Source organism: Rodentibacter pneumotropicus DSM 21403 (genome assembly GCF_000379905.1).
Taxonomy (GTDB): domain Bacteria; phylum Pseudomonadota; class Gammaproteobacteria; order Enterobacterales; family Pasteurellaceae; genus Rodentibacter; species Rodentibacter pneumotropicus.
The window spans coordinates 1-57,671 of record NZ_KB904043.1 but is presented as its reverse complement, the minus strand read 5'-3'; the positions used below and the strand labels follow the sequence as shown (position 1 = coordinate 57,671).

57 protein-coding genes and 1 other annotated feature (1 of these 58 running past the window's edge) are annotated in these 57,671 nt (G+C 40.7%); of the genes, 38 read left to right on the top strand and 19 right to left on the bottom strand.

From position 1 onward, the window contains the following. Positions 1-417 carry the 5' portion of a lysine/arginine/ornithine ABC transporter substrate-binding protein gene (locus tag A3GE_RS0103485; RefSeq protein WP_018355892.1) on the bottom strand. Its footprint begins 306 nt before the window's first position, so the window shows 417 of its 723 coding nt (coding positions 1-417); the start codon lies at positions 415-417; its stop codon lies beyond the left edge, outside the window. A gap of 228 nt (positions 418-645) precedes the next feature. Between A3GE_RS0103485 and rbsD the strand changes: the two genes are divergently transcribed. From rbsD to A3GE_RS0103445, 9 genes are all read left to right on the top strand, one after another. Continuing rightward, the gene (gene rbsD / locus A3GE_RS0103480) at positions 646-1,065 is read left to right on the top strand and encodes a D-ribose pyranase (protein ID WP_018355891.1); all 420 of its coding nucleotides are present in this window, start codon (positions 646-648) and stop codon (positions 1,063-1,065) included. 12 nt (positions 1,066-1,077) lie between these two features. Then, positions 1,078-2,565: a ribose ABC transporter ATP-binding protein RbsA gene (gene rbsA, locus A3GE_RS0103475; RefSeq protein WP_018355890.1), complete on the top strand. Its 1,488-nt coding sequence runs from the start codon at positions 1,078-1,080 to the stop codon at positions 2,563-2,565. Between the two features lie 14 nt (positions 2,566-2,579). Continuing rightward, positions 2,580-3,548: a ribose ABC transporter permease gene (gene rbsC, locus A3GE_RS0103470; protein ID WP_018355889.1), complete on the top strand. Its 969-nt coding sequence runs from the start codon at positions 2,580-2,582 to the stop codon at positions 3,546-3,548. Between the two features lie 22 nt (positions 3,549-3,570). Then, positions 3,571-4,518: a ribose ABC transporter substrate-binding protein RbsB gene (rbsB, locus tag A3GE_RS0103465; RefSeq protein WP_018355888.1), complete on the top strand. Its 948-nt coding sequence runs from the start codon at positions 3,571-3,573 to the stop codon at positions 4,516-4,518. Between the two features lie 84 nt (positions 4,519-4,602). After that, a complete protein-coding gene (rbsK, locus tag A3GE_RS0103460; protein ID WP_018355887.1) occupies positions 4,603-5,523 on the top strand; it encodes a ribokinase in 921 nt (306 codons plus the stop codon). Between the two features lie 27 nt (positions 5,524-5,550). Next, positions 5,551-6,567: a substrate-binding domain-containing protein gene (locus A3GE_RS0103455; RefSeq protein ID WP_018355886.1), complete on the top strand. Its 1,017-nt coding sequence runs from the start codon at positions 5,551-5,553 to the stop codon at positions 6,565-6,567. A 154-nt stretch (positions 6,568-6,721) separates the two neighbouring features. Then, positions 6,722-6,793: a tryptophanase leader peptide gene (gene tnaC / locus A3GE_RS12515; protein ID WP_077434851.1), complete on the top strand. Its 72-nt coding sequence runs from the start codon at positions 6,722-6,724 to the stop codon at positions 6,791-6,793. A 102-nt stretch (positions 6,794-6,895) separates the two neighbouring features. After that, entirely contained in the window at positions 6,896-8,314 is a 1,419-nt protein-coding gene (tnaA, locus tag A3GE_RS0103450) for a tryptophanase (RefSeq protein ID WP_018355885.1), read from the top strand. A gap of 83 nt (positions 8,315-8,397) precedes the next feature. Beyond that, positions 8,398-9,630: an aromatic amino acid transporter gene (locus tag A3GE_RS0103445; RefSeq protein WP_018355884.1), complete on the top strand. Its 1,233-nt coding sequence runs from the start codon at positions 8,398-8,400 to the stop codon at positions 9,628-9,630. Positions 9,631-9,673: 43 nt separating this feature from the next. On the opposite strand, the gene A3GE_RS0103440 is transcribed toward A3GE_RS0103445, so the two are convergent. From A3GE_RS0103440 to hisG, 16 genes are all read right to left on the bottom strand, one after another. Further along, positions 9,674-11,332, bottom strand: a complete 1,659-nt coding sequence (locus tag A3GE_RS0103440; protein WP_018355883.1) for an amino acid ABC transporter ATP-binding/permease protein — start codon at positions 11,330-11,332, stop codon at positions 9,674-9,676. Continuing rightward, a complete protein-coding gene (locus A3GE_RS0103435) occupies positions 11,325-13,070 on the bottom strand; it encodes an ABC transporter ATP-binding protein/permease (RefSeq protein ID WP_018355882.1) in 1,746 nt (581 codons plus the stop codon). Before A3GE_RS0103435 ends, A3GE_RS0103440 begins: the two co-directional genes overlap by 8 nt. Positions 13,071-13,259: 189 nt before the next feature. Then, positions 13,260-15,683 (bottom strand): DNA topoisomerase (ATP-hydrolyzing) subunit B, encoded by a 2,424-nt coding sequence (gyrB, locus tag A3GE_RS0103430; RefSeq protein ID WP_018355881.1) that lies wholly within the window; start codon positions 15,681-15,683, stop codon positions 13,260-13,262. Between the two features lie 117 nt (positions 15,684-15,800). Then, complete coding sequence (gene hisIE, locus A3GE_RS0103425) at positions 15,801-16,418, bottom strand: bifunctional phosphoribosyl-AMP cyclohydrolase/phosphoribosyl-ATP diphosphatase HisIE (protein WP_018355880.1); 618 nt, start codon at positions 16,416-16,418, stop codon at positions 15,801-15,803. Positions 16,419-16,420: 2 nt separating this feature from the next. After that, positions 16,421-16,711, bottom strand: a complete 291-nt coding sequence (locus A3GE_RS0103420; RefSeq protein WP_018355879.1) for a hypothetical protein — start codon at positions 16,709-16,711, stop codon at positions 16,421-16,423. Positions 16,712-16,722: 11 nt separating this feature from the next. Then, the gene (gene hisF / locus A3GE_RS0103415; RefSeq protein ID WP_018355878.1) at positions 16,723-17,496 is read right to left on the bottom strand and encodes an imidazole glycerol phosphate synthase subunit HisF; all 774 of its coding nucleotides are present in this window, start codon (positions 17,494-17,496) and stop codon (positions 16,723-16,725) included. Beyond that, the gene (gene hisA / locus A3GE_RS0103410) at positions 17,478-18,227 is read right to left on the bottom strand and encodes a 1-(5-phosphoribosyl)-5-[(5-phosphoribosylamino)methylideneamino]imidazole-4-carboxamide isomerase (protein WP_018355877.1); all 750 of its coding nucleotides are present in this window, start codon (positions 18,225-18,227) and stop codon (positions 17,478-17,480) included. Before hisA ends, hisF begins: the two co-directional genes overlap by 19 nt. 69 nt (positions 18,228-18,296) lie before the next feature. Beyond that, entirely contained in the window at positions 18,297-18,752 is a 456-nt protein-coding gene (tnpA, locus tag A3GE_RS0103405; RefSeq protein WP_018355876.1) for an IS200/IS605 family transposase, read from the bottom strand. 121 nt (positions 18,753-18,873) lie between these two features. Further along, a complete protein-coding gene (gene hisH / locus A3GE_RS0103400) occupies positions 18,874-19,464 on the bottom strand; it encodes an imidazole glycerol phosphate synthase subunit HisH (RefSeq protein WP_018355875.1) in 591 nt (196 codons plus the stop codon). Between the two features lie 37 nt (positions 19,465-19,501). Beyond that, on the bottom strand, positions 19,502-20,347 hold the full coding sequence (locus A3GE_RS0103395; protein WP_018355874.1) for a DUF817 domain-containing protein: 846 nt from the start codon (positions 20,345-20,347) through the stop codon (positions 19,502-19,504). A 24-nt stretch (positions 20,348-20,371) separates the two neighbouring features. Then, the gene (hisB, locus tag A3GE_RS0103390; protein WP_179108155.1) at positions 20,372-21,463 is read right to left on the bottom strand and encodes a bifunctional histidinol-phosphatase/imidazoleglycerol-phosphate dehydratase HisB; all 1,092 of its coding nucleotides are present in this window, start codon (positions 21,461-21,463) and stop codon (positions 20,372-20,374) included. Between the two features lie 184 nt (positions 21,464-21,647). Beyond that, positions 21,648-22,703, bottom strand: a complete 1,056-nt coding sequence (gene hisC, locus A3GE_RS0103385; protein WP_018355872.1) for a histidinol-phosphate transaminase — start codon at positions 22,701-22,703, stop codon at positions 21,648-21,650. Positions 22,704-22,718: 15 nt separating this feature from the next. After that, positions 22,719-23,114, bottom strand: coding sequence for a hypothetical protein (locus tag A3GE_RS0103380; protein WP_018355871.1), 396 nt, complete (start codon positions 23,112-23,114; stop codon positions 22,719-22,721). Positions 23,115-23,221: 107 nt separating this feature from the next. Continuing rightward, positions 23,222-23,800 (bottom strand): histidine phosphatase family protein, encoded by a 579-nt coding sequence (locus A3GE_RS0103375; RefSeq protein WP_026215369.1) that lies wholly within the window; start codon positions 23,798-23,800, stop codon positions 23,222-23,224. Continuing rightward, positions 23,787-25,082, bottom strand: a complete 1,296-nt coding sequence (gene hisD / locus A3GE_RS0103370) for a histidinol dehydrogenase (RefSeq protein ID WP_018355869.1) — start codon at positions 25,080-25,082, stop codon at positions 23,787-23,789. Before hisD ends, A3GE_RS0103375 begins: the two co-directional genes overlap by 14 nt. Positions 25,083-25,096: 14 nt before the next feature. After that, positions 25,097-25,993 carry an ATP phosphoribosyltransferase gene (hisG, locus tag A3GE_RS0103365; protein ID WP_018355868.1) on the bottom strand — a complete coding sequence of 299 codons (897 nt, stop codon included), beginning with the start codon at positions 25,991-25,993 and terminating at the stop codon, positions 25,097-25,099. 26 nt (positions 25,994-26,019) lie between these two features. Further along, positions 26,020-26,142, bottom strand: a sequence feature (His leader region). 437 nt (positions 26,143-26,579) lie between these two features. On the opposite strand from hisG, the gene A3GE_RS0103350 reads away from it, so the two are divergent. The 3 genes from A3GE_RS0103350 (at position 26,580) to A3GE_RS0103340 (ending at position 30,754) form a co-directional block, all read left to right on the top strand. Next, a complete protein-coding gene (locus A3GE_RS0103350; RefSeq protein ID WP_018355865.1) occupies positions 26,580-27,542 on the top strand; it encodes a TAXI family TRAP transporter solute-binding subunit in 963 nt (320 codons plus the stop codon). A 76-nt stretch (positions 27,543-27,618) separates the two neighbouring features. Next, positions 27,619-30,252 carry a TRAP transporter permease gene (locus A3GE_RS0103345; protein WP_018355864.1) on the top strand — a complete coding sequence of 878 codons (2,634 nt, stop codon included), beginning with the start codon at positions 27,619-27,621 and terminating at the stop codon, positions 30,250-30,252. Positions 30,253-30,328: 76 nt separating this feature from the next. Next, positions 30,329-30,754, top strand: coding sequence for a universal stress protein (locus tag A3GE_RS0103340; protein WP_018355863.1), 426 nt, complete (start codon positions 30,329-30,331; stop codon positions 30,752-30,754). 45 nt (positions 30,755-30,799) lie between these two features. Here the strand turns inward: A3GE_RS0103340 and ggt are convergent, their stop codons facing one another. After that, positions 30,800-32,557 (bottom strand): gamma-glutamyltransferase, encoded by a 1,758-nt coding sequence (gene ggt, locus A3GE_RS0103335; protein WP_018355862.1) that lies wholly within the window; start codon positions 32,555-32,557, stop codon positions 30,800-30,802. Positions 32,558-33,094: 537 nt separating this feature from the next. Next, positions 33,095-34,108 (bottom strand): class II fructose-bisphosphatase, encoded by a 1,014-nt coding sequence (gene glpX / locus A3GE_RS0103325; RefSeq protein WP_018355860.1) that lies wholly within the window; start codon positions 34,106-34,108, stop codon positions 33,095-33,097. A 149-nt stretch (positions 34,109-34,257) separates the two neighbouring features. On the opposite strand from glpX, the gene zapB reads away from it, so the two are divergent. The 26 genes from zapB to A3GE_RS0103195 all read left to right on the top strand — a co-directional run bounded on the left by zapB (position 34,258) and on the right by A3GE_RS0103195 (position 57,547). After that, positions 34,258-34,476, top strand: a complete 219-nt coding sequence (zapB, locus tag A3GE_RS0103320; RefSeq protein WP_018355859.1) for a cell division protein ZapB — start codon at positions 34,258-34,260, stop codon at positions 34,474-34,476. Between the two features lie 48 nt (positions 34,477-34,524). Beyond that, positions 34,525-34,965 carry an FMN-binding protein MioC gene (gene mioC / locus A3GE_RS0103315; RefSeq protein ID WP_018355858.1) on the top strand — a complete coding sequence of 147 codons (441 nt, stop codon included), beginning with the start codon at positions 34,525-34,527 and terminating at the stop codon, positions 34,963-34,965. A gap of 404 nt (positions 34,966-35,369) precedes the next feature. Next, positions 35,370-37,259: a tRNA uridine-5-carboxymethylaminomethyl(34) synthesis enzyme MnmG gene (gene mnmG, locus A3GE_RS0103310; protein ID WP_018355857.1), complete on the top strand. Its 1,890-nt coding sequence runs from the start codon at positions 35,370-35,372 to the stop codon at positions 37,257-37,259. A gap of 217 nt (positions 37,260-37,476) precedes the next feature. Further along, positions 37,477-38,088, top strand: coding sequence for a 16S rRNA (guanine(527)-N(7))-methyltransferase RsmG (gene rsmG, locus A3GE_RS0103305; protein WP_018355856.1), 612 nt, complete (start codon positions 37,477-37,479; stop codon positions 38,086-38,088). 123 nt (positions 38,089-38,211) lie between these two features. Beyond that, positions 38,212-38,586, top strand: coding sequence for an ATP synthase subunit I (locus A3GE_RS0103300; protein WP_018355855.1), 375 nt, complete (start codon positions 38,212-38,214; stop codon positions 38,584-38,586). Between the two features lie 27 nt (positions 38,587-38,613). After that, entirely contained in the window at positions 38,614-39,402 is a 789-nt protein-coding gene (gene atpB / locus A3GE_RS0103295; RefSeq protein WP_018355854.1) for a F0F1 ATP synthase subunit A, read from the top strand. A 56-nt stretch (positions 39,403-39,458) separates the two neighbouring features. Continuing rightward, positions 39,459-39,713 (top strand): F0F1 ATP synthase subunit C, encoded by a 255-nt coding sequence (atpE, locus tag A3GE_RS0103290; protein WP_005539567.1) that lies wholly within the window; start codon positions 39,459-39,461, stop codon positions 39,711-39,713. 48 nt (positions 39,714-39,761) lie between these two features. Further along, positions 39,762-40,232 (top strand): F0F1 ATP synthase subunit B, encoded by a 471-nt coding sequence (gene atpF, locus A3GE_RS0103285; protein WP_018355853.1) that lies wholly within the window; start codon positions 39,762-39,764, stop codon positions 40,230-40,232. A gap of 13 nt (positions 40,233-40,245) precedes the next feature. Then, complete coding sequence (gene atpH / locus A3GE_RS0103280; RefSeq protein WP_018355852.1) at positions 40,246-40,791, top strand: F0F1 ATP synthase subunit delta; 546 nt, start codon at positions 40,246-40,248, stop codon at positions 40,789-40,791. Between the two features lie 15 nt (positions 40,792-40,806). Continuing rightward, positions 40,807-42,348 (top strand): F0F1 ATP synthase subunit alpha, encoded by a 1,542-nt coding sequence (atpA, locus tag A3GE_RS0103275; protein ID WP_018355851.1) that lies wholly within the window; start codon positions 40,807-40,809, stop codon positions 42,346-42,348. A 17-nt stretch (positions 42,349-42,365) separates the two neighbouring features. Then, entirely contained in the window at positions 42,366-43,235 is an 870-nt protein-coding gene (gene atpG, locus A3GE_RS0103270; RefSeq protein WP_018355850.1) for a F0F1 ATP synthase subunit gamma, read from the top strand. A 16-nt stretch (positions 43,236-43,251) separates the two neighbouring features. Further along, positions 43,252-44,625, top strand: a complete 1,374-nt coding sequence (atpD, locus tag A3GE_RS0103265; RefSeq protein ID WP_018355849.1) for a F0F1 ATP synthase subunit beta — start codon at positions 43,252-43,254, stop codon at positions 44,623-44,625. A 30-nt stretch (positions 44,626-44,655) separates the two neighbouring features. Then, entirely contained in the window at positions 44,656-45,084 is a 429-nt protein-coding gene (locus tag A3GE_RS0103260; protein ID WP_018355848.1) for a F0F1 ATP synthase subunit epsilon, read from the top strand. A gap of 124 nt (positions 45,085-45,208) precedes the next feature. Then, positions 45,209-45,748, top strand: coding sequence for a bifunctional pyr operon transcriptional regulator/uracil phosphoribosyltransferase PyrR (pyrR, locus tag A3GE_RS0103255; protein WP_018355847.1), 540 nt, complete (start codon positions 45,209-45,211; stop codon positions 45,746-45,748). Between the two features lie 74 nt (positions 45,749-45,822). Then, entirely contained in the window at positions 45,823-46,755 is a 933-nt protein-coding gene (locus tag A3GE_RS0103250; protein ID WP_018355846.1) for a peptidylprolyl isomerase, read from the top strand. A gap of 66 nt (positions 46,756-46,821) precedes the next feature. Continuing rightward, complete coding sequence (gene mltG / locus A3GE_RS0103245; protein ID WP_026215368.1) at positions 46,822-47,868, top strand: endolytic transglycosylase MltG; 1,047 nt, start codon at positions 46,822-46,824, stop codon at positions 47,866-47,868. A 1-nt stretch (position 47,869) separates the two neighbouring features. Continuing rightward, complete coding sequence (gene tmk, locus A3GE_RS0103240; RefSeq protein WP_026215367.1) at positions 47,870-48,502, top strand: dTMP kinase; 633 nt, start codon at positions 47,870-47,872, stop codon at positions 48,500-48,502. After that, positions 48,499-49,482 carry a DNA polymerase III subunit delta' gene (locus A3GE_RS0103235; RefSeq protein WP_018355843.1) on the top strand — a complete coding sequence of 328 codons (984 nt, stop codon included), beginning with the start codon at positions 48,499-48,501 and terminating at the stop codon, positions 49,480-49,482. Before tmk ends, A3GE_RS0103235 begins: the two co-directional genes overlap by 4 nt. Positions 49,483-49,540: 58 nt before the next feature. After that, complete coding sequence (locus tag A3GE_RS0103230; RefSeq protein ID WP_018355842.1) at positions 49,541-50,323, top strand: YchF/TatD family DNA exonuclease; 783 nt, start codon at positions 49,541-49,543, stop codon at positions 50,321-50,323. A gap of 28 nt (positions 50,324-50,351) precedes the next feature. Further along, entirely contained in the window at positions 50,352-50,876 is a 525-nt protein-coding gene (locus A3GE_RS0103225; protein ID WP_018355841.1) for a DUF1523 family protein, read from the top strand. Positions 50,877-51,096: 220 nt separating this feature from the next. Further along, complete coding sequence (gene paeA, locus A3GE_RS0103220; protein ID WP_018355840.1) at positions 51,097-52,389, top strand: polyamine export protein PaeA; 1,293 nt, start codon at positions 51,097-51,099, stop codon at positions 52,387-52,389. Positions 52,390-52,471: 82 nt separating this feature from the next. Further along, the gene (locus A3GE_RS0103215; protein WP_018355839.1) at positions 52,472-52,993 is read left to right on the top strand and encodes a hypothetical protein; all 522 of its coding nucleotides are present in this window, start codon (positions 52,472-52,474) and stop codon (positions 52,991-52,993) included. A gap of 73 nt (positions 52,994-53,066) precedes the next feature. Next, positions 53,067-54,587, top strand: a complete 1,521-nt coding sequence (gene fruB / locus A3GE_RS0103210) for a fused PTS fructose transporter subunit IIA/HPr protein (RefSeq protein WP_018355838.1) — start codon at positions 53,067-53,069, stop codon at positions 54,585-54,587. A 2-nt stretch (positions 54,588-54,589) separates the two neighbouring features. After that, positions 54,590-55,531 (top strand): 1-phosphofructokinase, encoded by a 942-nt coding sequence (gene fruK, locus A3GE_RS0103205; RefSeq protein ID WP_018355837.1) that lies wholly within the window; start codon positions 54,590-54,592, stop codon positions 55,529-55,531. Positions 55,532-55,535: 4 nt separating this feature from the next. Next, positions 55,536-57,206, top strand: a complete 1,671-nt coding sequence (locus A3GE_RS0103200) for a fructose-specific PTS transporter subunit EIIC (protein ID WP_018355836.1) — start codon at positions 55,536-55,538, stop codon at positions 57,204-57,206. 83 nt (positions 57,207-57,289) lie between these two features. After that, positions 57,290-57,547, top strand: a complete 258-nt coding sequence (locus A3GE_RS0103195; protein ID WP_018355835.1) for an FAD assembly factor SdhE — start codon at positions 57,290-57,292, stop codon at positions 57,545-57,547. The last annotated feature ends 124 nt before the right edge of the window (positions 57,548-57,671 follow it).

The window sequence follows — 57,671 nt, the reverse complement described above, 5'->3', positions numbered from 1 at the left end:
AACGGTATATTGCTGGAAAGTCGAACCGTTTTGTACACCGATATTTTTCGCCGTCGCCAAATTTCCTTTGCCTTTCAATGCAATGTAGCTCGCAGAACTATCGTAATAGGGATCACTGAATAAAACCTGTTTTTCACGGGACGGCGTAATATCAATTGCCGACATCGCCGCATCAAAGCGTTTTGCTTTCAAACTGGGAATTAACGAATCAAACGGCATAGTTTTAAAATGACAAGTGGCTTGAATTTCTTTGCAAACCGCTTGTGCAATATCAATATCAAACCCAATCAACTCACCTTTCTCCGTTGTTACTTCAAACGGTGGATAACTCGGTTCTGTGCCGAACGTTAATTCCTCCGCATTGGTAGTAACACTCACCGCACCTAAAAAAATACCGAGTAAAAGTTGTTTCTTCATTATCCTCTCCCTGTGTTTGCCTCTTGATTCTTAAAATACATATACATTAAATAAAACCGAATAAATATTCAGCAATTATTTATAATGATTTATTTAAACTTGCTTGATTATGGCATAAAAATTCTGTGATCGCTGTCTCAAATTTGAAATCCGGTGATTGTTTTTTTACTTTTTCTCTCTATCATTCACTCATCGAAACGTTTCGATAAACCTAAAAAGGATTTTTCGATGAAAAAAACAATGTTACTCAACGCGCCACTTTCCCATTGTATTGCGACTTTAGGTCATACCGATAGCATTACCATTTGTGATGCCGGATTGCCGATACCCGTTCAAGTAGAACGCATCGATCTTGCTCTTACCGCCGGTGTGCCAAGTTTTTTACAAACCTTAGATGTTGTAATCAGTGAAATGTTTGTGGAACGCGCGGTGATCGCCGAAGAAATCAAAACTAAAAATCCTCATATTTTGACCGCACTTTTATCACGCTTTAGCCAACTTGAAGTCAGCCAAGGCAATAAGATTCAGCTGGAATTTGTACCACATGAAACATTTAAGCAATATTCCCAAAATAGCAAAGCTATTGTGCGCAGTGGCGAATGTTCCCCCTACGCAAATGTCATTTTATATTCCGGCGTACCATTTTAAAAAGGTGAAATAATGGAAACCTTACTCAAAATCAGCGGTGTCGATAAATCCTTCCCCGGCGTGAAAGCCTTAAGCAATGCCTGTTTATCGGTATATGCCGGTCGGGTGATGGCATTAATGGGGGAAAACGGTGCAGGAAAATCCACATTAATGAAAGTGCTAACCGGTATTTATTCTAAGGATGCAGGAACTATTGAATATCTCGGCAAAGAAACTATGTTCAAAGGACCAAAAGCCTCTCAGGAAGCAGGAATTAGCATAATCCATCAAGAGCTAAATTTAATCGGTAATTTAACTATTGCGGAAAATATCTTTTTAGGTCGTGAATTTAAAACCCCATGGGGGGCGATCAACTGGCAGAAAATGTACCAAGAAGCCGATAAACTTTTAGCCCGTTTGGGTGTAACGCATAGTAGCCAAAAATTGTGTTCCGAGCTTTCTATCGGTGAACAACAAATGGTGGAAATAGCTAAAGCACTCAGCTTTAAATCCAAAGTGATTATTATGGACGAACCGACAGACGCATTGACCGATACGGAAACAGAGGCTTTATTCAAGGTAATTAATGAGCTTAAAGCAGAAAAATGCGGCATTGTTTATATTTCTCATCGTTTAAAAGAAATTTTCCAAATCTGCGATGATGTGACGGTTTTGCGTGACGGTCAATTTATCGGTGAATGTATCATTGAGGATATTAATGAAGATGATTTAATCGAAATGATGGTCGGTCGCCGATTAGACGAACAATATCCCCACCTGACACAAGAAAAAGGCGAATGTGTGCTAGATGTTGCACACCTCAGTGGCAGCGGTATTGATGATGTTTCATTCAAACTTTATGGCGGTGAAATTGTCGGCGTATCCGGTTTAATGGGTGCGGGCAGAACAGAGTTAGGTAAGGTGCTTTATGGTGCGTTGCCAAAAGCCTCCGGTAAAGTGCGGTTAAAAAATCAAGAGATTGAGAATCACCGCCCACAAGACGGCTTAGATCACGGCATCGTCTATATTTCTGAAGATCGAAAAAACGATGGACTGATTTTGGGTATGTCGGTTAAAGAAAATATGTCTCTCACTTCTCTTGGCTATTTTTCTCAAAAAGGTCAAATTCGCCACCAAGTGGAAAAAATGGCGGTCGATGACTTTATTGAGATGTTTAACATTAAAACCCCAAGCCGAGATCAACAAGTCGGTTTGCTTTCCGGCGGTAACCAACAAAAAATCGCCATTGCCCGTGGCTTGATGACGCGTCCAAATGTGTTGATTTTAGATGAACCCACTCGAGGCGTAGATGTCGGCGCAAGAAAGGAAATTTATCAACTCATCAATGAATTTAAAAAAGACGGATTAAGTATTGTAATGATTTCTTCCGATATGCCGGAAGTGCTTGGTATGAGCGATCGTATTTTAGTGATGCGTGAAGGCAAAATCAGTGCGGAATTTTCTCGTAAAGAGGCAACACAGGAAAAATTATTGGCTGCCGCTATCGGCAAATATGAATAGGTAAGGTAAAAATAATGAAAACTGAGACTTCCCGTTTCCAAATGGGCAAATTTTTAATTGAGCAACGTTCGTTTATTGCGCTGATTATTCTTATAGCCATTGTATCCACAATGAACCCGAATTTTTTCAGCATAGATAATATTCTGAATATTTTGCGTCAAACATCCGTGAATGCCATTATTGCTGTGGGAATGACCTTTGTCATTTTAATCGCAGGAATTGATCTTTCCGTGGGCTCTGTTTTGGCATTAACAGGCGCAATCGCCGCCTCTATGGTGAGCCATGAATTGCCAATTTTACTTGTCGTTCCTATGGTTTTATTGCTTGGCACAATTTTAGGCGGGATAAGCGGTGTTATCATGGCAAAAGGAAAAGTCCAAGCCTTTATTGCAACTCTCGTTACCATGACCTTATTACGTGGTGTGACGATGGTTTATACGGATGGTCGCCCCATTACGACCGGTTTTTCTGATAGTGCCGATGTTTTTTCAGCTATCGGTACAGGCTATTTTCTGGGTATTCCGATCCCTATTTGGATTATGGCTACCGTATTTGCTGTGGCGTGGTATATCTTAAAACATACTCCAATCGGTCGTTATATTTATGCCCTTGGCGGCAACGAATCCGCTACTCAGCTTTCCGGTATTAATGTGAATAAAATCAAAGTATTTGTGTTCGCTGTGAGTGGTTTTTTATCCGCCCTTGCCGGCTTAATTGTGACCTCCCGTCTTTCCTCTGCTCAACCGACCGCCGGTGTATCCTATGAACTTGATGCCATTGCTGCCGTTGTCGTTGGCGGAACCAGTCTCATGGGAGGGAAAGGACGAGTGATGGGAACACTCATTGGAGCATTGATTATCGGATTCTTAAATAATGCCCTAAATTTATTAGATATTTCATCTTACTATCAAATGATAGCAAAAGCGTTGGTTATTCTGGTTGCTGTTTTAGCCGATAACTATCTTGGTACAAAAAAACTGTAACTCATTTTAAGGAGAAAAAACGATGAAAAAATTATTCACAAACTCGCTTACTCGTTTGTGCACCCCTCACGGGGCCGTTGGCAAATCCAACGTTCAAAAAACGTTGTTTTTTGTAACCGCACTTACTTCCGCAGTAGCTGTATCCGGCACTGCTTCTGCACAGGATACCATTGCCCTTGCAGTGTCCACATTGGATAACCCTTTCTTCGTCACATTAAAAGACGGTGCACAGAAAAAAGCCGATGAATTAGGCTACAAACTCGTTGTGCTTGATTCACAAAACGATCCGGCAAAAGAACTGGCTAATGTGGAAGATTTAACTGTCCGTGGCGCAAAAGTGCTGTTAATCAACCCGACAGATTCTGAAGCGGTGGGGAATGCGGTCGCAATTGCGAACCGTAATAACATTCCGGTTATCACTTTAGATCGCGGTGCCGCCAAAGGAAATGTCGTGAGCCATATCGCTTCCGATAATGTTGCCGGCGGTAAAATGGCGGGGGATTTCATCGCACAGAAATTAGGTGATGAAGCAAAAGTTATTCAACTTGAAGGTATCGCAGGGACATCTGCAGCCCGCGAACGTGGGGAAGGTTTCAAACAAGCCATTGAAGCCCATAAATTCAATGTTCTTGCCAGCCAACCGGCAGATTTTGACCGTACCAAAGGTTTAAACGTAACGGAAAATCTCCTCGCCAGTAAAGCAGATGTTCAAGCGATTTTCGCCCAAAATGACGAAATGGCATTAGGCGCATTGCGAGCGGTTAATGCAGCAAATAAAAAAGTGCTTATTGTCGGTTTTGACGGCACAGATGATGGTGTAAAAGCAGTGAAAAGCGGTAAACTCGCGGCGACTATCGCACAACAACCGGATTTGATTGGCTCATTGGGTGTTGTCACGGCCGATAAAATCTTAAAAGGCGAAAAAGTGGACGTTAAAATCCCAGTAGATTTAAAAGTGATTAGTGAATAATTACTTTCATCACACACAATAACTGCCACAAGCTTTTACGTTTGTGGCAGAAAATTTGTCATAAAAATCAATAAGGATTCCAACATGAACAAAAAACTCACCGTTCTCGGCAGTATAAACGCCGATCATGTCATATCCGTACCTTATTTCGCCAAACCGGGGGAAACCCTCACCGGAGAAAATTATCGCATCGCCTATGGCGGGAAAGGTGCAAATCAGGCAGTTGCCGCTGCACGATTAGGGGCAAATGTCGCCTTTATTGGCTGTATCGGCAGTGACGGTATTGGTGAAACCATGAAAAATACTTTTGCACAGGAAAGGATTGATACGTCGCCGATCACGACAATTCAACAAGAAATGACAGGTATCGCCTTTATTCAAGTTGCACAATCCGCTGAAAATAGTATTGTTATTGCATCGGGTGCAAATGCTTATTTAGATGAACAAATCGTACGCCAAAACGAAGCACAAATTGCCCAATCAGCCAGTTTACTCATGCAGCTCGAAACACCACTTCCGGCAGTGACACTTGCCGCACAAATAGCGAAGAAACATGGGGTGCAAGTCGTGCTGAATCCGGCACCGGCTCAACCTTTACCCGATAATTTATTAAATCAAATTGACATTATCACACCAAATGAAACGGAAGCTGAAATTCTTACCGGTGTGCGGGTGACAGACGAGCAAAGTGCGGTCAAATCTGCGGAGGTTTTTCATCAAAAAGGGATAGGCTGTGTGATTATTACACTCGGTGCAAAAGGCGTATTTATCAGTCGAAACGGAGAAAACCGCATTATCAAAGGTTTTTCCGTGCAAGCGGTGGATACTACGGCGGCAGGCGATACCTTCAACGGCGGCTTTGTAACGGCTTTGCTGGAAGGACAATCTTTTGAAGAGGCGATTCGTTTCGCACAGGCAGCGGCAGCCATAAGCGTTACACGCCAAGGTGCACAATCCTCTATTCCGACAAAACAGGAAACCTTAGCTTTTCTTTGTGAGACCTAAAGTGCGGTCAAAAATGGAATTATTTTTATGGCAACAATGAAAGATATTGCGAGATTAGCGAAGGTTTCCACTTCCACTGTTTCTCACGTGATCAATGGTTCACGTTTTGTGAGCGATGAAATTCGAGAGAAAGTTATGTTGATTGTGGCTGATCTCAACTATACCCCTTCCGCTGTTGCCCGCAGTCTCAAAGTAAAAGAAACTAAAACCATTGGCTTATTGGTCACTGCGACAAATAATCCTTTTTTTGCCGAAGTGATGGCTGGGGTAGAGCAATATTGCCACCAACACCAATATAATCTCATCATTGCCACCACCGGCGGTGATGCGAAACGGCTCCAGCAAAATTTACAAACACTTCTCCATAAACAAGTGGATGGTTTACTGCTAATGTGTGGTGACAGCCGTTTTAACGCCGATACCGAGCTATCGATTTCTGTACCTTTAGTTATTATGGATTGGTGGTTCAAGGAGCTTAATGCCGATAAAATTCTTGAAAACTCAACATTTGGCGGCTATTTGGCAACAAAAACATTAATTGAAGCCGGTCATCAAAATATTGGCATCATCACAGGTAATCTTAAAAAATCAGTGGCAAAAAACCGTTTGGAAGGGTATAAAAAAGCCTTGTCGGAAGCCGAAATCCCATTGAATAATGATTGGCTTATCGAAAGCCATTTTGATTTTGAAGGGGGAATTATCGGTATGCAAAAATTACTTGCCACACCACACCGTCCAACTGCCGTATTTTGTTGCAGCGATGCGATTGCACTGGGTGCTTATCAAGTACTTCAACAACAGGGTTTACGAATTCCGGAGGACATTTCCGTTATTGGTTACGATGACATCGAACTTTCCCGTTATCTTTATCCCCCTCTTTCTACCATTAACCAACCTAAAGCCGAATTAGGAAAACTTGCGGTGGAATTATTACTCCAACGGATCAAAAACCCAAATGAGCCTTATCAAACATTAACCCTAACCCCAACTCTGAAATTACGGAAGTCTATTAAAAATATAAATGATAAAACCCAAATTATTTAAAAATTTTTTGTTAAACGTATTATGTGACAGTCTTCACAAATTAAGAAAATAACAGGTGACAGATTTTATTTTTGTATTATTCTGATCTGACTTCGTTGTCAGAAGTAAGCCGTTAGTAGTATTAAGTTTCTATTTTCTTATAAAGGATTTTAATATGCTTAACTTACTTTCACCGAACCAAACTTGGGTGCTTATCGATCCAAGACTCTCCTTCTATTTTCCATAATCTACAATTCTTTTCTTTCTACTTATTTTATTGCTGCTCTATTTTCGTTTTAGAAAATAATTTTTACTTAAATTAATCAGATTAATTTTTGAGGATTTTGCTATGGAAAATTTTAAACATTTACCCGAACCTTTTCGTATTCGAGTTATTGAACCGGTGAAAAGAACGACCCGAGAATATCGAGAAGAGGCAATGTTAAAATCAGGAATGAACCCATTTTTATTAGATAGTAAAGATGTTTTTATTGATCTTTTAACCGACAGCGGCACAGGTGCGGTAACACAGGATATGCAGGCCGCAATGTTGCGCGGTGATGAAGCTTACAGTGGCAGCCGTAGTTATTATGCTTTGGCAAATGCAGTGAAAGAAATTTTTGGCTATGAATACACCATTCCAACCCATCAAGGTCGTGGCGCAGAACAAATTTATATTCCCGTATTAATTGCCAAACGTGAGCGAGAAAAGGGATTAGATCGTCACAAAATGGTGGTTTTTTCCAATTATTTCTTCGATACCACCCAAGGTCATAGCCAAATAAATGGGGCAACCGTGCGTAACGTTTATATCAAAGAAGCCTTTGATACTTCAGTAAAATATCCATTCAAAGGCAATTTTGATTTAGAAAAATTGGAACAAGGTATTCAAGAAGTCGGTGCGAATAATGTGCCTTATATCGTCTGTACCATCACTTGTAATTCCGCAGGGGGACAGCCTGTTTCTATCGCTAACTTAAAAGGTATGTATGAAATCGCACGGAAATACGATATTCCGGTAGTAATGGATTCCGCCCGCTTCGCTGAAAATGCCTATTTTATTCAACAACGTGAAGAGGCTTATAAAGATTGGACAATCGAACAAATCACTTACGAAAGTTATCGCTATGCTGATTGTTTGGCAATGTCTGCCAAAAAAGATGCCATGGTGCCAATGGGGGGAATTTTAGCCTTTAAAGATCAATCAATGGAAGAGGTTTATCATGAATGTCGCACCCTTTGTGTTGCACAAGAAGGTTTCCCGACTTATGGCGGTTTAGAAGGCGGCGCAATGGAACGTTTGGCAATAGGTTTACGCGATGGAATGCGTCAAGAATGGTTAGCTTATCGCATCGCACAAATTGAATATTTGGTTGCGGGGCTTGAACTCATTGGTGTAGCCTGCCAACAACCCGGTGGGCATGCCGCTTTCGTTGATGCCGGTAAATTATTACCGCATATTCCTGCAGAACAATTCCCCGCCCAAGCCCTTTCTTGTGAACTCTATAAAATTGCCGGCATAAGAGCGGTTGAAATTGGTTCGTTTTTATTAGGGCGGGATCCAAAAACAGGTGAACAATTACCTTGTCCGGCTGAATTATTACGCCTTACGGTTCCACGTGCCACTTATACACAAACTCACATGGATTTTATTATTGAAGCCTTCCAAAAAGTGAAAGAAAACGCAGCGAACATTAAAGGATTAATTTTTACTTATGAGCCTAAAGTTTTGCGTCACTTCACCGCACGATTAAAAGAGGTGGAATAATAAAATGCTCCTAGAAAATGCAGCTCGTTTCGAGCTGCATTTTTTATCAAAGACCAATACATTGTTATTAACAAGGATGTAATATGAAAAAACAACCTTCCATTTTCGGTGGTGCCTGTATTATTGCCAGTGTTTGCGTAGGGGCAGGAATGCTTGGATTACCCACCTCAGGTGCAGGCGCATGGACAATATGGTCTGCTATCGCAATTTGTTTAACGATGATAGTTATGACATTATCAGGTTGGTTATTACTTGAAGCGTACTCTACTTATGATTTAAGAGCTTCATTTAGTACCGTCACAAAAGATATGTTGGGTTCCACCATTAATGCTATTAATAATCTTGCCGTCTATTTCGTCGGGGGAATTTTACTTTATGCTTACACAACCGCATCCGGCGGTATTATAGAGAACTTGATTAAACCGTGGATTAACTTTGGTTCTTCCGGATTAGCCATTTGTTCGACTATATTTGTATTAATCTTTTCGTATTTTGTTTGGCACTCCACCCGTATTGTGGATCGTATTTCTGTATTACTTATTGTATTTATGGGAATCACATTTGCTATCAGTATCTATGGTTTAGCCGTCAATATTTCTTTAGATACTCTTTTTGATATTAACGGAAAAGAGGGCGATTATGCCAAATATGCTATCGGTATGTTTCCGGTTGCCTTAACCTCCTTTGGTTATCATCATTCCGTTTGTAGTATGCGTGCGTATTATGGTGAAGAACGGAAGGCAAAATATGCCATTTTAGGAGGAACAGGAATCGCCCTGACACTTTATCTTATTTGGGTTTTGGTCATTTTTGGCAATCTTCCGCGAGATCAATTTGCCCCTATTTTAGAGAGCGATGGAAATTTAGATGTATTACTAAATTCCCTCGGTAATGTCATTGAATCAAATACAGTTAAACAAATGATCAATGCGTTTTCCATAGCTGCCATTTTATCTTCCTTTATTGGAGTAGGGTTAGGCGTATTTGATTATCTTGCCGATTTCTTCAAATTTGACGACAGCAAAAGCGGACGCACAAAGTCTTGGACTGTCACTTTCTTCCCACCACTCATTATGTCAATCCTATTCCCACTGGGTTTCTTAAAAGCCATTGGCTATGCCGGTGCAGTGGCAACGATTTGGACTTGCATTATTCCGGCACTTTTGGTTTATAAATCAAGAAAACGCCACAATACGGCAGGATTTCACGTTGGCGGAGGAAAAGGATTAATTATTTTTACTGCTTTATTTGGTGTATTTGTTGCCATCGTCCACTTTTTAGCGATGTTTAATTATCTGCCTCAGTTTAAAGGTTAATTTTGTCATAAAAAAGTGCGGTCATTTTTAACCGCACTTTTCATTAAGACATCCGCCCATTCTCAATACTAATAACCTGATCGCAAATAGCCATAGTGGATTGACGATGACTGACGAGAATAATCAGTTTATCCGCCTTAACGTTACGTAATGATTGTAGAATCATCGCTTCGTTTAAACTGTCCAGATTGCTGGTCGGCTCATCCAATAAAATAATAGGTGCATTATGTAAAAAAGCACGGGCAATGCCGATGCGCTGTTTTTCACCATCGGACAGATTGCCGCCTAATTCCGTCATTTTGGTGTGATAACCTTCCGGTAAGCTCATAATGAAATCGTGAATTGATGCCTGTTTAGCGGCTTCAATGATTTGTTCTTGCGTAGCGGAACGGTGGGCAAGGCGGATATTTTCTTCAATCGTGTCATTAAAAATATAGGCTTGTTGGGTAATATACGCCATATTGTCACGCAAACTCGCTGTATTAATGTCCGCAAGTGCTGTGCCGTTAATGCAAACTTTCCCTTGTTGCGGATCATAAAAACGCATTAAGAGTTTTAATAACGTGCTTTTGCCACTGCCGCTTCTACCGTGAATCCCCAGAATTTGACCTTTACGTGACTGAAAATTAATGTCCGTGAGAATTTGTTCATCAGCATAAGCAAAACTCAGGTTTTCTACGCTAATTTCAGAAACATTTTCCAAATTGACCGCACTTTCTACATCTTTTAATACGGGTTGCTCCGCCAGCAAACTCAATACCCGCTCGCCCGATGCCAAGGTTTGTAATAAATTACTGGAAAGATTACACAAAGCAATAACCGGACCGTAACTCGACATCAACAAAATTACGCCCACCAAGAAACCGGCAAAGTCTATTTCATCTAAATAAAATAAAATCAGACCGGTGAATAAAATAACGATATTAAAGGCTGACACGGCAATTTCTGTGTAAATTCGAACTTTGCCTTCTTGATCTTTAATTTTGCGAAAAGCCTGATCGATAAATTGGCTTCGCTGTTGGATCTCGTTTAAACGTTTTTTTGCATAACCGAAAAGCTGAATTTCTTTCATACCACGAATGCTATCGAGGAAAAAATCATTCATTTCGCCCACCAATTCTCTATATTGTCTGCCGTCTTCACGGGCTAATCGAGTGGTAATGATAGGTAAAACTACGCCAATACAAAGATATGCGGAAAGGGCTATTAAGACAAACCATAGGGAAAAGTGAGCAAACACCGCCATCAAAATTGATGAAGTAAAAAATGCAATCATAATCGGCGCAATGGTGTGGGCGTAGAAGACTTCAAGCAATTCAATATCATTGGTTACCAGTGAGACAAGCTGTCCGGCTTGTTTATCCTGCAATTTAACAAATGCCAGACGGCGCAAAGCGGAAAAGACTTTATCACGCAATAATGCCAGCAATTTGAAGGCAATATAATGACCGGACATTTGCTCTAAATAACGCAAAATTCCACGAGCAGCGGCAAGGGCAATAAGTGCGGTCAAAATTTGGGTTAAATTTAAATGCCCGTCAAAACCGAGCAAATGCGCCAATCCCATCGCCCCCAGTACCATGATAAAAATCGCACTTAAAAAACCGAGCGTTCCCATTGTGATGGTAAACATCATAATATGCGCAAGAGGTTTCACCAGTTGTAGCAACTGCCACATCACTAAAAATCCATTTTTACGCATTTGCCACCTCTCTAATTTTCTCTAAAGATTTTTGCTGTTGGAACATTTCCGCATAAGCTCCATTTTCTGCCATTAACGAGGTATGCGTGCCTTGTTCAATCAATCTGCCTTTATCTAACACATAAATGCAATCCGCATTTACGGCATTAGCAAGGCGGTGGGAAATCATCACAATGGTTTTGTGTTGTTTAAATTGTTGGATAAATTTTAAAATCACTTCTTCACTTTCTACATCAATATTGCTGGTGGCTTCATCAAAAATGTAAAGCATCGCATTATGTAACAACGCCCGAGCCAAGGCTAAACGCTGAATTTGTCCTCCTGATAAATTTGCTCCTCTACTTAATAAAGGCATAGTCAAACCACCATTTTCACGCACAAAATCGGCTAAATTAACCTGTTCCAAACATTGATAAATTTGCTCGTCAGTGACATCGTCTTTTGCCATTAGCATATTTTCACGCAACGTGCCTTTAAACACGTAGCTGCTATGGCTAACCAGTGAAATATTTTCATAGAAAGAAGTGCGGTCAATTTCAAAAGCGTTTTGCCCATTAAACAAAATCGCCCCTTGTTGCGGCTTGTGGAAACCCATTAACAAATAAACCAATGTGGATTTTCCGCAACCGCTTTTCCCTACAAACATAGTAAGTTGATTTGGATGAATCGTTAAATTCAACCCCTGAATAGCTGTTTTTTCAGGGGAATAAGCAAAATATAAATCTTGCATTTCTACTTGCACATTATTTTTTGCAACAAAGCCAACCGCACTTTTTTGTGTTTTAACCGGTGTATCAAGTAAGGCAAAAATCTTATCGGAGGCGGCTTTTCCATTCATTGCCACGTGGAAAAAAGAACCCAATAAGCGTAAAGGAATAAAAAACTCAGAGGCGAGCAAAATAAACAAAATTACGCCAAAAATACTGATTTGCTCTGCCTGATATTGCAAAAGTGCGGTTAAAATTCCTACCGCAGCACCGCCATAGGCGAGTAAATCCATTAATGAAACGGAATTAAGCTGCATAGTCAGCACTTTCATTGTAATAGTGCGAAACTGTTCTGCTTCCGCATCCATTTGTTTGGCTTTGTAGCCGTCATCTTGATAAATTTTCAAAGTAATCAAACCTTGTAAGTTATCCAAAAAACTGCTGCCTAGCCCGACATAGATCGCCCAATATTTTGCCAAAAGTTTTTTGGCAATTTTATTAACAGCAATAATAGAGATTGGGATAAGTGGCACACATACCAGCAAGATCAATGCTGTCGGTGCATTAAAAAAGACTAAAAATAGAAATAACGTGAGCGGGGCAAGCAAACTATAAAATAGTTGTGGTAAATAACGTCCGAAATAGATTTCTAACTGTTCCACACCTTCTGATGCAACTTGAATAATACTTGAAGTAGATTGTTGGTTCACTTGATTCAACGGCATAGTCGATAATTTACGGTAAATTAAACTTCTCAATTCGTGCTTCACTCTTGTGCTGGCAAAATAAGATGCCTGTACGGATTTTTTGCCGGAGAAGGCTCGTAGGGCAAGTGCCACAACCAAAATTGCGCCAAAACCAACCGCACTTGGTATGCTAAGCTCATCTAAAAATGAGGCTTGTAACACATAGGCAAACACCGCTGCTGTAACAATACCACCGACTAATGCAAGCCAATTCCATAGTACCGTAATCGCAATCCATTTTTTGCTCTCTGCCACAGTATTAATCAGGCGTTTATCTATCATCATAATGATTACTCCTAAATTCATATTTTTTCATCATCATTTTCCTAGGTTATTAAGATGAGAATGATTATAAAAAACAAAATTAAATAAAAACAGATATTATTGAGAATAATTTTTATCTATTGACAGTTATCAAAAAAAAACCGTACTTTGTTTCCAAAGTACGGTGATTTTTTACCCTATTTTTTTAGATTAAATATCTAAATTTGCTCTGAGAGCATTAAGCTCAATAAACTCACGGCGAGGTTCCACTTCATCACCCATTAACGTGGTGAAAAGTTGATCTGCAGCAACAGCATCTTTAATAGACACTTTCAGCATACGGCGGGCATTTGGATCCATAGTGGTTTCCCAGAGCTGATCAGCATTCATTTCACCTAATCCTTTATAACGCTGCACTTCCAAACCTTTACGTGATTCTTTAACCAACCATTCTACGGCTTGTTCAAAGGTGCGTACTGGCTGTACTTTTTCACCACGGGCAACATAGGCTCCGTCCTCTAATAAACCGTTTAACTGATTATTGAGTGAAACAATTTTTGCATATTCATTACCGCTCACGAAATCAAAGTTAATAAAGTAATCATTATCTATGCCGTGTTTACGAACAGTAATAATTGCTTCATAAATCTGACGTTCAGCATTAAATTGGGTACGTATCGTATATTGATGGGCTTCGATTTCTTTTTCTTCAAGTCGTTGAACAAAAGATTTACCCCAATTTTCAACCGCACTTTCTTCACGCATCATCTCAACGGAAAGTGGCTGTTGGTAAATCAATCCCTGCAATAAAGGTGTTGGGTAATGGCGGCTTAAACGTACAATCAATTTTTGTATGCTGTTATATTCTGCCACCAATTTTTCAAATACAAGGGCATTCATTGCCGGTGCATTTTCACTGATATGTAACGCTGCACCATCAAGAGCAAGAGTTAATTCATATTGTTCCATTTCGTCCGCATCTTTAATATAACGCTCTTGTTTACCTTTTTTCACTTTATAAAGCGGCGGCTGAGCGATATATACATAACCACGCTCAATAAGCTCCGGCATTTGGCGATAGAAAAATGTGAGTAAAAGTGTACGAATATGCGATCCATCTACATCCGCATCGGTCATAATGATGATATGGTGATAACGCAATTTATCCGGATTATATTCATCACGCCCAATGCCACAACCCAATGCAGTAATCAACGTCCCCACTTCTTGAGAAGAAAGCATTTTGTCGAAACGTGCTTTTTCAACGTTTAGAATTTTTCCTTTTAATGGCAAAATGGCTTGTGTTTTGCGATCCCGTCCCACTTTTGCGGAACCGCCCGCGGAATCCCCCTCCACTAAGTAAAGTTCTGAAAGTGCAGGATCTTTTTCTTGGCAATCCGCAAGTTTGCCCGGCAGCCCGGCAATATCCAATGCGCCTTTACGGCGTGTCATTTCACGAGCCTTACGTGCTGCTTCACGGGCACGTGCCGCCATAATAATTTGATTAACAATGATTTTTGCATCGGCAGGATTTTCCAACAAATATTCTTGCATTTTCTCATTCATTGCCGATTCCACCGCACTTTTTACTTCGGAGGAAACAAGTTTATCCTTTGTTTGGGACGAAAATTTCGGATCAGGCACTTTCACAGAAATAATTGCCACTAAGCCTTCACGTGCATCATCACCAGAGGTTGCCACTTTTTCTTTTTTCAATAGACCTTCATTTTCCATATAGCTGTTTAAACTACGGGTCAGTGCACCACGGAAACCGGCTAAGTGTGTACCACCATCACGTTGCGGAATATTATTGGTAAAACAATAGACGTTTTCATTTACACCGTCATTCCACTGCAAGGCAACTTCCACACCAATACCGTCTTTTTCTGTGGTGAAATAAAAAGGTTTTGGATGAATTGGGTTTTTATTTTTGTTTAAATATTCCACAAAAGCCTGAATTCCACCTTCATAGTGGAAATGATCTTCCGTACCATCACGTTTATCTACCAAACGAATAGATACACCGGAATTTAAAAATGAAAGTTCACGTAAACGTTTTGCAAGAATTTTGTAATCAAAGGTTGTTATCGCAAAAATATCAGGACTCGGCCAAAAACGCACACTTGTTCCGGTTGCCTCTGTATCGCCGATAATCGTCAGTGGCGTTTGCGGTTCGCCTAAATGATAAAACTGTTCATGAACATGACCTTGACGGCGAATAGTGAGCTGTAATTTATCCGATAAAGCATTGACGACAGATACCCCCACACCGTGCAAACCACCGGATACTTTATAAGAGTTATCATCAAATTTACCGCCGGCGTGCAACACGGTCATAATGACTTCCGCCGCAGAAACGCCTTCTTCCGGGTGAATATCCACAGGAATACCGCGTCCGTCATCTTGTACGGAAACGGAATTATCATCATGAATCGTCACGATAATATCAGAGCAATAGCCCGCTAAGGCTTCATCAATAGCATTATCCACCACTTCAAACACCATATGATGTAAACCGGTGCCATCATCGGTATCACCGATATACATCCCCGGGCGTTTACGAACGGCATCAAGCCCTTTTAATACTTTAATGCTGGATGCACCATAGTTATCGGTCGTGGTAGTTTCTGACATAATTAATCTCTATTTTTGTAAATGAAAATTAGGCAAGATTATAGCAAAAAATGTACTAATTAGCGAATAATAACCAAAAAGCACCCATTCTTAAAAGCTAGCCTTACAATGCGAAAATTATCCGGTATGACGCTGTTTTAATTTACTAATCACATCTTCCCAAGCTAAATTGGCATCTTGCAATAACACCGTAAGATGATAAGCCAGATCCGCCGCCTCGCAAATGGTTTCCTCACGATCTTTCACTGTTGCCGCGAGGGCCGTTTCCACGCCTTCCTCGCCGACTTTCTGTGCGATCCGTTTTGTGCCTTTCGCATAAAGCTCGGCGGTGTAGGAACTTTGCGGATCGCTCCCTTTACGACTGGCGATCAAACTCTCCAATTTACTGAAAAAAATCCAAGCGGGTTCGCTAGATGAGCTAAATTGGTGAAAACAGCTTTCTTGCCCTGTATGGCAGGTTTCCCCTATCGGATCGGCAAGGATTAACAGGCTGTCATTATCACAATCAAGGCTCATATCCACCACGTTAAGAAAATTGCCTGAGGTTTCTCCCTTTGTCCATAGCCGCTGTTTTGTACGGGAATAGAAGGTAACTCTTTTTTCGGCAAGTGTTTTTTCTAAGGCTTCAGGGTTCATATAACCGAGCATTAGCACTTCGCACGTTTTTGCATTTTGCACGATAACGGGGAGTAGGTTATCGACTTTTTGCCAATCTATTTTATTTGAATTATTCATTATCACTCTATTTCCTGTTGAGATTTTACCCATTTATTTGTTAATTCTATGGCTTTATCACGATCCATTCGATTTTCATCAAAGAGCCAGTATAAAGCTCCCCTTTCATTATAGTACCCACCTTCAAAACTTAGTGGACCATCATATCCTTTTTCTTTCATTACACTAATTACCGTCTCTGAATGATGTTGTAAATATGTAGATAATCCTGACGATTCGTCATTAAAATACCCGTCACTTTCCAAAAGTGAATATGCGTATTCATAGCATTCATCCAATGTTTTAAAAATCATTTATTTCTTCTTTACTTTCTAACTTCCACACTTTCTTTAGTTAAATAATCTTTCAATTCCCCAATCTGAATAATCTGTTTATGAAACACACTCGCCGCCAATGCGCCGTCCACGTTCGCTTCAATAAACGCATCACGGAAATGTACCATTTCGCCTGCTCCGCCTGAAGCAATCAAAGGGACATTGCAAACCGACCGCACTTTTTTAAGCTGTTCCAGATCGTAGCCCTTTCGCACACCGTCTTGGTTCATCATATTTAACACGATTTCCCCAGCGCCCCGTTGCTGTACTTCTTTGACCCAGTCAAGCAACTGCCATTGGGTTTGGCGGGTACGTTTTTCATCCCCTGTGTATTGATTGACCCAGTATTTGCCCGTTTCTTGCTCAAACCAGCTATCAATCCCCACCACAACCGCTTGCACCCCAAAACGATCCGCAAGACGCGAAATGAGATCAGGATCGGCGAGAGCAGGCGAGTTGATCGAGATCTTATCCGCGCCAAAAGCAAACAGTTTTTCCGCATCTTCTACCGTCTTGATACCACCTGCTACGCAAAACGGAATATCAATCACTTGGGCGACACGCGCCACCCAGCTTTTATCCACTGTGCGACCATCTGATGAAGCCGTAATGTCATAAAACACCAGTTCGTCCGCCCCTTCCTGTGCATAACGCTGTGCAAGTGGCACGATGTCGCCGATAATTTCGTGGTTGCGAAACTGCACGCCCTTCACCACTTGCCCATCTTTCACATCTAAACAAGGAATTATCCGTTTTGCCAACATTCGATCGCCTCCGCCACGTTGAATTTTCCTTCAAGTAACGCCCGCCCGACAATCACGCCTGCCACGCCTGTCTCTTTCAGGGCTGCAATATCCGCCAGACTGCCAATGCCGCCTGACGACTGAAATTGCACCTCAGGGAAAGCGGTGCAAATTTCGCGATAAAGTGCAACGTTTGACCCCGCCAACGTGCCATCACGGGCAATATCGGTGCATAAAACGTGCGCTAATCCCACTTCACAAAAGTCGTCAATCAAGGCGTCAAGGGATACCCCGCTTGCCTCTTGCCAACCGCTAATGGCCACCATTTTTTGACCGCTTGCATCAATATTGACATCTAATGCCAGTACAAATTTTTCCGCGCCGTATCGATTGAACCAGCCTTTGACTAATTCGGGTTGTTTCACCGCCGTTGAACCAATCACCACGCGATTTGCCCCAACAGCCAGTAAATCCGCCACATCTTGCTCTGAGCGAATACCACCACCGATTTGGATCGGGCATTGGACTTGCGCGATAATTTCACCAATCAGCTTAGTTTGGCGTGTAGCCGGGGCTTTCGCCCCTGTTAAATCCACCAAATGAAGTTGTTTTGCCCCTTGACGCACGTAATCCTGAAATTGTGCCACGGGATTATCGCTATACAAGGTTTTTTGGGCATAATCGCCCTGATATAACCGCACCACTTGACCATCAATTAAGTCAAGGGCAGGGATAATTTGTGAGGTTTGCATATACTCTCCTACTATACCTAGGGTAATAAATTACCCTAGGTTAAACATTATTCTGCTCTTTTAGGGCAGCTATATGTTGTCTTCAAAAAATGTAGAATCAAATTTGATTTCTTCATTCTGAAATAAAGTAATCATCTCATTTCTAAAATCAGTGGTTTGGTGATGCCCTTTTTGATTTTTTATATAATTGATGACCTTTTCTTTCTCTAATTCACCATAACTTAACGCACAATACCCCACAGACCATTCTGTAAAATCGGGAAATAAATCTTTATTTTTATCTAAAAATAAATGCGTTGCTTTCTTTAATTTACGAACAAATTCAGCAACAGAAATCGTTTGATGTAATTGCACAAATAAATGAAGATGATCAGGCATTCCGTTAATTCTATATAAAATAGACCGATGATTTTTTATAAATCCCCAAATATAGCGATATAAAACCTGTTCATTTTCTTCATTAATCGCATAAATTCCATATTTTGTCCGAAAAATAATATGGTAAAACAAACGTGTATAACTCATTTTTCCCCTTTAATCACTACCCCAACGGGATAGAATTATGCTTAACCTAGGGTAACTAGTTACCCTAGGAGGAAAAAGCGTTCAACCACGACCTTCCAACTTTTCGAGTCAGATCACAAAACTAGATTTTTTCCACAAAATTCCGCAACAACATCGCCCCATTTTTACCCGAGCGTTCGGGGTGGAATTGCACACCGTAGAAGTTCTCTTTGGCAATGGCAGCGGAAAAATCCACACCATAATGGCAGGTGGCGATGGTGTTATCATTCGGGCTGACCGCATAGCTATGCACAAAATAGAAATGGCTATTTTGCTCAATGCCGTCAAACAGTGGGCAACCTTGCGCATAACGCACATTATTCCAGCCCATATGGGGCAAAGGCAAACTTGTATCAGGAATTAACGCCGTTTGGCTTGGCATTAGGTTCAGGGTGTCCACGTTACCTTCTTCGGAAAATGCCGTCATTAGTTGCATTCCCAAGCAAATGCCCAACACAGGTTGGGTGAGGTTTTGGATCACCTCAATTAGTCCACGCGCTTGTAAGTTTTTCATTGCCGCAACAGCCGTTCCCACCCCGGGCAGAATCAGCTTATCAGCAGATTTAATTTTATTGAGATCGCTTGTGATCTCAGCCGCATAGCCCAATCGGTCAAAAGCGAATTTGACGGAGGAAAGATTGGCGCAGGCGGTGTCGATGATGACTAATTTCATTATATTATTCCTTGCTATCTTAATACTTTTATAGGGATCAATCCCTAGAAACCCGAATAGTTTGTTTAATATGTTTCAAATTTGCCACAATGGTAAACGTCATTACAATCAATAATGACCAAGCCCCCCATTTACCTAAATGTACGGTTGTCCACGCGCCCATTTGGTTAGGATATTGCCAAATACCGATAAATGTGCCGATATTTTCTGCCAACCAAATAAAAAAACCGATTAACGCAAAGGCAAGCAATAGTGGCATACGGCGTTTGCGGTCGTAAGGGGTAAAATAAACATAAGTACGTGCATATAACCCCATTGAAAAAGCGGCTAAATACCATCGATAATCACCAATATAATGGTGCGTAAAAAAATTAAGGTAAATCAGTACAGCCACCAAAGCAGAAAGCCAATAAGGTGGATGGCTTTTGATTTTCACATCAAGTAGCCGCCACGCTTGGATAATGTAGCTCCCCACAGCAGCATACATAAACCCTGTGAATAATGGCACGCCACCAATTTTGGTGTAGGCAAAATCAGGATAAGCCCAAGACTGAATACTGCTGGATGTTTTAAAGTATTCCAAGGCAAATCCAACTAGGTGAAATAGTGTGATTGATTTTATTTCATCTAAAGTTTCCAATTTTGCCCAAAACATTACCGCTTGTACTACGATGGCAAAAATGAGTAAGGCATCGTAGCGGGGAACACCCCATAACCCTGTTTTCGGTATGGCAAACATCACAATAAAAAATAGCCCAGCAAAAAGACAAGCTCTTGCCTCTTTTAACCCGAAAAACCAAAATTCCACCACAAAACGTTTTATCCCTAGAAGTTTGGGATTAAGTAGGTGATGAACAAGCCAATAATCTAATTTATTTAGCATTTTATAATATTTCCAGAACGACCATTAAAGAACTCCCTTACTACTCGGCAACTCCTCCCCCTCAATCCTTATCGCCTGTCTTAAGGTTCTCCCAAACACTTTAAACAAACTTTCGATTTTGTGGTGGTCGTTGTCGCCTTTCGCTTTGATGTGTAGGGTGGCAAGCATTGTGAAAGCGATGGATTGAAAAAAATGCTCGGTCAATTCGGTGCTGAAATCGCCGACTTTATCCCGTTTAAATTCTGCTTTAAATTTAATAAACGGGCGACCCGATAAATCCAACGCACATTGGGCTTTGCATTCGTCCATTGGCAGCACAAAACCAAAGCGGGCAATGCCCCGTTTATCGCCGATAGCTTGTTTTAACGCTGTGCCGAGTGCAAGGGCAGTATCTTCCACCGTGTGATGTTCGTCAATCCATAGATCGCCTTTGCAGGAAATGTTCATACGGAAACCGCCGTGGGTGGCGATTTGGTCAAGCATATGGTCAAAAAAGCCCACGCCGGTGCTGATTTCGTTCACGCCCGTTTCGTCCAACCAGACCTGTACTTTGATGTCCGTTTCTTTGGTTTTGCGTTCAACGCTTGCATAGCGCGGCGGGCGTTCGCCGATATGGGTTACCGCTTCGCCTAACAATTTTTCCGTCATCCGATCCCAGTTCAGTTTTTCGGGGTGGTATTGCAACGCTCGAATCCCCAGATTTTCGGCTAATTGGACATCGGTGGCACGGTCGCCAATCACAAAAGAGCGGTCAGGATCGAATAAGTTTCTGTCGATATATTTTTGTAACAGTTTGGTTTTCGGCTTGCGGCACGCACACTGATCTTCGGGCTTGTGCGGACAAATTAGCACGTCATCAAATTCAATCCCTTGCGAGCGAAACAACGCCATCATCGCATTGTGCGGCTTGTCAAAATCCGCTTGTGGAAAAGATGCCGTCCCCAAGCCGTCTTGATTACTCACCATCACTAAGCGGTAGTGTTTTTGCAATTTCAACAGGGCGGGGATCACGTTTGGCTCAAATTTGAGTTTTTCCAAACTATCGATTTGAAAATCGGTTTTTGGCTCATCAATCAATGTGCCATCACGGTCAATAAAAAGGGTAGGTTGCATCATTTTTTCCTTATATGTTTTGCTGTGGTTATCAATCCTCTCGCCCTTGCGGGAGAGGACAGACAGAAATTTCGTCAGAGAGGGGGGAAGTGCGGTCATTTTTTGCAGCGATTTTGCCCTTCCCCTCTCCCACCGAAATTCGATGGATTTCTCCTCCCTCTCCCGCAAGCGGGCGAGGGGATCGGTATCATTTTATTGCTTCAATCGCCTCCAACACCCTATCATTCTCCTCTTTCGTTCCCACCGTAATCCTCACACAATCTTTTAAATTCAATGCCTTATTCTGATCTCTTAGAATAATCCCCTGTGCCCAGAGCGATTGAAACACCTTTTGTCCGTCTTTGAATTTCACCAAAAGGTAGTTGGCTTCGCTAGGGTAAACCTGCTCTACAAGCGGTAGGTTTTCAAGGTGTTTTTGCAAGTCGGCACGATTGGCGAGAAGTTCGGCAATGCGGCGTTGCATTTGGGTTAGCCCTTGTGGTTGTAAGGCTTGGGCGGCAATATCTGACACCGGCACAGGCAAGGGATAGGGGGCGATCACTTTTTGTAAGACGTGGATCACTTCCGCATTAGCAAGGGTAAAACCACAACGTAGCCCCGCTAGCGCAAAGGCTTTGGAAAGGGTGCGGATAATCGCCAAATGCGGATAATTTGCCAGCGCCGTTGCCATTGTTGCCTCAGGGCAAAATTCGATATAGGCTTCGTCCACCACGACAATCGCACGCCCTGTGGTCATTTGTAAAAGAGCGAGCAAATCTGAGCGCTTGATCAGGTTGCCCGTTGGGTTATTTGGGCTGCACACAAACACCACTTTCACGCCGTCAAGCTGACGCTCAATGTTCACCAAATTCAGTTGAAAATCTGCCGTCAACGGCACGGTTTTACAAGCAATGCCACAGGTTTCGGCACTCACCGCATACATGCCATAGGTGGGTGGGCAGTATAAAATGGCATCATCTGCTTCACAGAATGCACGGATAATCAGTTCAATGCTTTCATCACCGCCCCGACTCACCAACACATTGTCAGACGATACGCCTGCGTAGGCAGCATACCTTTCCACCACCGCCTGCGGTTGCGGTTCGGGATAGCGGTTAAAGGTGCGATCGATTAAATCAAAGTTTGGCGAAATCGGGTATTCATTCGCATTCAGCCAAATATCGCCCTTCCCCCCTAATCGCCGTGCAGATTGATACGGGGTGAGCGCTTGGATATTGCTTCGGGAAAGTTGTGAAATTGTCATATTGGCTTCCTGTTTTTATGTTTTAGGTAATAATCTCGGTATGATAAATAATGGAATGACAATCGCTAAACTGCCACCTGAAAACTTATTGATACTATTATAAAAAGGTATATTTACATTGATTAAGATACCTATATTGATAAACCATATTATTGAAAGAGCGGCAAATACTTTTGCTTCATCTTGCCGTGTATATTCTTTATAAACAATCCATAACATACTTAAAATGGTGGGTATTGTGGAAATAAAAAATATCTTATTCACCACCGCACCGATATTTTCAAACGGATTATCATATTCTTTTGCTAACCAATAAGAGAGCAATATCGCGAATATTATTAGTGTTTGAGTGTAAAAAAGACTTTTAACAAAAATCTGTAATTTAGGATAATGGTGTTTTAGTTTCGTCATTTTATTGTCTCTATTTTATGTTTACATCTTTAATGCTCAATTAAATAGGTGGAAGTAGAAGAAATAATATCGTGTCCAACACGGGTAATGTTTTAAACAATCATTATCTAATCCCCTTTACTCTCTAAAATCGTTACGCTAAAACACCCCTGTTTTTCAAAGAAAATACACGAAAAACCTTGTTTTAAGAGTGTGTTCTTTATTTCTCTAATCACAAAACCGTGTGCAACAATCGCACAACGTTGTTCTGCCAACAGTCGCCGCATAAAATCCTTTACCCTTGATTTTTCTTGAACCCGCGTTTTCTCCGCTCGGTTCAAGCCAACAAACCAAAGTAAACGAGAAATCACAAACCAATACTTTACGGATAACGCAATAAAAGGAATATTTGCGATATTTAAATTAAATTCTTTGAGTGCTTCACAAAATGTAATGTTAGCTGAGTTAAATAAAGCGTTTGCTGTTATTCTGGCTCGAGGTAAAGGCGAACTATAAATACATTCACACATTCTGATATCATTGAGAACCTCTTGTGAGTTGAATAATGTGATTTCAGATAAGCGAATGTTCTCCGTACGATCGTATTCTGCTAAATAATGTTGCGCCTGTTTAGCAGAGCATCTAATATCAGGTATCTCTGGCGTACAGTGTCGGATTAAAATAATGCGCTGTTTATCGTTCATCATTTGCCTTCAACTTCGTCAACCGTACTTCCACCGCTTGTCTGTGCGCCTCAAGCTGTTCGGCACTTGCCATTGCCATCACTGTTGGGGCAAGGGCTTGAAAACCTTGTGGGGTGAGTTCTTGTACCGTCATTCGCTTACTGAAATCCGCCAAACCTAAACTGGAATAAGTGCGGGTGTAGCCGTAGGTGGGCAGAACGTGGTTCGTGCCACTGGCGTAATCGCTCATACTTTCGGGTGAGAATGCGCCTAAGAAAATTGAGCCTGCGTTGTCTAGAAATGGCAATAATTCGCGAGCATTTTGCGTTTGTACCACCAAATGTTCGGGGGCATATTTGTTACTGATTTCAACCGCTTGTTTAATGCTCTCGGCAATCAAAATTCGGCTGTGGGCGAGGGCTTGGCTCGCTGTCTCTTTTCGTGGCAAGGATTCAAGCTGCTTTTCAAGGGAAAGTGCGGTCGCTTTTGCCAGTCTTTCACTGTTGGTGACCAACATCACTTGGCTGTCCGCCCCGTGTTCCGCTTGGGAAAGTAAGTCGCTGGCGACAAAATTGGGGTCGGCAAATTCATCGGCGATCACCAACACTTCAGACGGGCCGGCGGGCATATCAATCGCTGTACCACTTTGCATCACTTGGCGTTTCGCTTCTGTCACAAAGGCATTGCCCGGTCCAAAAATTTTATCTACTTTCGCCACGGTTTCTGTGCCGAACGCCATCGCCGCAATGGCTTGAGCGCCCCCGACTGCATAGACGGTGTCAATTCCACACAATTCGGCAGCATAGAGAATTTCATCGGCAATCGGCGGTGGTGAACATAAGACAATCTTTTTACAACCAGCGATTTTAGCTGGCACGGCAAGCATTAGTACGGTGGAAAAGAGCGGGGCTGAACCACCGGGGATATACAGCCCAACCCGTTCAATCGGACGGGTCAGCACTTGGCAACGTATCCCTGCTTGCGTTTCAATATCCACTGTTTGTGGCTGTTGGGCTTGGTGAAAAGTCGCAATATTTTGTTTAGCGGTTTGAATTGCCTGTTTTAACTCACTTGAAAGCCGTTCGCCTGCCTGCTGAATATCGGTCTGCGAGACGATTAGGCTCTCTAATTTAACCTTATCAAACTTTTCAGTTAGCTCAAATAACACTCGATCGCCCTGTAATTTGACAAGGTTTAGGATATTTTCAACCGCTTGTTTGATCTCCGCTGAAGCCGATATTGCGGGGCGGGTGAGAGCTTGTTGCTGTTCTGTTCTTGTTAAAGTGTTCCAAATGCGTGTCTGCATAATATATTCCTTCATTACTTCATCATTTTCTCGATAGGCAAGACCAGAATAGAGCTTGCTCCAATCGCTTTAAGTTGTTCCATTGTTTCCCAAAATAAATTTTCTTGGCTGACAACGTGCATTGCCACTTGGTTGGTGTCGTGGGCAAGGGGCAGAATAGTCGGGTTTTCTACACCGGGCAGTAGCGCAGTAATGTCTTTGAGTTTATGTTTGGGGGTGTGAAGCATAATATATTTTGATTCAGCCGCTTGTTGTACCCCTTGAATACGGGTGAGCAAGCGGTCAATTAACGCCTGTTTTTGACAATCTATCTCGCTGGTACGCTGCACCAAACAAGCGCTGGAACGATAAATCACTTCCACCTCGCGTAAACCGTTTGCCTCTAACGTCGCACCAGACGACACTAAATCGCAAATGGCATTCGCTAAACCGGCACTCGGGGCAACCTCGACCGAGCCGGTCAACAGACAATTTTTAAACGGGATATTGTGCTGTTGCATATAGCGTTTGAGCAGGTTTGGATAAGAGGTGGCAATGCGGGCGTTGGCTAAATCGCCGATATTCTGATAATCGGCATCTCGGGGCAAAGCAAGGGAGAGATGGCAGCCGCCAAAATCAAGGCGCTTCAGTAGCTTGTAGTCAGCATTTTCACCACTGGCAAGCCGTCCTAACGCTACTTCTTCCAGTACATTTTCGCCGATAATGCCGAGATCAACCACGCCATCGAAAATTAAGCCCGGAATATCATCGTCCCGCACTCTCAAAATCTCAATCGGCAGATTTTCCGAATAGGCGATAAGCCGCTGTGTATTCCAGTTGATTTTTACACCGCACTGCTTAAGTAGGATTTGGCAATCGGTGCTTAAGCGTCCGGATTTTTGCATAGCAATGCGAAGTCTGTTGGTTGTCATATTGTATTCCTATTTATTTTTGATAAAGAAAAACCCCTCGAAATGGCTTCCGAGGGGTTGAATTGGGTTTTGGGTTCATTCGTACTCGGAAGTTATCTTCCGACCACACCAAATGCCCGAAAGATTATTCAGGAAAATGATGGTGATGATGTACAGTACGAATAAAGGTCATAATTTACTCCAAAATTGAATGTTTTGGACTATACGCAAAAATGAACGGACGCGCAAGCCCTTTTTGATAAAATACGCAAACGATTGCATATAAAAAAGAATCACTAAATAACCGATTTGGGCGTAGATCATAGGTTTCATGTGGTGATTTCTATAAATAAGATGAAAACACCGGTAAGGTTATAAGGATATTTACCGGACTGTAACAGTATTACCAGTACGTTTTTTCTCTAATAGAGATGAACTTTTAGAGATAGATTGTATTTTTATGTTAAAAAAATGTGAAATAGCTCATATTTTTGAAAGAAAACGATTGCGCATATTGGCGCACAAGTATATGTTGTCAGGGTTATTGCATAAAAATAACACAACATCTTACTAAATTTTCTACAATCTACGATAAGAGGGCTTTACAATGAAAAAATATTCCACTCTTTCTCTTGCAGCAGTATTAACAATGGGCGCATTCTCTGCTCAAGCAGCAGAAAAATTTGTCACCATCGGTACCGGTGGACAAACCGGTGTTTATTATGTAGTGGGTCAATCAATTTGCCAATTAGTAAACCGCGATACGGCAAAAACCCAAATTAAGTGTAATGCCCCTTCTACCGGCGCATCTGTTGCTAATTTGAATGCGATTGCGGCAAATCAAATGGAAATGGGGATCGCCCAATCCGATTGGCAATATCACGCTTATAACGGCACAAGTTCATTTGCAGGTAAGAAAAATGATAAACTGCGCGCCGTTTTTTCCATTCACCCCGAACCTTTTACGCTAATGGCTCGCGACGATTCAGGGATTCAACAATTTGATGATTTAAAAGGCAAACGAGTTAATGTAGGCGATCCGGGTTCCGGTACCCGTGCGACAATGAATGTGATTTTAGCCGCAAAAGGTTGGACGGATAAAGAATTTAAAGTCGCATCAGAATTAAAACCGGCAGAAATGGCATCGGTAATGTGTGATAACAATTTAGATGCGATTACTTATAATGTAGGACACCCTAATGGCGCATTGAAAGAAGCAGCGGCTTCGTGTAATGCGCATTTAGTGCCGATTACCGGTACGGAAATTGACAAATTGGTTGCTGACAATCCGTATTATGCGAAAGCAACCATTCCGGGCGGTTTGTATAAAGGCACGGATAATCCGGTGGATACCTTCGGGGTATATGCAACCTTGGTTACTTCCTCTGATGTCGATGCGGATAGCGTTTATGCCATTGTTAAAGCCGTTTTCGACAATTTTGATCGCTTTAAACGTCTCCATCCGGCATTTGCTCATTTAAAACAGGAAGATATGATCAAAAATGCGCTATCCGCACCGTTGCATGAAGGCGCAGTACGTTATTACAAAGAAAAAGGTTGGTTAAAATAATCAAGCATATTAAATTTAGGCAGGAGTTATCCTGCCTTTCCTGTTTTAATCGGTAATATTTATTTTTGGAGGTTTTATGTCGGTAAAATCTGAAAAATCGGATTATGACGATCTGCAAGATATGGTTGCATCCAATGATGCGGGAGGGCGAAATCCAAAAGGCTTAACCAAAAATTTAATTATTGTTACGGCTATTTTGTGGTCAATTTTTCAGCTTTATTACACCTCGCCGTTTCCGTTTTGGCTGCAAGAAGTGATCCGCAGTTGGGGCTGGGAATGGAATGTGGTAGTTGATGATACCAAAGCGCGTTCCATTCACTTAGCTTTTGCCTTATTTCTGGCTTACTTGGCATTTCCGGCGTTTGCAGCCTCTCCAAAACACCGTGTTCCTTACCAAGATTGGTTGTTTGCCATTTTAGGGGCATTTTTAGGTGCATATTATATTTTCTTTTATGAGGGATTAGTTACCCGTTTCGGTGCACCCAATACATCAGATATTATTGCCGGCTGTTTAGGGATTATTTTGCTATTGGAGGCTTGTCGGCGTAGTTTGGGGTTGCCTTTGGTTATTATCGCATCCGTCTTTCTACTGTATAACTATTTTGGACAATTTTTACCGACAGATTGGATTATCAGCCACCGTTCAGGCTCACTTTCTCAAATAATCAATCAGCAATGGGTAACCACAGAGGGCGTATTCGGCGTGGCATTGGGCGTTTCCACGAAATATGTGTTTTTATTTGTCTTATTCGGTGCGTTATTGGATAAAGCGGGCGCGGGCAACTATTTTATCAAAACAGCCTTTGCCTATTTAGGGCATTTACGCGGCGGTCCGGCTAAAGCAGCCGTCGTGTCCTCAGGCTTGACCGGATTAATTTCCGGTTCATCCATTGCCAATGTAGTAACGACGGGAACATTTACCATTCCAATGATGAAACGGGTTGGGTTTTCCGCAGAAAAAGCGGGGGCAGTTGAAGTCGCCTCCTCCGTAAATGGGCAGATTATGCCGCCGGTTATGGGTGCTGCCGCCTTTTTGATGATTGAATATGTGAATATGCCATATAGCCAATTAATCACCCACGCGGCGTTACCGGCATTGATTTCATATATTGCATTGGTTTATATCGTTCATTTGGAAGCCTTAAAAATGAATTTAAAAGGCTTACCGAGAACTGATCCGCCAAATCCGATTTTGATCGTTTTATTAAAAATTTTGACCGCACTTTTGGTCGTCATAGGCTTAACCGGCGTGGTTCATTTCGGCTTAGGGTGGATTAAAACCATTGCGCCAAACTACGCTTTCCTTATTGTTTGCGTATTGCTTACAGCGGTTTATTTATTACTTATCCGCCGAGTAGCAAAATTTCCTGATTTGGAAGTCGATGATCCTAATGCGCCGATGGTCGCACTGCCGTCAGCCAAACCAACGGTGAATGCAGGACTGCATTTTCTGATTCCCGTCGTAGTATTAATTTGGTGTTTAATGGTGGAAATGTTATCACCGGGGCTTTCCGCATTCTGGGGAACAATGGCACTTGCGGTGATTTTACTCACACAAAAACCGTTACTACATTATTTCCGTAAGCAGCCTATTACCTCATCGCTTTTCGTTGAAGGTGTAAAAACCTTAATTGACGGATTAGAAACCGGGGCGAGAAATATGATTGGTATAGGCATTGCAACGGCAACCGCCGGAATTATCGTCGGTGTTGTTTCTTTAACCGGATTCGGCGTACAGCTATCCGGCATTATTGAAGTACTGTCGATGGGCAATATTTTATTAATGCTAATTCTCGTCTCCATATTCAGTTTGATTTTAGGAATGGGGTTACCGACAACGGCTAACTATATTGTTGTTTCCTCATTAATGGCATTGGTTATTGTCGAAGTCGGCAAACAAAACGGGTTGATAGTGCCACTCATTGCCGTCCATTTGTTCGTATTCTATTTCGGCATTATGGCAGATGTAACGCCCCCTGTCGGGCTAGCATCATTTGCTGCCGCCGCAGTTTCAGGCGGAAATCCGATAAAAACCGGAATGATTGCGTTCTTTTATAGCTTGCGTACGGCAATTCTTCCTTTCTTGTTCATTTTTAATACCGATTTATTGTTACTGGATGTCGGTTGGGTAAAGGGAACACTTGTCGCTGTGGTTTCTACGTTAGCGATACTGGCATTTACCGCGGCAACAATGAATCATTTCTTTGTTAAAAACAGATGGTGGGAAACAGCACTATTAATTTTGGGCGCATTTGTGATTTTCCGACCGGGATTTTTTATGGAGTATGTTTCACCGACTTCTCATCATATTGAGCCGTCATCTTTAGTAAAAGAGCTGGAAAAAACACCGGTAGGGCAAAATCTGCAGCTCAAGGTATCGGGAATGAATCCTTACGGTAAACAAATCGAATTTTACTCACAACTTTCCGTGCCACAGGGAGAAACAGGAGAACAACGTTTGCAAAATCTCGGTTTAACCCTGCTGCATACACAGGAAAAAATTGAGGTGGATGGAAAACAAATTGATAAAGTAGTAATTGATATGGTGGAAACGGATTCTCCGGCGGCAAAAGCAGGGTTAAATTGGGATCAAACCATTATTGATATTTCTTTACCGCTTGTTTCATTGGAAAAAGAATGGATGTTTATTCCGGGATTAATGATAATTTTCTTGGTAGGCTGGAATCAGCGGAGAAGAGAAAAATCTTAATAGAAAGTGCGGTCATTTTTGAATGTGTTTCAATTAATATTAAGAATGTCCGCCATACTGATGAAAAGGATAAATTATGTATAACAAATTACTGCTCGCCATTGATCTGAACAATCCAAAAGGTTCAGAAAAAGTAGTTGAAACTGCATTACGCTTGGTTGAACATAATCCCAATACACTATTTCGTGTGGTTACTATTGTCGAACCGGTGGATGATAGCTTTATTTCCGCTTTCCTGCCAAAAAATTTTGATAAATCCCTGATTGCAGAAGTGAACAAAGCACTGCACGATTTTACCGCCAAACATTTTCCCGAAAAGGCGAAGGTGCAACACATCGTCGCACACGGCACAATTTATGAGGAAATTAATCGAATTGCAGAAGAAAAATCGGTAGATTTAATCATTATGCTTGCCAGTAGCAAGCCTCATACTAAAGGGTTAAGTAATAATACCCGACGAGTGGCAAAATATGGGAACAAACCGATATTAATTTTGAAATAACAAAAATCCCTGCCTGAAATACTCAAGCAGGGATTTTTATATCCATTAGAATCCTAATGTTTTTCCATCAGGATTACGAGGGTCGGAATAACCATAAAAGCCACCGTCGCGCGCTTGAATAATTTGCACACGTCCCATTGGTGCTTTTAACTTGATTTTATGCCCTTTAGCTTTAAGTAATGCTAAAGTGTCAGGGCTAATACCTTCCTCAATTCGTAATTCATCCGGTAACCATTGATGATGAATTCTTGGTGCAACAATTGCTTCCGCAGGGTTCATATTATGGTCAATTGTATTAGAAATACTTTGTAGAACCGTCGTAATAATTCGAGCCCCACCCGGACTACCTGTCACTAGCCAAGGTTTATTATCTTTTAGAACTATAGTCGGCGTCATTGATGAAAGAGGACGTTTTTTCGCTTCAATTGCATTTGCATCACCACCGATTAGGCCGAATGCATTAGCTACTCCGGGTTTCGCCGAAAAATCATCCATTTCATTGTTTAGTAAAATACCTGTTCCTTCAGCAACAATACCACTACCAAAATTCAGATTCAGTGTATAAGTAACAGCAACTGCATTACCTGCACTATCCATAACCGAATAGTGCGTGGTTTGATCACTTTCATAGGGTTGAGGTTTACCGGGCTTAATTTCCGTTGCAGGACGGGCATAATTTTCCTTAATATTTTGAATCAAGGAGTTAGCATAATTTTTTGAAATTAAACCGGATACAGGAATCTTCACAAAATCCGGATCACCAAGATATTCGGAACGATCCGCGTAAGCCAATTTCATCGATTCGGCTAAATAATGAATAGTTTTTGCACTGTTTGCACCGAATTCATCAAGCGGATAATTTTCCAACATATTAAATAATTGCACTAAATGGATACCGCCCGAGCTTGGTGGAGGCATAGTTACAACCTTATAACCACGATAATTCCCCACTATCGGCCGGCGCTCAATCGCTTTATAGTTGCGCATATCTTCAAGGCTGATTAAGCCGTTATGTTGTTTCATTTCTTGTACGATTTTTTCCGCAATTTCTCCCTCATAAAAAGCCTTAGCGCCTTCTTTAGCAATGAGTTTTAAAGAATTAGCCAAATCTTTTTGGATTAACTGTTCACCGGCAGCTAAAGTGCGGTCGTTTTTAAAGAAGATTTTGCGGCTACTCTGCCATTTACCTAAAACTTCTTTCTCCGTATCAAGTAAGTTAGCAAGTGTTTGGCTAATAGGAAAACCTTCCTCAGCTAATTTGATTGCTGGCTCTAACACTTTATGCAAAGGCATTGTTCCCCATTTTTTTAAAGCCATCTCCATCCCAGCCACTGTACCCGGTACGCCGACAGCAAAATGTGTAAACAATGATTTACCGTCTTTAACTTGCCCGTTTGCATCTAAATACATATCACGAGAGGCTTTTAATGGTGCTGTTTCTCTAAAATCAAGGGCTAAATCCTCCCCTGTTTTCTCATTATGCAATACCATAAAACCTCCGCCGCCGATATTACCGGCATTTGGTAGCACAACGGCTAAAGCAAATCCAACGGCAACAGCAGCATCTACCGCATTACCACCCTGTTTCAGTATTTCAACACCGACTTGAGTCGCAATAGCCTGTTCGGAAGCTACCATTCCGTTTTTCGCATAAATAGGTTGGAAAATATCGGTACTGCTGTCATAGCGTGCGGAGGCGGTATTTGTGGTTAGCGCAGAGTTACTTGCCCAACTGACTTGAGAAAAGCTAATTACGGAAGTAAACAACCCGGCAAGTAATATTTTTTTGAACGGCATTTGCATATTTTTTCTCCTTATTGATGAATAATTCATCAATAAGACTATGCTTTTATTTACCAAAATACAATAAAAATTTTACTCAATATTAACAAGTATAAAAGAATAAACGTTGAGAAGAGAATTATTATAAAAACAAAAACTTGTGCTACCCTAGACAACTGATAAATTTTCCGTTTAGGGTAAAGTGTCCAAATGAGAAATAATGAAGCCTGATAGCATTGTTTATAGGGATTTCCATCAAAGGTATGATGTGCTTAATATGAGAAAATTTAACCATTTTTGCATTAATTACAACATACAGTTTGTCGAAAACAGGATTAATACTTTTTGGCTTCAAGCAAAACAGCATTTACAGAAATTTAAAGGTATTCTCAAAGCTCATTTTGAGTGTATGTGACGGAGTGTGAACAGAATACTAACAATAGGGACTTAAACTGCCAGTTAATAGAAATTTGTTTTAGTCGTTCAAGACAGTCCCTATTTTTAAAGTTATGAGTAATGCAAAAAACACATTAAATTTTAACCGCACTTTTATTATTACTAGCTTCTCAAAATATTATAAATTTCGAAATCTTTGCGATCCAAATAATGAGTGGATTGAATTTTACGAATAGTACGTGATTTCCCCCTAATTAATAGGGTTTCAGTTGTAGCAAGATTGCCTCGACGAGAAATTCCTTTAAGTAATTCACCGTGTGTAATACCTGTGGCGGCAAACACTAGATTATCATCACGAACAATATCTTCTAATTTTAATATTTCATTCACTTTAACGCCTAATTCTTCACAACGTTGAATTTCTTCTGAAGCAATTTTTCGATTTTCTTCCGTATCACCTTTCACTTCATTACGGGGAATTAAACGTGCTTGCATATCACCGCCTAATGCTCGAACAGCCGCAGCGGCAGCGACACCTTCAGGCGCCCCGCCAATGCCATAGACCATATCCACTTCAGCATCGGGCAAACAACATAAAACGGAAGCTGCAACATCACCATCCGGAATTGCCATAACACGAATGCCCAAATCATGCATTTGTTGGATTACGACATCGTGGCGAGGCTTAGCTAACACCATTACAGTTAGATCGGATAAGGATTTTCCTAAACGTGAAGCGGTACGACGAAGATTTTGTTCAATAGGTAAATTAAGATCAATCATTCCTTTGACTTCCGGACCTACGACAATTTTTTCCATATACATATCCGGTGCTTTTAAGAAAGTTCTTTTTCCGCCTGCAGCCAGTACAGAAATAGCATTGGATTGTCCCATTGCCGTCATACGTGTGCCATCAATAGGATCAACAGCAATAGAAACAAGCTCCCCATTACCTGAACCGACTTTTTCACCGATATAAAGCATAGGGGCTTTATCAATTTCACCTTCTCCAATAACAATTTCACCATCCATATGAATAAGATTTAGCATATAACGCATTGCTTTCACTGCTGCTTCATCCGCCGCATTTTTGTCACCGCGTCCAAGCCAAGTATAAGCCGCTAATGCAGCAGCTTCCGTAACACGAGAAAATTCAATAGCCAATGCACGATTCATTTTTTATCTCCGTTATTCCAAGCAAAAAATCGTGCTATTTTAACATTATGCAAACGTTTGCATAATAAATTTTTACTGAAGTCTTTAAAAAGAAAAGTGAAGTGGGTACAATAAAGCCGTTTCGGACGTTATTTTAAAAGGAAATCACTATGTCATTAGAAATCTTAAACCAGCTTGAAGATAAAATTAAGCAAGCGGTAGAAACGATTCAGTTACTTCAACTTGAAGTGGAAGAATTAAAAGAACAAAATAGCCAATCTCAACAAACCGTTGAAACATTGCAAAGTGAAAATGAACAATTAAAAAATGAACACCGCAACTGGCAAGAACATATTCGTTCATTGCTCGGTAAATTTGATAACGTTTAACTCCGTAAAAGGCTTAGATTTTCTAAGCCTTTACTTTAGATAATTTTTATGAAAGTTTGTATTATTTCAGGCAGCACTTTAGGCACCGCCGAGTATGTTGCCGAACATCTAGAAGATATTTTAAAAACACAAGGATTTCCAACCGCTCTTTTTCACGGCGCACAGTATGATGATGTGATTGATGAAGCGTTATGGTTGATCGTCACTTCTACCCATGGTGCAGGAGAAATTCCGGATAATTTACGACCGCTCTTTGATCAAATAGCACAATCCGATCTTGATCTTTCGCATTTACGTTTTGCCATTGTAGGTTTAGGCAATTCGGATTACGATACTTTTTGTTATGCGACAAATCATATTGAAAACATTTTAGAACAAAAAAATTCAGTTAAACTTTGCGAAACCTTAAAAATTGATGTTCTCAATGTTGATGATCCTGAAAACTATAGTGAAAATTGGCTTCCTCTATTTGTTCAATCCCTCTCATAAAAAGGACGATGATCTTTATGGTCATCGTTTTTATCTGTGTATAACTCATAAAAAATCTGTCAAAAACCTGTATTTTTTCACTGAATAAGATCTCAATTTTTGTCTTCTGTGGATAAATACTCAAATTATCCACAATGAATGATGACTATTTTTATCATTGATCAACATTTTTCAATAGGATCTAACTTATTCATTTATAAAAAGAAAAAAGCGTTATTCACACAATCAAAGGATCCTAATAGTAACAATAATAAGATCTCTATATATAAAAAGATCTTAAACTTATTACCTAAAGATTTTTTAGATCCTTTGTAAATTCTCAAGATCCAATTCTTTCTTTCAAGAAAAACCGAATTTTTGTAGAATAGCGTACATTTTTAGATCCGAATAAATTAGAGAAAACGATGTTTTATACTGAAACCTATGATGTGATCGTAATCGGTGGCGGTCATGCTGGAACTGAAGCCGCTCTTGCACCGGCACGTATGGGGTTAAAAACCCTTTTATTAACCCATAATGTCGATACTTTAGGACAAATGTCCTGTAATCCTGCCATTGGTGGGATCGGTAAAGGCCACTTAGTAAAAGAAGTTGATGCCATGGGCGGTTTAATGGCTCATGCAGCCGATAAAGCGGGGATCCAATTCCGTACGCTCAACAGTAGTAAAGGCCCTGCTGTACGTGCAACCCGCGCTCAGGCAGATCGCGTTTTATACCGACAAGCGGTAAGAATCGCATTAGAAAATCAGTCAAATTTGGATATTTTCCAACAAGAAGCTACGGATATTTTGATTGAACAGGATCGTGTGACCGGTGTTGTTACTAAAATGGGATTAAAATTCCGTGCAAGATCTGTGATCCTAACAGCTGGTACTTTTTTAGCGGGCAAGATCCATATTGGCTTGGAAAATTACACGGGGGGTCGTGCAGGGGATCCTGCTTCAACCATGTTAGCTGAGCGTTTACGCGATCTGAATTTACGCGTGGATCGCCTAAAAACAGGCACGCCTCCACGTATTGATGCTCGTACTATCGATTTTGATGTACTCACCAAACAGCATGGTGATGCTGTATTACCGGTGTTTTCTTTTATGGGAGCGATATCGGATCACCCGCAACAAATCCCTTGTTATATCACCCATACTAATGATCAAACTCATGAGGTGATCCGCAATAATTTGGATCGTAGCCCAATGTACACCGGTGTGATCGAAGGGATCGGACCTCGTTATTGTCCGTCGATTGAAGATAAAGTGATGCGTTTTGCGGATCGTAATTCTCATCAAATTTATTTAGAGCCGGAAGGATTAACCAGTAATGAGGTTTATCCAAATGGGATTTCGACCAGTCTTCCGTTTGACGTACAAATGAAGATCGTTAATTCAATGAAAGGCTTGGAAAATGCCCGAATTGTCAAACCGGGTTATGCTATTGAATATGATTATTTTGATCCCCGTGATCTAAAGCCAACCTTGGAAACCAAAGCCATTTCGGGATTATTCTTTGCCGGCCAAATTAATGGCACAACCGGATATGAAGAAGCCGCTGCACAAGGACTATTGGCAGGGATCAATGCGGGTCTTTACGTACAAGAGAAGGATTCATGGTATCCACGTCGTGATCAGGCATATATTGGTGTATTGGTTGATGATCTTTGCACCCTCGGCACGAAAGAACCCTACCGTGTATTTACCTCTCGTGCGGAATATCGTTTGTTATTACGTGAGGATAACGCCGATATTCGTTTAACACCGATTGCCCATGAATTTGGTTTAATTGATGAAAAACGTTGGGCTCGTTTTAATCAAAAAATGGAAAATATTGAGCTTGAACGCCAACGTTTACGCTGCATTTGGTTACACCCCCGCTCGGAATATTTGGAAGAAGCCAATAAAGTGCTAAGCAGCCCGCTTGTGCGTGAGGCGAATGGTGAGGATCTATTACGCCGCCCTGAAATGAATTATGAGATTTTAACTGCTTTAACCCCTTACCAACCGGCGATGGCTGATAAGGAAGCTGTGGAACAAGTGGAAATAGCCATAAAATACCAAGGCTATATTGAACATCAGGAAGAAGAAATCGAAAAACAAAAACGTCATGAAAATACGGCTATTCCGGCTCAATTTGATTATGCCAAAGTATCGGGATTATCAAACGAAGTTCGTGCCAAATTAGAACAGCACCGCCCTGTTTCTATCGGACAAGCAAGCCGTATTTCCGGTATCACACCGGCGGCAATTTCAATTATTTTGGTTAATTTGAAAAAACAAGGAATGCTGAAACGTGGGGAATAATTTTCTCAGTGTTTGGAATGAAAAAGTGCGGTCAAATTTACCGCACTTTTTTGTATCAGTTAGTTGCATAATGTTCAGTTGGTTGAGCCTGCAAGTTTATAGATTTTATGGTTATGTCCTTCTCGTCAAATTTTGCAGCATAAATTGAAAAAGGCATAGAATAGTGACTACACTTTCAAGTAGAATGGACCGAATTCTTACTAAACATATATTATCAATGAAAGCAAAATTAGACCGCTTGCTTGCTCAGGCAAATATTCAATTAAAAGATCAACAAAAACAGCAGTTGATTGATCTCGTCAATTTATTGAACAAATGGAACAAAGCTTATAATTTAACCTCAGTACGTGATCCGCAAGAAATGTTGGTAAAACATATTCTGGATAGTCTTGTAGTGAGTCCTTATTTACAGGGGGAATCTTTCATTGATGTTGGTACAGGCCCCGGTTTACCCGGTTTACCTCTAGCGATTGCAAATTCAAATAAGCACTTTGTATTGTTAGATAGTTTAGGTAAACGTATTAGTTTTATTCGTAATGCCATACGTGAATTAAAGCTAACAAACGTTACGCCTATATTAAGTCGTGTGGAAGAATATCAACCTAATGAAAAATTCGATGGGGTATTGAGCCGAGCATTTGCTTCACTTAAAGATATGACAAATTGGTGTCATCATCTTCCGAAAGAAAGTGGCTGTTTTTATGCATTAAAAGGTGTTTATCATATGGAAGAAGTGCAAGAATTGTATGATAATTATACAGTACAACAAATAATAGCGTTACATGTGCCGGAATTAGTGGGTGAACGACATTTAATCATTTTGCGGTAAATCGTTACATATTTGTAAAATTTTTTCAAAACTGTGATTTAGTTAACGTTTTTTTGGTAGTTTTTAAGTTGAATCTGATTTTTTCAATAGTATAATTACCAAGGTTTAAGGTTATTGAAAATAATGTCGAAAATTATACAACAAGCGAAAATTCAGTATCGAAAAGCTATTCAGATTGAAATAGTCATCATGTTACTATTTGCTTGTTTTTTTGCTTTCTGGCAAATGAAAAATTCACTTGATTTTTTATTCGGATTTCTTTCGGCATTGCTTCCTTTCAGTGTTTTTGTGTATATCGTTTTTTATCGAAAACAATATTTATCTACAAAATTGACCGCACTTTATAGAGGTGAAGCTATCAAGTTTGTGTTAACCATTGTGTTGATTATTGCATCATTCAAATGGTTTTTGGTGACAAACTTTGTGATTTTCTTTAGTGGTTTTTTTATGGCATTAATTTTGAATAATTTAATTCCATTTTTGTTTCGCCGAATTTGATTTTTACTATAGTTCTAAGGGTTCATTATGTCTGGACAAACAACATCGGAATATATTAGCCACCATCTATCTTTTCTAAAAACAGGGGATGGTTTTTGGCATGTTCATGTAGATACGTTGTTCTTTTCTATTTTAGCCGCAGTCATTTTTCTCTTTATTTTCTCGCGTGTAGCAAAAAAAGCCACAACAGGTGTGCCCGGAAAAATGCAATGTATGGTGGAAATTGTTGTGGAATGGATTAATGGTATTGTGAAAGAGAATTTCCATGGTCCGCGTGATGTAGTCGCCCCTCTTGCATTAACCATTTTCTGCTGGGTCTTTGTCATGAATGCGATTGACTTAATTCCAGTGGATTTCTTACCTCAATTAGCTGGTCTGTTTAATATTCATTATCTCCGTGCCGTGCCTACTGCCGATATTAGCGCAACGCTTGGTATGTCTCTCTGTGTTTTCTTCTTAATTCTTTTCTATACCGTTAAGTCCAAAGGTTTCAAGGGATTAGTAAAAGAATATACACTTCATCCGTTTAATCATTGGGCATTCATTCCCGTTAACTTTATTTTAGAAACGGTGACTTTACTGGCTAAGCCTATTTCTCTTGCGTTCCGTCTGTTTGGTAATATGTATGCTGGGGAATTGATCTTTATCCTTATTGCCGTGATGTATTCAGCTAATATGGCTATCGCTGCATTGGGTATTCCTTTACACCTTGCTTGGGCAATTTTCCATATTTTGGTTATTACTTTGCAAGCGTTTATTTTTATGATGTTGACGGTCGTTTATTTAAGTATTGCTTACAATAAAGCAGATCATTAATCGTTTTTTTATTAACCGGCTCTAGGGCTAAAACTTAACTTCTATTGGAGAACATTATGGAAACTGTAATCACAGCTACAATCATCGGAGCATCGATTCTTCTTGCATTTGCTGCATTAGGTACCGCAATTGGTTTTGCTATCTTAGGTGGTAAATTTTTAGAATCTTCAGCGCGTCAGCCTGAACTTGCATCAAGCCTACAAACTAAAATGTTTATTGTAGCAGGGCTTTTAGATGCGATTGCGATGATTGCGGTTGGTATTTCCTTACTATTCATCTTTGCGAATCCATTTATCGGTTTATTACAATAATCCCTTATTTGCTTATCAACGTAAAACAAGCATTTTAAGGAGGACGTTGTGAATTTAAATGCAACATTAATTGGTCAACTCATTTCATTCGCACTATTCGTATGGTTTTGTATGAAGTTTGTGTGGCCACCAATTATTAAAGCAATTGAAACACGTCAAAGCCAAATTGCCAATGCATTAGCATCTGCGGAAGCTGCGAAAAAAGAACAAGCAGATACTAAATTACTTGCGGAAGAAGAAATTTCAAAAGCGAAAATTCAGGCTCAAGAGATTTTAGATGCCGCGAACAAGCGACGTAATGAAGTGCTTGACGAAATGAAAACCGAAGCAGAAGAGCTTAAAGCGAAAATAATTGAACAAGGGTATGCTGAGGTAGAAGCTGAACGTAAACGTGTTCAAGAAGAACTACGTCTTAAAGTGGCTTCCTTAGCAATTGCCGGTGCTGAAAAAATTGTGGGTCGCACTATTGATGAGGCGGCAAACAATGACATTATTGATAAATTAGTTGCAGAACTATAAGAGGCTTTAGCTTATGTCAGAATTAACTACGATAGCTCGCCCTTATGCCAAAGCAGCATTTGATTTTGCCATAGAGCAATCCGTAAATGATAAAAGTGCGGTAGAAAAATGGACAGAAATGTTGGGATTTTTGACCGCACTTGTGGAAGACGAACAAATGAAAGAATTTCTCATTAGTTCGCTTTCTTCACAAAAAGTAGCGGATACGGTGATTTCAATTTGTGGTGAACAGCTAGATCAATATGGGCAAAATCTTATTCGGTTAATGGCTGAAAATAAGCGTTTGAGTGCTATCCCTGTGGTATTTTCCGAATTTACTCGTTATGTGGAAGAACATCAAGCCATTGCAGAGGTTCAAGTAACTTCTGCACAACCATTGAATGCAACTCAAATTGAAAAAATTGTGGCGGCAATGGAAAAAAGATTAGCTCGCAAAGTGAAAGTAAATTGCAACGTGGATGATTCGCTTATTGCTGGTGTAATTATTCGTACGGAAGATTTTGTGATTGATGGTAGCAGTCGTGGACAGCTCGACCGTCTCGCAAATGAGTTGCAATGATAAGAGGAATAAAAGATGCAACTAAATTCAACTGAAATTAGTGAATTGATTAAAAAACGAATTGCTCAGTTTGATGTAGTGAGTGAAGCTCATAACACTGGGACAATTGTTTCCGTAAGTGACGGTATTATTCGTATTCACGGTTTGAGCGATGTAATGCAAGGGGAGATGATCGCATTACCAGGAAATCGCTATGCAATGGCTCTTAACCTTGAGCGTGACTCGGTAGGTGCGGTTGTAATGGGTCCTTATGCAGATTTAGCGGAAGGAATGGAAGTTCAATGTACCGGTCGTATTTTAGAAGTGCCGGTAGGTCGTGGCTTGTTAGGTCGTGTTGTCAATACACTCGGTCAACCGATTGACGGTAAAGGTGAAATTGAAAATGACGGATTTTCACCGGTTGAAGTTATTGCACCGGGCGTTATTGAGCGTAAATCGGTAGATCAACCGGTACAAACCGGTTACAAAGCGGTAGACTCTATGGTACCGATTGGTCGAGGTCAGCGTGAGTTGATCATTGGAGACCGTCAAACGGGTAAAACAGCATTAGCGATCGATGCAATTATCAATCAGCGTGATTCTGGTATTAAATGTATCTATGTTGCAATTGGTCAAAAAGCATCAACTATCGCAAACGTAGTGCGTAAATTAGAAGAACATGGTGCATTGGCAAATACTATCGTGGTTGCTGCGTCAGCATCTGAATCTGCCGCATTACAATATCTTGCTCCTTATGCCGGCTGTGCTATGGGGGAATATTTCCGTGATCGTGGTGAAGATGCGTTAATTGTTTATGATGATTTATCAAAACAAGCAGTAGCTTACCGTCAAATTTCATTATTACTACGTCGTCCACCGGGTCGTGAAGCTTACCCTGGAGATGTTTTCTATTTACATTCACGCTTACTTGAGCGTGCTGCACGTGTTAATGAAGAATATGTAGAAAAATTTACCAATGGTGAAGTAAAAGGGAAAACAGGTTCTTTAACTGCTCTTCCTATTATTGAAACTCAAGCAGGTGATGTTTCTGCATTCGTACCAACCAACGTAATTTCCATCACCGATGGTCAGATTTTCTTAGAATCTAACTTGTTTAACTCAGGTATTCGCCCTGCAGTAAACCCAGGTATTTCGGTATCTCGTGTAGGTGGTGCGGCACAAACTAAAGTGGTGAAAAAATTAGCAGGTGGTATTCGTACCGCATTGGCGCAATATCGTGAATTGGCCGCATTTGCTCAATTTGCCTCTGATCTTGATGATGCAACCCGTAAACAGCTTTCTCACGGTGAAAAAGTCACCGAGTTATTGAAACAAAAACAATATGCACCGCTTAGTGTTGCAGAGCAATCTGTGTTGCTTTTTGCTGTTGAGTTTGGTTATTTGGAAGACGTAGAACTGCAAAAAATTGCAAGTTTTGAGACCGCACTTTTAGACTATTCTCACCGTAACCATGGCGACTTTATGGCTGAATTAACCAAAACCGGTAATTACAATGATGAGATAAAAGACACATTGAAAACGATTTTGGATAGTTTTAAGACCAATAGTGCTTGGTAATATAACGGAGAAAGAAGATGGCAGGTGCAAAAGAGATAAAAACCAAAATTGCCAGTGTACAAAGTACGCAGAAAATTACTAAGGCAATGGAAATGGTTGCTACCTCGAAAATGCGTAAAACGCAAGATCGTATGGCGGCTTCTCGTCCGTATTCTGAAACAATACGAAATGTTATCAGCCACGTCTCTAAAGCCAATATCGGTTATAAACACCCGTTTTTAGTTCAACGAGAAGTGAAAAAAGTTGGGATTTTAATTGTTTCGACAGACCGTGGAATGTGTGGTGGTTTAAATATTAATTTATTCAAAACCGTGATGACAGAAATCAAACAATGGAAGGATAAAGGGGTTACCGTAGAATTGGGCTTAATAGGCTCAAAAGGAATTAACTTTTTCCGTTCATTGGGGTTATCTGTACGTGGACAGCTTTCCGGTTTGGGTGATAATCCGGCAATGGAAGACTTAATTGGTGTGGCAAACGGGATGTTTGATGTTTATAAAAATGGTGAGATTGATGCGGTTTATATAGCCTACAATAAATTCATCAATACAATGACACAATCGCCCGTTTATCAACAATTGGTTCCATTACCGGCATCAGAAACCGATAATTTAGAACAAAAGCAAAGTACCTGGGATTACCTTTACGAGCCAGAGCCAAAAGTTTTATTGGATAGTTTACTCACTCGTTATTTGGAATCACAAGTATATCAATCTGTGGTGGATAACCTTGCTTCCGAGCAGGCTGCCCGTATGGTAGCAATGAAAGCGGCAACTGATAACGCAGGAAATTTAATCAATGACTTGCAATTAGTTTATAACAAAGCTCGTCAAGCAAGTATTACAAATGAATTAAATGAAATCGTTGCCGGCGCGGCTGCGATTTAAGAAAAGAGGAAAGGTAATGTCAGCAGGAAAAATTGTACAAATCATCGGTGCGGTGATTGACGTTGAGTTCCCACAAGATGCAGTACCAAAAGTTTACGATGCATTAAAAGTTGAATCAGGTTTAACCCTTGAAGTTCAACAACAATTAGGTGGCGGAGTCGTTCGCTGTATCGCATTAGGCACATCTGACGGCTTGAAGCGCGGTTTAAAAGTAGAAAATACCGGAAACCCAATTCAGGTACCGGTGGGTACTAAAACACTCGGTCGTATTATGAATGTGTTGGGTGAACCAATTGATGAGCGTGGTGAAATCGGTGCGGAAGAAAATTGGTCTATTCACCGTGCAGCACCAAGTTATGAAGAACAATCAAATAGTACGGAACTACTTGAAACCGGTATTAAAGTTATCGACTTAATTTGTCCTTTTGCAAAAGGGGGAAAAGTCGGTCTTTTCGGTGGTGCGGGTGTAGGTAAAACCGTTAATATGATGGAATTAATTCGTAATATTGCGATTGAACACTCAGGTTATTCCGTATTTGCAGGGGTAGGTGAACGTACCCGTGAAGGTAACGATTTCTATCACGAAATGACAGAATCTAACGTATTAGATAAGGTATCGTTAGTTTACGGTCAAATGAATGAGCCACCGGGTAACCGTTTACGTGTTGCATTAACAGGTTTAACCATGGCTGAAAAATTCCGTGATGAAGGTCGTGATGTATTATTCTTCGTGGATAATATTTATCGTTATACCCTTGCCGGTACAGAAGTCTCGGCACTTTTAGGCCGTATGCCGTCAGCGGTAGGTTATCAGCCGACCCTTGCAGAAGAGATGGGGGTATTACAAGAACGTATTACTTCAACTAAAACCGGTTCTATCACTTCCGTACAAGCGGTTTACGTTCCTGCGGATGACTTAACAGACCCTTCTCCGGCTACGACCTTCGCACACTTAGACTCAACAGTCGTGTTAAGTCGTCAAATTGCCTCTTTAGGTATTTATCCTGCGGTTGATCCATTAGATTCTACATCACGTCAGTTAGATCCGCTTGTTGTCGGTCAAGAACATTATGATGTAGCACGTGGTGTACAAGGTATCTTACAGCGCTATAAAGAATTGAAAGATATTATCGCAATTCTTGGTATGGATGAATTATCTGAAGAAGATAAACTTGTGGTGGCTCGTGCCCGTAAAATCGAACGTTTCTTATCACAACCGTTCTTCGTGGCAGAAGTCTTTACAGGTTCACCGGGTAAATATGTGTCATTAAAAGACACCATTCGTGGTTTCAAAGGTATCTTAGAGGGTGAATACGACCATATCCCAGAACAAGCGTTCTATATGGTGGGTTCAATCGAAGAAGTGCTAGAAAAAGCCAAAAATATGTAATCACTTCAAGTCATTTGAAGGAGAACAAAAATGGCGACATTTAACCTAACAATAGTCAGCGCAGAGCAAAAAATTTTTGAAGGTGCGGTTAAACAAATCCAAGCAACAGGTGTGGAAGGTGAACTCGGAATTTTACCGAACCACACACCATTGTTAACAGCGATTAAGCCTGGAATTGTGAAATTTACCCTTGAAGATGATAAAGAAGAAGTGATCTACGTATCAGGTGGCTTTTTAGAGGTTCAACCCAAAGTTGTTACTGTTTTGGCTGATGTAGCAATTCGTGGTAGTGAGTTAGATGCGGATCGTATTCGTGAAGCGAAACGCAAAGCTGAAGAAAATATTGTGGCACAGGTTGCTGATGTTGATCACGAAGTACTGGTAGCAAAACTTTCCAAAGAGTTAGCGAAACTCCGAGCTTACGAGATGACAGAAAAACTTGTGAAATCAAAAAGATAATAAAAAGTGCGGTTAAATTTAACCGCACTTTTTGTTTATAGGATAATCATTCATTAAAAGCGATTAAATTTAATTTATTTTTATGGTATTTTACCGACTGTTTCACAGTTAATTTGGATGAATTATGGAAAAGATCATTATTGATGAAAGTCAGTTTCATCGCACTATTTCTCGTATTTCCCATGAAATTATTGAAAAACACCCTAGTTTAGACAATGTTGTTATTGTTGGTATTAAACGTCGTGGTGCGGAAATTGCTACGTTGATCAAACATAAAATTATAGATTTAATTAGCGTGGAGATTCCTTCAATGGAATTGGATATTACATTTTATCGTGATGATTTACAGCGCACTGAACCAGAAAATTCAATGCCTGTGTATAGTGGCGCATCGCAATATTTGAATGTAAAAGATAAAGATGTGATTTTAATTGATGATGTTTTATTTACAGGGAGAACGATCCGTGCAGCGATGGATGCACTCACTGATTTTGGTCGTGCTGCAAAAATTGAATTAGTTATTTTTGTTGATCGTGGGCATCGTGAATTACCTATACGAGCAGATTATGTAGGTAAAAACGTACCAACCAGCCGAGAAGAAAAAGTGCAAGTTCGTACTCAAAAATATGATGGATGCTATGAAGTGGCATTATTATCAAAATAATCCTAAGCTATTGTGAACCTTGTTTAAAATTGATACTCTAACGAGCGTCATTGGCTCATTTAAAGAAAGTAAATATGAAAAAATCAGTATTAAAATCTCTTTTTATTGTCACTCTGGGTGTACTTTCATTTTCTTCTGTTTATGCAGAAGAACGAGTAGTTGCAACAGTAGATGGTATTCCTGTTCTAGAAAGCCAAGTGCGTGCAGCAATGGGGAAAAAAGGCAACCATCAAGCAGCATTAAATAAAGTCATTGATGATATTTTGGTACAAAAAGCCATTAAAGAATCAGGTGTGAAGATTAATCCTCGTGAAATTGATTTTATTGTAGAAGATATTGCGGCAAAAAATGGTTTAACCTATGGTCAGTTTTTAGATGCATTGGATTATCAAGGTATTTCGTTAAATGCATTTCGTCAACAAATTGCGAATCAAATGATGATGTCTGGGGTACGTAGTCATGCAATTAATACCAGTGTACAAGTAACCCGTGAAGAAATAGATGCTCTCGGACAGAAAATGTTGAATGAGGCAAGAGCTAATGGCACAGAGCAAAAAGTGACCGGTAAAGAATATGAAGTTCGCCATATCCTTTTAAAGCTCAACCCATTATTAAATGATGCGCAAGCAAAAGCAGAGCTTAATCAAATCCGTGCAGATATTATTTCCGGTAAAACGACTTTTGCCGATGCCGCATTAAAATATTCTAAAGATTACTTATCAGGTGCTAATGGCGGTAGCCTAGGTTATGCGTTCCCTGAAACCTATGTAGGAGCTTTTGCTAAAGCGGTACAAACGACTAAACAAGGTAGTATTTCCGCACCTTTTAAATCAGAATTTGGTTGGCATATTTTAGAAGTAACCGGTACGCGTGATGGTGATCGTACAGAAGATGCCTATCGTCAAAAAGCGTATGAGAAAATTGTGAATAGCCAGTTACAAGATGCAACTAAAGATTGGGTTAAAGCCCTACGTAAAACTGCAGATATTCAATATTTTAATCAATAAATTCATATTTTATCTGAGAGGGGCGTTTTGCCCCTTTTGTTGTTTTTATTTTTTATTCAATTAACTATGAAAAAAGTTTTTATTAGCTTGTTTATTTTTCTTTTGATTGGTATGGGTGCCGGATTTTTCGGTTATCAAAAACTCATGGCTTTTCAACAAGAAATCATCAAGGCACAACCCGATCAGCTTTTGTTTGTTGAACGTGGTACAACAGGGAAAAAATTGACCGTACTTTTTGAACAAGAAAAATTGGTCGATAATGCGCAACTTCTCCCTTATTTGTTAAAGTTAAAACCGGAATTAAATAAAATTAAGGCAGGAGTTTATTCTTTAAATGGAATTCAAACCGTACAAGAATTATTAACGCTGCTTAATTCGGGAAAAGAGGTTCAATTTAGCGTGCAATTTATTGAAGGGAAAACCTTTAAAGAGTGGCGAAAAAGCCTCGAAAACGCACCGCACTTAACACAGACTTTAAAAGATAAAAGTGATAAAGAAATTTTCAATTTACTTGGAATTCCTAATACTGTAAAAAATATTTATGAACACAAAAATCTTGATGGCTGGTTATACCCTGATACTTATAATTACACACCTAATTCAACGGATTTAGAATTGCTCCAGCGGGCAGCCGAGCGTTTGAAAAAAGCTTTGGATAAAGCTTGGAATGAACGTGATGAAAATCTCCCGTTAGCAAACCCTCACGAGATGTTAGTGTTGGCTTCTATCGTGGAGAAAGAGACGGCTATTGCGGCAGAACGGGCTAAAGTGGCTTCTGTATTTATTAATCGCCTTAATGCAAAAATGAAGTTGCAAACAGATCCTACCGTGATTTATGGTATGGGTGAAAACTATAACGGTAATATTCGTAAAAAAGATTTAGAAACGCCCACAGCATATAATACCTATGTGATTGACGGATTACCTCCTACCCCCATTGCAATGGTTAGCGAAAGTGCTTTGCAGGCGGTAGCACATCCTGAAAAAAACGATTTTTACTATTTTGTCGCCGATGGAAGTGGCGGGCATAAATTTACACGTAATTTAAATGAGCATAATAAAGCGGTACAAGACTATTTGCGTTGGTACCGTAGCCAAAAGAATGGAAAATAATATGATGGGAAAATTTATTGTCATTGAAGGGCTAGAAGGTGCGGGAAAAAGCACGGCTCATCGGTCAGTCGTAGGTGTATTAAATGAATTGGGAATTGACGATGTTGTGTTTACCCGAGAACCGGGGGGAACCCCTTTGGCGGAAAAATTACGTCAGCTGATAAAACATGAAAAAGAAGAACCTGTAACGGATAAAGCGGAATTATTAATGCTCTATGCTGCCCGCATCCAATTAGTCGAAAATATAATCAAACCAGCCCTTGCTCAAGGGAAATGGGTGGTGGGCGATCGTCACGATATGTCATCTCAGGCTTATCAAGGCGGTGGTCGTCAGCTTGATCCGCATTTTATGAAAACCTTAAAAGAAACGGTTTTGGGGGATTTTGAGCCAGATCTTACCCTCTATTTAGACATCGATCCTGTTGTGGGGTTAGCACGGGCTCGTGGACGGGGAGAATTGGACCGTATTGAGCAAATGGATCTTGAGTTTTTCCACCGAACCCGAGCTCGTTATTTGGATTTGGTGAAAGATAATCCTAAAGCCATCATTATTGATGCAGAACAAAGCATTGAACAAGTGCGGGCGGATATTGAAAGTGCGGTTAAAAATTGGTGGAAACATATCGAAAAATGACCGCACTTTATCCTTGGCTTGTGCCTACTTACACAAAAATAGCCCGAACCTTTTCGGAAGGTTTAGGGCATCATGCAGTGCTGATAAAATCAGATTCGGGATTAGGTGTAGAAAATCTCTTTGAATTGCTTTCTCGTCGTATTATGTGTATTGAACCTCAAGACACTAGAGCTTGTGAACAGTGTCATTCTTGTCATTTGATGTTAGCCCATAGCCATCCGGATTATCACGAATTATATTCTCTTGAAGGTAAAGATATTGGTGTGGATCAAGTGCGTGAAATTAATGAAATTGTCGCACAGCACGCCCAACAAAATGGCAATAAAGTCGTATATATAAAAGAGGCGGAACGCTTGACGGAAGCGGCGGCTAATGCGTTGCTTAAAACTTTGGAAGAACCTCGCCCAAACACTTATTTTTTGTTGCAAGCTGATAGTTCTGCGAGTTTGTTAGCAACAATTTACAGCCGTTGTCAGGTATGGAATTTGCCGACTCCTTCAGAGCAAATGGCACAGGAGTGGTTGAAAACGCAATGTGAGACAGAAATACAAGAAATTTCCACCGCACTTGCAATGGGATTAGGTCGCCCTTTGATTGCTTTAGAGATATTACAACAGGGTTTAACTGAACAGCGGAAAGATTTTCTTCGTCAATTTTGGCGTTTTTATCGCCGTCGTTCCCTTCTGGAACTTCTCCCACTATTTGACAAAGAACACTATATTCGCCAACTGGATTGGATTTTAGCCTTTCTTGCCGATAGCTTAAAACACAAACTTGACATTAATAGCTATCGTCAAGTTGCTGATTTAGGGCGTGGTATTGAACAATTTAGTGATGAACAAACAGCCCTTGGCTTGTTACAAGCCATTAAAATTATACAAAAAGTGCGGTCGGATTTACTTTCAATTAATGGTGTGAATGTAGAATTAATGCTGTTAGAGGGATTAACCAAACTTGTTACGGATGTGTTTGAAAAGTGATAGAACGTTCACTCCTAGCCGGAAAAGAAAAAATAGAAAAATAAAGGAAAAATAATCTATGTTTATTGTTGATTCCCACTGCCATTTAGATGCGTTGGATTATGAAAATTTACACAAAAATATCGCTGATGTGGTAGAAAAAGCCTACGCACGTGATGTGAAACATCTACTTGCTATCGGTGTTACTTTAAGCCGATTTGAAAAAGCCTACGAGTTGTTAAAGGCGTTTGATAATATTTCATTAGCCTGTGGGGTACATCCGTTGGATTTTGAAGAAGAACCTTATGATGCGGAACGTTTATTGCGTTTGGCACAGGATAAAAAAGTGATTGCCATTGGTGAAATTGGCTTGGATTATTATTACAGTTTGGATAATAAAACAGAACAGCAAGGGATATTTGCCAATCAAATTGACATTGCAAATCAACTCAATAAACCGGTGATTATTCATACCCGTTCAGCCGGTGATGATACGATTTCTATGCTACGTGAGCATCAGGCGGAAAAGTGCGGTGGTGTGATTCATTGTTTTACCGAAACCTTAGATTTTGCTAAAAAAGCCTTAGACTTGGGGTTTTATATTTCTTGTTCCGGCATCATTACGTTTAAAAATGCCGAAGCGATTCGTGAAGCGATTCGTTATGTACCGCTAGACCGTTTATTAGTGGAAACGGATTCGCCTTATCTTGCCCCTGTACCTTATCGTGGTAAGGAAAACCAACCGGCTTATACGCGAGAAGTGTGTGAATATGTGGCTACCCTAAAAGGGGTATCTATGGAAGAATTTGCACAAATTACCACACAAAATTTCGAGCGTTTATTTAAAATTAATGTACAATAAATACTCAATATAAAAGAGAGAAAAGATTATGCGTAAATTTTTCAAGTATTTTTTATTTTTAGTTATATTTGCTTTCCACGGCTTTATGTTTTCCGTGGTGAACTATGTCTTTCCACATTATGATGTGACCCGTGTAACCGGTGTGGAAGTTAAACGTGTTGATAAAGACGGACCGATTACTAAATCCAATCCGGCAGACGGTCCGACACGTGATGTATATTACATTAATACACAAAATGATGACGGTAAAATAATGGTTTACCGCAACGAAGATACCCGTTGGGGCTTTCCTTTCTATTTTAAATTCGGTTCTGCCAATTTACAGGCTGAAGCCCAAGCTATGGGGAATGAAAATAAACTGGTTCAAATCAAATATTATGGTTGGCGTTTAACTATGTTTGATGAATTCCGTAATGCGGTTGCTGTGAAAGAAATTAGCGGCGATGTCACTCCAAGCCATCCTATCTTATCTTGGGTGTTTTATGCGTTCTTATTGGTAACATTATTCCTTTCAATTCAATTTGTCCGCGGCTGGTTTGACAGCGAAAACTAAGGTTTCATTTCCTCGGTATTATGCAGCAAATGCATAAAAGTAGGAATTTCAACGAAATGTAGGGACACACAGCGTGTATCCCTACAAATAAATCCTAAATTAGGTTTGTGCAACTGCTACTAATGGCGCATATCCTTCAAAGTGCGGTTAAAAATAAGCGTGATTTTGACCGCACTTTACCAACATAACCCAATCAATTTATTAAGTTTACGAGAAAATTATGAGTTTATTTGCAGCGATTTTAGTCATAATCGTGTTAATTATTATTAGTGCTATTGTTTCATCCGCCGAAATCTCTCTTGCCGGTGCACGCCGCATAAAATTACAAAATATGGCAAATGAAGGTAATCTTAAAGCCGAACAAGTATTGAAATTGCAAGAACAACCCGGACGATTTATTACTGTGGTGCAAATTGGCTTAAATATGGTCGCGGTACTCGGAGGGATGATTGGTGAAGCGAATCTTAGTATCCATTTACAACATTTTTTAAGCGGACATATTCCAGATTCTTGGATTGAACCAGCCTCATCTTGGGTTGCCTTTTTGCTGGTTACCTGCTCCTTTATTCTTTTGGCGGATTTGATGCCGAAACGTCTTGCTCTAATTAATCCGGAAGCCGTTGCATTGCGTACCGTCGGTATTATGCAAGTGCTTATTTTTCTATTAAAACCGATAGTCTGGGTGTTTGATGGATTATCAAACTTACTTTTCAAGATTTTTGGCGTTTCGACATTGCGCGATGACAATATGACACCGGAAGATATTGTTGCTGTTGTTGAGGCCGGTGCAGAGGCAGGCGTATTAAAAACCCAACAACATTATCTCATTGAAAATATCTTTGATATGCAGGAACGTACCGTTACTTCCACGATGACAACACGTGAAAATATTGTGTATTTAGACCGCACTTTTAGCCGTCAAGAAGTGGTAGATACCCTTTCCCGCGATTCTCATTCTAAAATTGTTATTTGTGATAATGGTCTGGATAAAATTTTAGGTTATGTGGAATCCCATACCCTGCTGACAATGTATTTGCAAAATGCGAATGTGTCATTGACTGATCCTAAATTATTACGTAAAGCCCTGTTTGTACCGGATACGCTTTCGCTTTATGAAGTGTTGGAGTTATTCAAATCAACCGGTGAAGATTTTGCCATTATTGTCAATGAATATGCGCTGGTGGTGGGGATCGTAACGCTCAATGATGTGATGAGTATTGTAATGGGCGAGCTGGTATCCAATGAGGAGGAACAAATAGTCAGCCGTGATGAAAATTCTTGGCTGATTGACGGCGCAACCCCCCTTGAAGATGTGATGAGAGTGTTGGATATTGAATCATTCCCTGATGAAGAAAATTATGAAACGATCAGTGGTTTTATGATGTATATGTTGCGTAAAATCCCGAAAAAGACCGATTTTGTTGTTTATGGCAAATATAAATTTGAAGTTATTGATACGGAAAATTTCAAGATCGATCAAATTTTAGTGTCTCTTGTAAAAGAGAGCGAATAACCTAGTGCTTTCTTGCGTAATCCCCCGTAGCCAGTATAATGGCGACGATTTATTTCAGCCCCTAATGAAGAAAGGAATGATTATGTTAAAAAAAACCTCAATATTGCTGTTTTCTATTATTTTAACCGCTTGTTCTTCCGTCACCTCCTATATTCCTTTTATGGGTGATGACAAAAAAGTAATTAATTTGGATAAAGACAAGATTGATCAAAAATCCTATGCCGCGGCGTATGAAGCAACGGTGGCGACTTATAAAGGCCGTGTGAATGAAAATTTCTATGTAGATAATTTTGCCAGCGGCGCCAATGACTGGTATTTAGGCCGTATTTTAGTGCCGATTAAGCAAATTCAAGAAAAACTTTATACCGGCGGACATGATTCCGATGTGTATGCTTATTATAGTGGTGTATTACACGCCGAAGCGTTACAAAATAACTTTAATCGTTTAAGCCAAACTTGCTGGAGCAAATTAGATTCATCAAGTATCACTCAAGGGATTTATGATGCAATGCGTGATTTGAAAAAAGGTAAGGCACGTGGCGAAAATGATGAATACATCGCAAAAGGCAGCGATGAACTGTTAAAAATTTGTACATCTAAATAATAAATAAAACTGTTGATAGGATAGCACTACCAACAGTTTTTCTTTTTTCTAAATCTTAGACTAAGGAGTAAGAATGTTAGAACTTTCGGAAAGCAACATTCATTTAAATACCTGCGCAGAAACCAAGCAGCAAGCCATTGAAATGGTCGCTCGTGCCTTAGAAACGGCGGGCAATGTAGAATCGGGCTATTTACAGGGAATGTTGGCACGTGAGCAACAAACATCCACTTTTCTCGGTAATGGTATTGCGATTCCTCACGGAACCCTTGAAACACGCGATATGGTGAAAAAAACCGGCGTGCAAGTGTTCCAATTTTCAAAAGGGATTGAATGGGGGGAAGGCAATATTGCCTATGTGGTAATTGGGATTGCAGCCCGTTCCGATGAACATTTGGCGTTATTACGTCAATTAACCCATGTGCTTGGTGATGAGGACAATGCAGCAAAATTGGCAACACTAACGGATGTGGCGCAGTTCCGAGCGATTTTAATGGGCGAAACCACAGAAGATTTTACTCTCCCTAAAGAAAACATCCGATTGGATATTGATACTTCAAGTTTACTCACCTTAGTGGCAATGAATGCCGGTCAATTACAGGCACAAAGTGCGGTAGAAAACAGCTTTGTTTCTGAAGTGATTGGCAATGCCGCGTTGCCGTTGGGTAAAGGATTATGGGTAACGGATGCAGTTTTCGGTAATGTGAAAAATGCCTTAGCATTTAGTCGCGCAAAAACCATTTTTAATCATAATGGTAAGCCGGTAAAAGGGGTGATAACCGTTTCTGCGATAAATGATGCCATCAATCCGGTATTAACCCGTCTATTGGAAGAAAATGCGCAAACGGCACTATTAAATGGAAATTCTACTGAGATTTTGACCGCACTTTTAGGCGGTGAGGTTGTAGTGTCTGAGCAAACTCAGACAGCACCAATTTCAAACGCTGTGGTGGGAACTTTTACTATTCGTAACGAACACGGCTTACACGCCCGTCCGAGTGCGGTGTTAGTCAATGAAGTGAAAAAATTTGCTTCAAAAATTACCGTACAAAATATTACCCGTGGCAGCGAGGCGGTGAGTGCCAAAAGCCTGATGAAAATCGTGGCATTGGGTGTGACACAAGGTCATCGGCTACGTTTTGTGGCGGAAGGTGACGATGCCAAGCAAGCGATCGAATCCCTTAGTAAAGCGATTGCCGAAGGCTTAGGCGAAAATGTTTCTTCAGTGCCGCCGGCAGAACCGGATACGATAGAAGTGATGGGTGAACAAACCCATGTACCAGAGGTAGAAGATAATGGTTTACCTTCCGATGCGATTGAGGCGGTATTTGTGATTAATAATGAACACGGCTTACATGCACGCCCAAGTGCTGTATTAGTCAATGAAGTGAAAAAATATAATGCTTCAGTCGCAGTGCAAAACCTAGATCGTGATTCCCAATTAGTGAGTGCCAAAAGTCTGATGAAAATTGTGGCGTTAGGCGTAGTGAAAGGTTCCCGTTTACGTTTTGTGGCAACAGGTGAGCAAGCAAAAGAGGCCATTGAAGGTATTCGCCTTGCCATTGAGTCAGGTCTTGGCGAAGGGAAAGGGGAGTAGTTATGGCAAAGGTGGCAACTATAACCTTAAACACTGCCTATGATCTAGTCGGTCGTTTATCACGCATAGAATTAGGCGAAGTGAATACTGTTGAAACCCTTGGACTTTTCCCCGCAGGTAAAGGTATTAACGTGGCAAAAGTGCTGAAAGATTTAGGCGTAGATGTGGCAGTAGGGGGATTCCTTGGCGAAGACAACGCCGGTGATTTTGAACAAATGTTCAAAAAGCAAGGCTTGCAAGACAAATTTCACCGTGTTACCGGAAAAACCCGTATTAATGTAAAAATCACTGAAACCGAAGCGGATGTTACAGATCTAAATTTTCTCGGTTATGAAATCAGCCCACAAGCATGGCAGCAATTTGCTGCTGATTCTTTAGCTTATTGCTTGGATTACGATGTTGTCGCAGTATGTGGCAGCCTACCTCGTGGAGTAACACTGGAATTGTTTGCCGAATGGTTAAACCAATTACACCAAGCAGGCGTAAAAGTCGTGTTAGACACGAGCAATGCGGCACTTAATGCCGGTTTGACGGCGCATCCTTGGTTGGTAAAGCCTAATCATCGGGAATTAGAAGCTTGGATTGGTCACGCACTTAATAGTGAAGAAGAAATTATCAATGCCGCACAGCAGCTAAAAGCACAAGGTATTGAAAATGTGATCATTTCCATGGGGGTAAAAGGCTCATTATGGATTAACAATGAAGGCGCGATAAAAACACAACCGCCAAAATGTGAGAATGTCGTTAGCACTGTGGGTGCCGGTGACTCAATGGTGGCGGGGTTGATTTATGGTATTAAGCAAGGTTTATCAAAATCAGAAACCTTAGCCTTTGCCAGTGCAGTTTCTGCTTTTGCCGTATCACAAAGTAATGTGGGGGTAAGCAATCCTGCACTACTTGATCCAATTTTAAACCAAGTGAAGATTACAGAGATTGAAGGATAATAAAATGAAGTTATTTTTAACCCACTCATCCCATGTAGGTAAAGCAAAAGCCTATTTATTATGCGAAGTGCTTCGCACAGCAGCACAAAAAGTGAATGTGTCATTGGTTGAAAATGCCGCAGAGGCTGATGTTGTTCTGGTTGTGGGATCACAATTACCCAATAATGCGGCTTTGGTCGGTAAAAAAGTATGGCTTGTTAATGAAGATACAGTAATGAATGCGCCGGAAGCTACCCTTGCAAATGCACAAGTGAATGCGGTGGATTATGTTGTGCCGGAAAGAGCGGTCAGTTTTGGCGGTGTTTCCAATGTGAAAAATATTGTTGCCGTCACCGCTTGCCCAACAGGTGTGGCGCATACTTTTATGTCCGCAGAGGCAATTGAGGCTTATGCGAAAAAACAGGGTTGGAATGTGAAGGTGGAAACCCGAGGTCAGGTGGGTGCAGGCAACGAAATTACGCCGGAAGAAGTAGCGGCGGCAGATCTTGTTTTTGTGGCGGCGGATATAGATGTGCCGTTGGACAAATTTAAAGGCAAACCGATGTATCGTACTTCTACCGGTTTAGCGTTGAAGAAAACGGCACAGGAATTTGATAAAGCCTTTAAAGAAGCCAAAGTGTTTGAAGGCGGTAGCACCAAAGCGGCAAATGCCGAAGAAAATGGCGAGAAAAAAGGCATTTATAAACATTTGATGACAGGCGTATCCCATATGCTACCGTTGGTGGTCGCCGGTGGATTGTTGATCGCCATTTCATTTATGTTCGGTATTGAAGCCTTTAAAGATGAAATTGTTTTCCATGGTCTACCAAAAGCCTTGATGGATATTGGCGGTGGTGCGGCGTTCCATTTAATGATTGCGGTGTTTGCCGGTTATGTGGCTTTTTCTATTGCTGACCGCCCAGGGCTTGCCGTGGGGTTAATTGGCGGTATGCTTGCCACCACCGCCGGAGCTGGGATTTTAGGTGGTATTGTTGCCGGTTTCCTTGCAGGTTATGTGGTGAAAGGACTTAACGTAGCAATAAAATTGCCCGCGAGTTTAACCTCCCTAAAACCGATTTTAATTTTGCCGCTTTTAGGTTCATTAATTGTGGGATTGGCAATGATCTATGTGATCAATCCGCCGGTTTCACAAGTGATGAATGCTTTAAGCGAATGGTTAAAATCCATGGGTGAGATGAATGCACTTGTGTTAGGAACCTTAATAGGTGCGATGATGTGTATTGATATGGGTGGGCCGGTCAATAAAGCGGCTTATACTTTCTCAGTGGGTATGATCGCCTCACAAGTTTACACACCAATGGCGGCTGCAATGGCAGCAGGTATGGTGCCGCCAATCGGTATGGCGATTGCCACTTGGATTGCACGTAATAAATTTACCGCCAACCAACGGGATGCGGGTAAAGCCTCTTTTGTGTTAGGGTTATGTTTTATTTCAGAAGGCGCATTGCCGTTTGTGGCGGCGGATCCGATTCGCGTGATTATTAGTTCTGTTATTGGCGGGGCAACGGCAGGGGCGATTTCAATGGCTTCGGACATCACATTGCAGGCTCCACACGGAGGATTATTCGTGATTCCGTTCGTCTCCGAACCGATACTTTATTTAGCCGCCATTGCGGCAGGTGCTTTAGTGACCGGTGTGATTTACGCCGTCATAAAGCCAAAATCAACGGAATAATCAACTTAAAGTGCGGTGAGTTTTTCAGGTGTTTTTTTAAATGTTGGAAAATTTAGCCGCACTTTATATAGACAGAGGGCAATATGGAAAAATATAACAAACTTCGCATTGAATGGGATTGTCGTCGGGGAATGTTGGAGCTGGATAACATCATAATGCCATTTTACAAACAGCATTTTGATCAGCTCTCCGATAATCAAAAAAATATGTTTATTCGCTTACTTGCCTGTACAGATTTACAACTTTTCTCTTGGTTTTTTAACCGTGGCAGATCTGAGGATATTGATTTACAAAATATGGTGGAATATATTCAAACCGTACAAAAAATGCCTACCGTTTAAACTAACCTATCTGACAGAATTACAATTAAGGAATAACTATGGCAACCCAATCCGACTATCGTTACACCCTCAATGCAGGCGATAAATATCACTTTGATGTGGTGGGTTTTAAATTGACCGAAGG

Coding starts and splice junctions, on each gene's coding strand:
- rbsC (WP_018355889.1), top strand. CDS start 2,580: ATGAAAACTGAGACTTCCCGTTTCCAAATGGGCAAATTTTTAATTGAG.
- A3GE_RS0103215 (WP_018355839.1), top strand. CDS start 52,472: ATGTTAAAAAAAACCTCAATATTGCTGTTTTCTATTATTTTAACCGCT.
- mioC (WP_018355858.1), top strand. CDS start 34,525: ATGAAAGTTTGTATTATTTCAGGCAGCACTTTAGGCACCGCCGAGTAT.
- A3GE_RS0103200 (WP_018355836.1), top strand. CDS start 55,536: ATGAAGTTATTTTTAACCCACTCATCCCATGTAGGTAAAGCAAAAGCC.
- tnpA (WP_018355876.1), bottom strand. CDS start 18,752: ATGAGTTATACACGTTTGTTTTACCATATTATTTTTCGGACAAAATAT.
- rbsK (WP_018355887.1), top strand. CDS start 4,603: ATGAACAAAAAACTCACCGTTCTCGGCAGTATAAACGCCGATCATGTC.
- rbsB (WP_018355888.1), top strand. CDS start 3,571: ATGAAAAAATTATTCACAAACTCGCTTACTCGTTTGTGCACCCCTCAC.
- mnmG (WP_018355857.1), top strand. CDS start 35,370: ATGTTTTATACTGAAACCTATGATGTGATCGTAATCGGTGGCGGTCAT.
- A3GE_RS0103420 (WP_018355879.1), bottom strand. CDS start 16,711: ATGATTTTTAAAACATTGGATGAATGCTATGAATACGCATATTCACTT.
- hisG (WP_018355868.1), bottom strand. CDS start 25,993: ATGACAACCAACAGACTTCGCATTGCTATGCAAAAATCCGGACGCTTA.
- A3GE_RS0103435 (WP_018355882.1), bottom strand. CDS start 13,070: ATGATGATAGATAAACGCCTGATTAATACTGTGGCAGAGAGCAAAAAA.
- A3GE_RS0103350 (WP_018355865.1), top strand. CDS start 26,580: ATGAAAAAATATTCCACTCTTTCTCTTGCAGCAGTATTAACAATGGGC.
- paeA (WP_018355840.1), top strand. CDS start 51,097: ATGAGTTTATTTGCAGCGATTTTAGTCATAATCGTGTTAATTATTATT.
- A3GE_RS0103445 (WP_018355884.1), top strand. CDS start 8,398: ATGAAAAAACAACCTTCCATTTTCGGTGGTGCCTGTATTATTGCCAGT.
- atpD (WP_018355849.1), top strand. CDS start 43,252: ATGTCAGCAGGAAAAATTGTACAAATCATCGGTGCGGTGATTGACGTT.
- A3GE_RS0103250 (WP_018355846.1), top strand. CDS start 45,823: ATGAAAAAATCAGTATTAAAATCTCTTTTTATTGTCACTCTGGGTGTA.
- atpB (WP_018355854.1), top strand. CDS start 38,614: ATGTCTGGACAAACAACATCGGAATATATTAGCCACCATCTATCTTTT.
- A3GE_RS0103230 (WP_018355842.1), top strand. CDS start 49,541: ATGTTTATTGTTGATTCCCACTGCCATTTAGATGCGTTGGATTATGAA.
- ggt (WP_018355862.1), bottom strand. CDS start 32,557: ATGCAAATGCCGTTCAAAAAAATATTACTTGCCGGGTTGTTTACTTCC.
- A3GE_RS0103375 (WP_026215369.1), bottom strand. CDS start 23,800: ATGATGAACGATAAACAGCGCATTATTTTAATCCGACACTGTACGCCA.
- atpG (WP_018355850.1), top strand. CDS start 42,366: ATGGCAGGTGCAAAAGAGATAAAAACCAAAATTGCCAGTGTACAAAGT.
- hisB (WP_179108155.1), bottom strand. CDS start 21,463: ATGATGCAACCTACCCTTTTTATTGACCGTGATGGCACATTGATTGAT.
- tnaA (WP_018355885.1), top strand. CDS start 6,896: ATGGAAAATTTTAAACATTTACCCGAACCTTTTCGTATTCGAGTTATT.
- hisIE (WP_018355880.1), bottom strand. CDS start 16,418: ATGAATAATTCAAATAAAATAGATTGGCAAAAAGTCGATAACCTACTC.
- A3GE_RS0103225 (WP_018355841.1), top strand. CDS start 50,352: ATGCGTAAATTTTTCAAGTATTTTTTATTTTTAGTTATATTTGCTTTC.
- hisA (WP_018355877.1), bottom strand. CDS start 18,227: ATGCAAACCTCACAAATTATCCCTGCCCTTGACTTAATTGATGGTCAA.
- A3GE_RS0103455 (WP_018355886.1), top strand. CDS start 5,551: ATGGCAACAATGAAAGATATTGCGAGATTAGCGAAGGTTTCCACTTCC.
- mltG (WP_026215368.1), top strand. CDS start 46,822: ATGAAAAAAGTTTTTATTAGCTTGTTTATTTTTCTTTTGATTGGTATG.
- rsmG (WP_018355856.1), top strand. CDS start 37,477: ATGAAAGCAAAATTAGACCGCTTGCTTGCTCAGGCAAATATTCAATTA.
- rbsD (WP_018355891.1), top strand. CDS start 646: ATGAAAAAAACAATGTTACTCAACGCGCCACTTTCCCATTGTATTGCG.
- A3GE_RS0103340 (WP_018355863.1), top strand. CDS start 30,329: ATGTATAACAAATTACTGCTCGCCATTGATCTGAACAATCCAAAAGGT.
- hisF (WP_018355878.1), bottom strand. CDS start 17,496: ATGTTGGCAAAACGGATAATTCCTTGTTTAGATGTGAAAGATGGGCAA.
- rbsA (WP_018355890.1), top strand. CDS start 1,078: ATGGAAACCTTACTCAAAATCAGCGGTGTCGATAAATCCTTCCCCGGC.
- hisC (WP_018355872.1), bottom strand. CDS start 22,703: ATGACAATTTCACAACTTTCCCGAAGCAATATCCAAGCGCTCACCCCG.
- glpX (WP_018355860.1), bottom strand. CDS start 34,108: ATGAATCGTGCATTGGCTATTGAATTTTCTCGTGTTACGGAAGCTGCT.
- atpE (WP_005539567.1), top strand. CDS start 39,459: ATGGAAACTGTAATCACAGCTACAATCATCGGAGCATCGATTCTTCTT.
- A3GE_RS0103195 (WP_018355835.1), top strand. CDS start 57,290: ATGGAAAAATATAACAAACTTCGCATTGAATGGGATTGTCGTCGGGGA.
- atpH (WP_018355852.1), top strand. CDS start 40,246: ATGTCAGAATTAACTACGATAGCTCGCCCTTATGCCAAAGCAGCATTT.
- fruB (WP_018355838.1), top strand. CDS start 53,067: ATGTTAGAACTTTCGGAAAGCAACATTCATTTAAATACCTGCGCAGAA.
- pyrR (WP_018355847.1), top strand. CDS start 45,209: ATGGAAAAGATCATTATTGATGAAAGTCAGTTTCATCGCACTATTTCT.
- A3GE_RS0103345 (WP_018355864.1), top strand. CDS start 27,619: ATGTCGGTAAAATCTGAAAAATCGGATTATGACGATCTGCAAGATATG.
- fruK (WP_018355837.1), top strand. CDS start 54,590: ATGGCAAAGGTGGCAACTATAACCTTAAACACTGCCTATGATCTAGTC.
- hisD (WP_018355869.1), bottom strand. CDS start 25,082: ATGCAGACACGCATTTGGAACACTTTAACAAGAACAGAACAGCAACAA.
- hisH (WP_018355875.1), bottom strand. CDS start 19,464: ATGAAATTAGTCATCATCGACACCGCCTGCGCCAATCTTTCCTCCGTC.
- atpA (WP_018355851.1), top strand. CDS start 40,807: ATGCAACTAAATTCAACTGAAATTAGTGAATTGATTAAAAAACGAATT.
- tmk (WP_026215367.1), top strand. CDS start 47,870: ATGATGGGAAAATTTATTGTCATTGAAGGGCTAGAAGGTGCGGGAAAA.
- A3GE_RS0103395 (WP_018355874.1), bottom strand. CDS start 20,347: ATGCTAAATAAATTAGATTATTGGCTTGTTCATCACCTACTTAATCCC.
- A3GE_RS0103235 (WP_018355843.1), top strand. CDS start 48,499: ATGACCGCACTTTATCCTTGGCTTGTGCCTACTTACACAAAAATAGCC.
- A3GE_RS0103380 (WP_018355871.1), bottom strand. CDS start 23,114: ATGACGAAACTAAAACACCATTATCCTAAATTACAGATTTTTGTTAAA.
- gyrB (WP_018355881.1), bottom strand. CDS start 15,683: ATGTCAGAAACTACCACGACCGATAACTATGGTGCATCCAGCATTAAA.
- A3GE_RS0103440 (WP_018355883.1), bottom strand. CDS start 11,332: ATGCGTAAAAATGGATTTTTAGTGATGTGGCAGTTGCTACAACTGGTG.
- A3GE_RS0103300 (WP_018355855.1), top strand. CDS start 38,212: ATGTCGAAAATTATACAACAAGCGAAAATTCAGTATCGAAAAGCTATT.
- zapB (WP_018355859.1), top strand. CDS start 34,258: ATGTCATTAGAAATCTTAAACCAGCTTGAAGATAAAATTAAGCAAGCG.
- A3GE_RS0103260 (WP_018355848.1), top strand. CDS start 44,656: ATGGCGACATTTAACCTAACAATAGTCAGCGCAGAGCAAAAAATTTTT.